The sequence below is a fragment of the Caenimonas koreensis DSM 17982 genome (assembly GCF_009646335.1).
GTDB classification, from domain to species: Bacteria; Pseudomonadota; Gammaproteobacteria; order Burkholderiales; family Burkholderiaceae_C; genus Ramlibacter; species Ramlibacter koreensis.
In genome coordinates this window covers 285,528-339,475 of record NZ_WJBU01000001.1, presented here as the reverse complement: position 1 = coordinate 339,475, position 53,948 = coordinate 285,528, and the positions used below count along the sequence as shown (strand labels likewise).

The following is a 53,948-nucleotide window of genomic DNA, read 5'->3' as shown; positions in this document are numbered from 1 at the left end:
CCAGCACGACTTCGCGGGGAGCGTGCAGCTCGCGAAGAGCTTGCACCACACCGAGAATCTGGTTGTCCGCCTTGCCTTGAGGCAAGCTTGACGGCAGGTGATTAGCGAGCGCCTGCGTCTGGAAGAACAGGTTGCCGCCAGCCTCACGATGCCCCGTCGAGTTGAGCTTCAGCCCTGTCGTGATGTCTGCGCCCTGGGCGCCTGCCAGGGCATCGAGCGAGCGGCTGGCCTGGCGTGCATTGCGGGCTACTTCTGTCATGCCCTTCTTGTTGCCGTCGAGCTCTTCCAGAACGATCATCGGCAGGAAGATGTCATGTTCCTCGAAGCGGAACAGGCTCATCGGGTCGTGCATCAGCACATTCGTGTCGAGCACGAACAGCTTGTGCGGACCCGTCGACCTGGGTTTGCGTGCCGGACGTGCCGCTACCTGTACCGGCGCGCTCTGTTTTTTCTGGGCGGCGGCCTGGACGACCTGGCTCGCCTCACTGACGGCTTCCTCGTGGAACACCTCAGGCAGGCGATCGCCGCCGCCGCGGGGGCTGAACTCCATGGCCTGCGGCTTCTCGGCCAGCGGGCTATCCGAGGGCGTGCCTTCCGTTTTTCGAGCGGCCTTGTGATGGGAGCGGGCCGGCGCGTCGTAGGCGTCCGGCGGGAGCATGGCAGCGCGCTTGGTCGGGGCGGGGGGCAGTGGCATGGGGGTGCGGGTTCCCTGATGAGAAGGTCGAGAAGTGAAAAAGCCGCCAGGCGAGCCGGGCGGCTTTGTTCGGTCTAGCGGTTTCGACGCGATGCGCCGTGGTCAACTGCATGGAATCATTATGCACACGGTCGGTGACGCTTCAACCGCAGCATCAGCCATGTTGCTACGAAACGTCAGGCCGCCTTTTTCAGCAGTTTCACAGCCTTGAGCACTTCATCAACGTGGCCAGGAACCTTCAGGCCGCGCCATTCCTGCTTGAGTACGCCGTCGGCGCCGATCAGGAACGTGCTGCGCTCAATGCCCTTGACCTTCTTGCCGTACATGATCTTGTTCTTGACCACGCCGAACATGTGGCACATCTTCTCTTCGGTGTCGGCGATCAGCTCGAAGGGCAGTTCGAGCTTGGCCTTGAATTCGTCATGCGACTTCATGTTGTCGCGCGAGACGCCGAACACTTCGGCGCCAGCCTTCACGAAGTCCTTGTACTTGTCGCGGAACTGCATGGCTTCGGTGGTGCAGCCAGGCGTGTTGTCCTTCGGGTAGAAGTACAGGATCACGACCTGCCCGTTGTGCGACGTGTTGGAGACCTTGAGACCGCCTGTGGCGTTGGCTTCGAATTCGGGGATGGGTTTGTTGACAACGATCGCCATGGAATGTGTTTCTCGTGTGACAGGGGTTGCTCGTTGCTACTTCAGTCTCGGGACGCGGGCATCCCGTTGCAACCTGCAATTTTAACCTGAATCGAAATTCCCCGGATGGCCGGGTTAACCGGGCTGCTCGAGGATCAGGGCGACCGCGCAGCTGCGGCCTTCTTGCGCGAGGATGTTGTAGGTGCGGCAAGCAGCCGCGCTGTCCATCGTCTCCAGGCCAATGCGCCTTGCCATGAGCGGCTTGAGCCACGCCGGCTGCGGGAAGCGAATGCGCGATCCGCTGCCGAAGATGATGACCTCGACGTCCGCCTGCGCGAGTTGCGCGAAGTGTTCGGGCCCGAGGTCTTCGAAATGCGCTGCGGGCCATGCGTCACGCGCGCCGCCAGAAGTGAGAACCACGCTCTGCGCGATCTTCTCCGAGGCGCCACCGGTGCTCACGCTCACCCAGCCCGGCCCGTAGCCGGTGATGGTCTGAACGCTGGATTGATCGGGCTGGAGCTTCATGTACGCAGAAGGCGCATCGCAATGCTGCGCTGCACTAAAAAAAGGCGGAACTGTGGTCAAATTGTACGTTTTCCCACTCTCACAAACGGTCCGGAGGGGCATTGAAAACGGTCCACAAGTCAGCCAAGCTCGCGAACGTCCTGTACGACATCCGTGGTCCCATCATGGACGCCGCGCGTCGCATGGAGGAAGAGGGCCACAAGATCATCAGGCTCAACATTGGCAACCTCGCCGTGTTCGGCTTCGATGCGCCCGAGGAGATCCAGCAGGACATGGCGCGCAACCTGTCAAATGCCTCTGGCTACTCCGACAGCAAGGGCATCTTCGCGGCGCGCAAGGCCGTCATGCACGAGACCCAGAAGCAGGGGATCAAGGGCGTCACGCTCGACGACATCTACCTGGGCAACGGCGCCAGCGAACTGATCGCGATGGCCACCAACGCATTGCTCGACAACGGTGACGAACTGCTGTTGCCCGCACCTGACTATCCTCTCTGGACCGCCGCAACCAGCCTCTCGGGCGGCAAGCCCGTTCACTACCTGTGCGATGAAGCCAATGGCTGGATGCCCGACCTGGATGACATCCGCCGCAAGATCACGCCGGCCACCAAGGGCATCGTCGTCATCAACCCGAACAACCCGACGGGCGCGCTCTATTCCGACGACTTGCTGCTGGGCATCGTCGCCATCGCGCGTGAGCACGGCCTTGTGATTTTTGCTGACGAGGTGTACGACAAGGTGCTCTTTGACGGTGCCCGCCACACGCCGATCGGCAGCCTCAGCGAAGACGTGCTGACGCTCACCTTCAACTCGCTGTCCAAGAGCTACCGCTCATGTGGCTATCGCGCGGGCTGGCTCGTCGTCTCGGGTGACAAGCGCGCGGCAGCCGACTACATCGAGGGCCTGACGATGCTCTCCAACATGCGGCTGTGCGCCAATGTGCCGGGCCAATTCGCGATCCAGACAGCGCTTGGCGGCTACCAGAGCATCAACGACCTGATCTGCGAGGGGGGCCGGCTGCGCCGCCAGCGCGACCTGGCTTATGAGTTGATCACCGCCATCCCTGGCGTGACATGCGTCAAGCCGCAAGCAGCGCTCTACATGTTCCCGCGGCTCGACCCGAAGATGTACCCGATCGTCGACGACAGGCAGTTCTTCCTTGAACTGCTCGAAGCCACGCGGGTGATGCTCGTGCAGGGCACGGGCTTCAACTGGGCAGCGCCAGACCATTTCCGCATCGTGTTTCTCCCGCATGAAGACGATCTGCGCGAAGCCATCTCGCGCATCGCAAAATTTCTCGACAGTTACAGGAAACGTACGACCACATGAAAGCGATTCAGGTAGGCCTTCTCGGTGCGGGCACCGTGGGCAGCGGGGTATTCAACGTCCTCAAACGAAACCAGGAAGAGATCAAGCGGCGCGCAGGCCGCGGCATCGAGATCACGATGGTGGCCGACCTGGACACCGCGCGCGCCACATCGGTTGTTGGCAACGGCGCCAAAGTTGTATCCGATGCACGCGCAATCATCTCCAACCCCGACATCGACATCGTTGTTGAGCTGATCGGCGGTTACGGCATCGCTCGGCAACTGGTGATGGAAGCAATCGACGCGGGCAAGCACGTCGTCACTGCCAACAAGGCTCTGCTGGCCGTGCACGGCACAGAAATTTTCGCGGCCGCCCACAAGCGCGGTGTGATGGTCGCGTTCGAAGCAGCAGTCGCGGGGGGCATCCCCATCATCAAGGCACTGCGCGAAGGCCTCACCGCCAATAGCATCGAGTGGATTGCCGGCATCATCAACGGCACGACGAACTTCATCCTCTCGGAGATGCGCGACAAGGGCATCGACTTCGCGACAGCACTCAAGGATGCGCAGCGCCTGGGGTACGCCGAAGCCGATCCAACGTTCGACATCGAAGGCGTCGACGCTGCGCACAAGGCGACGATCATGTCGGCCATCGCATTCGGCGTGCCGGTGCAGTTCGACAAGGCCTATGTCGAAGGCATCACCAAGCTGGCGGCGCAAGACATCAAGTACGCCGAGCAACTCGGCTACCGAATCAAGCTGCTGGGCATCACCAAGAGAACGCCGAAGGGCATCGAGCTGCGCGTGCATCCGTCACTGATCCCGACGCGCCGCCTCATCGCAAATGTCGAGGGCGCGATGAACGCCGTGGTGGTGCAAGGCGATGCCGTCGGCACGACGCTGTACTACGGCAAGGGCGCCGGCAGCGAGCCGACAGCCAGCGCCGTGATTGCAGACCTCGTGGATATCACGCGCCTGCACACGGCCGATGCCGCACATCGCGTGCCGCACCTGGCGTTCCAGCCCGAGTCGATGAGCGACGCGATCATCCTGCCAATCAGCGAAGTGGTGACGAGCTACTACCTGCGCCTGCGCGTGGCCGATGAACCGGGCGTGCTTGCCAAGGTCACCGGCCTGCTCGCGAATGCGGGCGTCAGCATCGATGCCGTTTTGCAGCGTGAAGCAGGTGAGGGCGAGAAGCAGACCGACCTCATCATCCTGACGCACGATGTGCGCGAAGGCACGATGAATGATGTGCTTGCGCAGATGCAAGCGCTGCCCACGGTACTCGCACCCATCACGCGTATCCGCAAGGAAGAACTCGCGTAAATGAGCCCCCACGTTCACTCCGTTCCCTGCCCCCCTAGGGGGCCGTCATTGCCCTTCGGGCGGCTGGGCGGGCAATGATGCTTTATCTGTCCACGCGCGGTCATCCAGACCGCAAGCGCTTTTGCGAGATCCTGCTCGAAGGCCTTGCGCCCGATGGCGGGCTCTACTTGCCCGAGTCCTATCCACAGATCGACGCGGCCACGCTCGCGAAGTGGCGTGACCTGCCGTATCACGAGCTCGCGTTCGAAATCCTGTCGCTCTACATCGACGACGTCCCGGCTGATGACCTGAAGGCGATCTGCCGCAAGACTTACACGCAGGAAGTCTTCGGCACGAAAGAGATCGTTCCGCTCAAGCGACTTGATGAAGGCTTCTATCTCGAAGCGCTTTCCAACGGCCCGACGCTCGCCTTCAAAGACATGGCGATGCAGTTGCTGGGCAACCTGTTCGAGTACGAACTCGCGCGCCGCGGTGAAGAGTTGAACATCCTCGGCGCCACATCGGGTGACACAGGCAGTGCAGCTGAATACGCGATGCGCGGCAAGAAGGGCGTGCGCGTCTTCATGACGTCGCCCAACGGCCGCATGAGCCCCTTCCAGCAGGCGCAGATGTTCAGCCTGCAAGACGCCAACATCCATAACCTTGCCCTCGACGGCGTGTTCGACGATTGCCAGGACATCGTCAAGGCCGTCTCGAACGATCTCGAGTTCAAGCGCAAGTACCGCATCGGCACGGTGAATTCGATCAACTGGGCGCGCCTGGTGGCGCAGGTGGTCTATTACTTTGCGGGGTACTTCCAGGCGACCAGGCAGGCCAACGCCGCGTCCAAGGTCAGCTTCACCGTGCCATCGGGCAATTTCGGCAACATCTGCGCCGGCCATGTCGCGCGCATGATGGGCCTGCCCATCGACACGCTTGTGCTCGCCACCAACGAGAACAACGTGCTCGACGAGTTCTTCCGCACAGGCGTCTATCGTGTGCGCACCGCTGCCGACACGCACGAGACATCGAGCCCGTCGATGGACATCAGCAAGGCAAGCAACTTCGAGCGATTTGTCTTCGACCTCGTCGGCCGCGATGCGCCCCGCCTGAAGTCGCTCTTCGCCGACCAGATCGCCGCGTCGGGACAGTTCGACCTGAGTCGCGACCCCGCGTTCGCACAAATCCGCGCGCGCTTCGGCTTTGTGAGCGGCAGCAGCACCCACGCCGATCGCGTTGCGACCATCCGCGATACGTTCAAGCGTTTCGGCGTGACGATCGACACGCACACCGCTGACGGCGTCAAGGTAGCGCGCGAGCACCTCACACCCGGCGTGCCGATGATCGTGCTGGAGACCGCATTGCCGATCAAGTTCGCCGCCACCATCGTGGAGGCGCTCGGCCACGAGCCGCAGCGGCCGGCTGGTTTTGCCAACATCGAAGCGCTGCCGCGCCGCGTCACCGTGCTGCCCGCCGACGTGCAGGTCGTGAAGAGCTTCATCGAGGCGCATTGCGCGTGAGGCCCCAATGAAAGTCGTGGGCTTTGCCGGCTACTCCGGCGCTGGCAAAACCCAGTTGCTGGCAAGCTTGATTCCAGCGTTGAAGGCGCGCGGCTTGCGCGTCTCGGTCGTCAAGCACGCGCACCATAAATTCGACATCGATCATCCGGGCAAGGACACGTATCGCCATCGCGAGGCGGGCGCCTTTGAAGTCGTTGTCGCGTCCGACAAGCGGCTGGCCCTGATGCGCGAGTTCGAGCAGGCCTCGCAGCTGACGGTGCACGAACTCATCGCCGAGCTGTACGACGGCGTCGATTGGGTGCTGGTCGAAGGCTTCAAGCACAGCGACGTGTTGAAGATCGAAGTCTGGCGCGCGGCTGCTGGCCACCCGGCCAACTACCCTGATGATGACTTCATTGTTGCGATTGCCACCGACTCGCCCGCAGCATTGCCCGCAGAAACCGCGCGGCCCATCCTGGATCTGAACCAGCCCGACACGCTCGCGCAATGGCTCGTGGACAATGGCCAGCGATTTGATTACGACCCGGAGATCTACAAGTGACAGCACCGCGTTCCCCGCTTCGCCCGCTCGATGACGCGCTGGCCGAATTGCTGGGGCACGCAACGCGAATGGCCGGCACCGAGACCGTGTCCACGTTCGATGCCGATGGCCGCGTGCTCGCCCGCGACCTGGTGTCGGCCCTGCAGATTCCCCCGCAAGACAACAGCGCGATGGACGGCTATGCAGTGCGCCGGGCCGACGTCACCGAAGAAGGCGTGATGCTGCCCGTGAGCCAGCGCATCGCAGCGGGCAGCACGCCTTCTGCGCTCGCGCCCGGCAGCGTCGCGCGCATCTTCACCGGCGCTGTCATTCCCGAAGGCGCGGACGCCGTGGTCATGCAGGAAGACACCGAGGCCGCCGGCGATCAGCTCGTGCGAGTCAATCGCCTGCCGATTCCTGCGCAATTCATCCGCCGCAGCGGCGAAGACGTCATGCGCGGCGCCGTGGTGCTGGCTGCCGGCGAGCGCCTGCATGCTGCATCGCTGGGCATGGCCGCAGGCGTGGGCATGGCGTCGCTGGAAGTTGCGCGCAGGCCGCGTGTCGCGTTGTTCTCGACGGGCGATGAGCTCGTGATGCCGGGTACGGTCGCGCCCGAAAACATGAAGCCGGGCACCATCTACAACTCCAACCGCTTCTTCCTGCGCTCGCTGCTCAAGGGCCTGGGCTGCGACGTGACCGACATGGGCATCGTGCCCGACCGGCTCGATGCGACCGTCAATGCCTTGCGCGAAGCGTCGCAGCAACACGACCTCATTCTCACCAGCGGCGGCGTCTCCGTCGGCGAAGAAGACCACGTCAAGCCCGCGGTCCAGGCGCTTGGCTCGCTCGACCTGTGGCAGATCGCCGTCAAGCCCGGCAAACCCTTTGCGTACGGCACGGTGGGCGCTGCGCATTTCATCGGCCTTCCAGGCAACCCGGTCTCCAGCTTTGTCACCTTCCTGCTGCTCGTGCGGCCGTTCCTGCTGAAGCTGCAGGGCGCGTCGAAGCTGCACGTCAATGCCGTGATGGTCCCGGCGCACTTTGCATGGCCGCGCTCGGACAAGCGACGCGAGTTCCTGCGCGCGCGGCTCGATGCGCAGGGCGGGCTCGAACTCTTCACCAACCAAGGCTCGGGCGTGCTCACCTCCATGGTCTGGGGCGACGGGCTGGTGGACGTCGCGCCTGGCCAGACCGTTGCCCACGGCGATGCCGTGCGGTTCCTGCCGTTTTCAGAGCTGCTCGCATGAAGATCAGCATTCGCTATTTCGCATCAATCCGCGAGGCTGTCGGCAGCGGCAGCGAACTTGCCGAAACATCCGCGCAAAGCATCGGCGCCTTGCGCGCTGAGCTGATCACACGCGGCGGTGCCTTCGCGCAGGCGCTCGCGCCCGGCAAGTCGGTGCGCGCCTCGCTCGACAAAGTCATGGCCGATGACGCCGCGCTGCTGCGCGAAGGCTGCGAAGTCGGCTTCTTTCCCCCCGTCACAGGCGGCTGACATGCGCGTTCGCGTCCAGCCCGAAGACTTCGACCTGGCAGCGGAAGTCGCCGCGCTGCGCAGCGAAGACAAGCGTGTGGGTGCCGTGTGCGCCTTCATCGGCACGGTGCGTGACCGCAATGACGGCGCCAGCGTGAGCTCGATGGAGCTGGAACACTACCCCGGCATGACGGAGCAGGCCATCGAAGACATGATCGACGAGGCCCACCGCCGCTTCGACATCTTCGCCGCGCGCGTGATCCATCGCATTGGCCTCTTGCAGCCGCTCGACCAGATCGTGATGGTGGCCGTTACATCGGCCCACCGCGGCGAGAGCTTCAAGGCCTGCGAATTCCTGATGGACTACCTGAAGACGCAGGCGCCTTTCTGGAAGAAGGAAGTCACGCCTGAAGGCTCACGCTGGGTCGATGCCCGCGCCAGCGACGATGCAGCGCTGGCCAAGTGGGGCATCTCCAGGCCGAATGCCTGAACAAGCTCAGCGGCCGCCGGGCGGCACGAATGCAGCGCGGGCGTCGTCTTCCAGCTCGCCCGTGAGCAATTGCAGCAGGACCACAAGCTCTTCTTGCTGCGTTTTCGAAAGCGGCGCCAGCAGGCGTTTGTAAGCGCGTTCGGCGGGCTTTTGAGCCTGCGTCAGCACATCGAGCCCGCCTGGCGTCAGTGCGACCGACACGTTGCGCTTGTTGTCGGGCGCCGGCTCGCGGGCAACGAACCCCCGCGCTTCCAGGCCCCGCAATACGCGCAGCACGGTGACTTTGTCGAAACCCAGCGCGCGAGCCAGGCTGGACTGGCCCAGGCCCGGATGCGACTTGAGTACCGTCAGCACGCCAAACTGCGCCGGCGTGAGCGCCAGCGAGCGGCACTCGTCTTCAAACACGGCAGCCGAAATCTGGTGGGCGCGCCTGAGAAGGAAGCCGGGGCGTGCGTACAGTCGGGCCAGCGTCGCGGTGGTCTTGGACGCAGGCATGGAAGAGGCGGTGGCAGGAGTCGGTTGAGGCACGGCTGGGGGCGCAAGGCGTTCGGGGAATACACGGGATTGTGCCTGCACCCGAGGGCACTCGATAATGGTTAGCATACCAACTACAGCAGCGTCACACCATGAATTCGACCCGCGCGCGCCTTGCGATTCTTGCGGTAGCACTGTGCCTGACGGGGGCCCATGCGCTCGCCCAGACGGCTTCCGCGCCGCCTGCGGGCACGATCCGGCTCATCGTGCCGTTCACTCCCGGCACGGGGATCGACCTGATCGCGCGCACGGTGGGGCCGCGCCTGGCCGAGCGGCTCGGCAGGCCCGTGGTTGTCGACAACCGCGCCGGCGCCTCCGGCAACATCGGGGCGGAGGCGGTGGTGCGCTCCGCGCCCAATGGCTCGACGCTGCTGGTGAGCGTGAACACGCTGGTGATGAACCGCAGCCTGTATCCCAAGCTCGCGTTTGATCCGGTCAAGGACCTGGTGCCTGTGTCACTGACCAGCTGGGGCCAGCTGATTCTGGTAGCCCATCCGCAGACCGGCTTCAAGACGGCCGGCGATCTTGTCGACGCGGCGAAGAAGCGACCCGGCGCGATCAACTACGCAAGCCCGGGCGTCGGCACGCCGCACCATTTGTCGATGGAGCTGCTCAAGTCCACGGCGGGCGTCTTCCTCACGCACATTCCTTATCGCGGCACCGGCCCAGCCGTGACGGACCTGCTCGGCGGCCAGGTCGGTGTGATGTTCCTGCCCATTCACGTGGCGCTCCCGCACGTGAAGGCGGGCAAGCTGGTGGCGCTGGCGATTGGCAGCAACAAGCGCCACGCGCTGTTGCCCGACGTGCCCACGCTCGAGCAGGCGCGCGCGGGCAACGTCAACGTCGACATGTGGTACGGCATCTTCGCGCCTGCCGGCACGCCGCCAGAGATGGTCGCGCGCCTGAACCAGGACATCAGGGAAATCCTGGCCGCGCCGGATGTACGCACCGCTTTCGAAACGCAAGGCATGGATCCCGCGACCAGCACGCCCGATGAATTCCGCAAGCTCGTCGAGCAGGACGCGGAGCGCTGGGCCAGGCTGATCAAGGTGCAGGGCATCACGGCGGAATGACATGAGCATCGCAATCATTGGCGGCGGCATCGGGGGCTTGAGCCTGGCCCTCGCGCTGCATGCGCGCGGCATGGCGTGCGACGTGTATGAAGCCGTGCCCGAGGTTCGCGAGATCGGTGTTGGCATCACGCTGTTGCCGCACGCGATGCGCGAGCTCGCCGCGCTCGGGCTGCAGCCGCAGATCGAAGCGGCCGGCATTGAAAACCTCGAGAGCGTGTTCTTCAACCGCTGGGGCCAGTACATCTATCGCGAGCCGCGCGGGCGCCACGGCGGCTATTCAATACCCGAGATCGGCATTCCACGCGGCAAGCTCCACGCCATCCTGTACGAGGCCACGCGCCAGCGCATCGGCGACGCGCACCTGCATCTGGACCACCGCTTTGCGAGACTGGAGCAGGACGACGAAGGCGTCACGCTGCACTTCCACGATGCCGGCGGCAAGGCGCGCAGCATCGCGCGTGCCGGCATCGTCATCGCCTGCGACGGCGTCAACTCCGCCGTGCGCCGGCAGTTCTATCCTGACGAGCAACTGGCGTTTGGCGGCATCAATACCTGGCGCGGCGTCACCGTGCACCCGCCCATCCTCACCGGCAAGAGCTACCTGCGCATCGGCTCCATCGACACCGGCAAGATGGTGATCTACCCCATTGCCGACAACGTGGATGGCCGCGGCAACCAGCTGGTGAACTGGGTGGCCGAAATCAAGCGCGAAGGCCAGCCGATGAACGACTGGAACCAGGCCGGGCGTGCCGGCGACTTCGTGGAGATCTTCAAGGACTGGCGCTACGACTGGCTCGACGTGCCCGCGCTGATCGAAGGTGCTGACAACATCTTCGAATACCCGATGGTGGACAAAGACCCGGTCGCGCAGTGGACGTTTGGCCGCGTGACACTGCTGGGCGATGCGGCGCACCCGATGTATCCGCGCGGCTCGAATGGCTCGGCGCAGGCGATCATCGATGCGCGCACGTTGACGCACTTGCTGGCTGAAGGCGGCGATAGCGCGCAGGCCCTCAAGCGCTACGAAGCCCTGCGTTTGCCTGCGACGGCCAAGATCGTGGAAACCAACCGTACCGTGCCGCCCGATTTCATCAATATCCGTGTCGATGCGTTGAGTGGCGGCCAGCCCTTCGCGCATATCGACGAGGTGATCAGCCAGGACGAACTTCGCCGGATGTCCGACGAGTACAAGCGGGTGGCGGGTTTCTCGCTGGAGGCGATGAAGGGCTAGTGCCCTGCGGGCCCTAGTTCAGGTAACGCGGCTTGCGCGCCGACTCGTCGTCAGCAGCCACGGTCTCTTCGACGGCCACTGGCGTGCCAAATGCTTCGCGCCACTGCGAGCGCGCAAGGGCCAGCTCCAGCAGGTGCATCAGGCCCTGCATCAGCTGCGGCTCCATCTCCATCGTGAAGCTGCGCGGCTCCACACCTACCACCAGGCGTTCATTGAAGCTCATGCGCAAGCGCCCGGTCGGCAAAGGCGAGACGTCCACATCAGTCACCAGCAGCGGGTCTTCGCCGAGCGGCAGCTGCTGCTGGTTGTCCTGGTAGGGCGTGTCGAAGTCGGCCTGCTTCAAAAACTCTTCCTTGCGGAATTCGGTGAGCATCTGCTTCAGGTCGTCATCGGCAGTCTCCAGCGTGCTGCCCGCCGGCTCCAGCTTGAGCAGGTGCGTGGTCACCAGCTTGTTGAGCAGAGGCCACAGCCCGAGCATGAGCCGGCGCGTCAGCCACAGCCGCATCTCTTGCGAGGCATCGGTGTTGATGCGCGCGAGGATGCGGTCCTGTTCAGCCAGGTAGGTGACAGAGAGCTGGTGGATCCTCATGCACTTGATTCTAGTCAAGCGCTGTGCGCATCGCTGGCCGGGCCGGTCTTGAAATCGGGTCTGCAGGGCCTAACCTGCGAGGCTATCGGAGGTCCGAAACATGCGACTAGACAAACTCACCACCAAATTCCAGGAAGCCCTCGGCGAAGCGCAGACGCTCGCGCTGGGCAACGACAACGCCTACATCGAGCCCGTGCACCTGCTCGTGGCCATGCTGCGCCAGGAAGACGGGCCTACGGCCCTGTTGCAACGCGCCGGCGTCAACGTGCCCGGGCTGCTGGCTGCGGCCGAGTCCGCCGTGCACCGCCTGCCCAAGGTCGAGGGCCAGGACCAGGTGCAAGGCAGCCGCGATCTTGGCGCCATCCTGCAGGCAGCAGAGAAGGAATCGATCAAGCGCGGCGACCAGTTCGTCGCCGGCGAACTCGCCTTGCTGGCCATTGCCGACACGAAGCAGGACATCGGCCGCATCGCGCGTGAAAACGGCCTGTCGCGCAAGTCGCTCGAAAGCGCGATCGACACCGTGCGCGGCGGCCAGAGCGTCGATAACCCGCAGGCCGAAGGCCAGCGTGAGGCGCTCAAGAAGTACTGCATGGACCTGACCGAGCGCGCGCGCCAGGGCAAGCTCGACCCGGTGATCGGCCGCGACGACGAGATCCGCCGCACCATCCAGATCCTGCAGCGCCGCACCAAGAACAACCCTGTGCTCATTGGTGAGCCGGGCGTGGGCAAGACGGCGATTGTCGAAGGCCTCGCGCAGCGCATCGTCGCTGGCGAAGTGCCTGATTCGCTCAAGAACAAGCGCGTGCTGTCGCTCGACATGGCGGCGCTGCTCGCCGGCGCAAAGTTCCGCGGTGAATTCGAAGAGCGCCTGAAGACCGTGCTGAACGAACTCGCCAAAGACCAGGGCCAGACCATCGTTTTCATCGACGAGCTGCACACCATGGTGGGCGCAGGCAAGGCCGAAGGCGCCATGGACGCGGGCAACATGCTCAAGCCCGCGCTCGCGCGTGGCGAGCTGCATTGCGTGGGCGCGACGACGCTCAATGAATACCGCAAGTACATCGAGAAAGACGCAGCGCTGGAGCGCCGCTTCCAGAAGATTCTCGTGGGCGAGCCGACGGTTGAGGCCACCATTGCCATCCTGCGCGGCCTGCAGGAAAAGTACGAAGTTCACCATGGCGTGGAGATCACCGACCCGGCCATCGTTGCCGCGGCAGAACTCTCGCACCGCTACATCACCGACCGCTTCCTGCCCGACAAGGCGATTGACCTCATCGACGAGGCGGCGTCCAAGATCAAGATCGAGCTCGACTCCAAGCCCGAGGTGATGGACAAGCTCGACCGCCGGCTGATCCAGCTGCAGATCGAGGCCGAAGCCGTCAAGCGCGAGAAAGACGACGCGTCCAAAAAGCGCCTGGCCCTCATCAAGGAAGAGATCGAGCGGCTGCAAAAAGAGATCGCCGATCTCGATGAAATCTGGAAGGCCGAAAAGGCCACCGCGCAAGGCTCAGCCCAAGTCAAGGAAGAGATCGACAAGCTGCGCCGCGAGATCGAGGAGTTCACCCGCAAGGGCGATTTCAACAAGGTCGCCGAGCTGCAGTACGGCAAGCTGCCCGAGCTTGAAAAACGTTTGAGCAGCGCGCAAGCCGCTGAAGCCGGCAAGGCCAAGAGCGCGAAAGATGGTGGCCGCCCGCAGTTGCTGCGCACGATGGTCGGCGCCGAAGAAATCGCGGAAGTGGTGGCGCGTGCCACCGGCATCCCTGTGTCCAAGCTGATGCAAGGCGAGCGCGAGAAGCTGCTGCAGATGGAAGACAAGCTGCACCAGCGCGTGATCGGCCAGGACGAAGCGATTGGTGCTGTGGCCAACGCCATCCGCCGCTCTCGCTCGGGCCTGTCGGACCCGAACCGCCCCACAGGCTCGTTCCTGTTCCTGGGGCCCACGGGCGTCGGCAAGACCGAGCTGTGCAAGGCGCTGGCGATGTTCCTCTTCGACAGCGAAGAGCACCTGGTCCGCATCGACATGAGCGAGTTCATGGAGAAGCATTCGGTCGCGCGCCTGATCGGCGCGCCGCCCGGCTATGTCGGCTACGAAGAGGGCGGCTATCTCACCGAAGCCGTGCGCCGCAAGCCGTACAGCGTGATCCTGCTCGACGAGATCGAGAAGGCCCACAAAGACGTCTTCAACGTGCTGCTGCAAGTGCTCGACGATGGCCGCCTGACCGACGGTCAGGGCCGTACCGTGGACTTCAAGAACACCGTGATCGTGATGACGAGCAACATCGGCTCGCACATGATCCAGGCGATGGTCGGCAAGCCGTATGAAGACGTGAAGGATGCGGTGTGGGATGTGCTCAAGGAGCACTTCCGCCCCGAGTTCCTCAACCGCATCGACGAGACAGTGGTGTTCCACGGCCTCGACGCGCCGCAGATCGCGAAGATCGCAGGCATCCAGCTCAAGACGCTGGAAGCGCGCCTGGCGAAGATGGACCTGCACCTGAAGGTGTCGCCCGCAGCGCTGGCCGAACTGGCCAAGGTGGGGTTCGACCCGGTGTTTGGTGCGCGGCCGCTCAAACGTGCGATCCAGCAGCGCGTCGAGAACCCTCTGTCGAAGCTGATCCTCGAAGGGCGCTTCCCGCCCAAGAGCGTGATTCCGGTTGACGTGGATCCGGTGCTTGCACCGGGCGTGTTCAAGTTCGGTGACAGCCGGCCCATGCCGGAAGAACTGGAAGCTTGATGGGCTCTACACTGCCCGCATGAATACGCTCTTGGGCTTCGTGCTCCGCGTCCTGCTGCTGCTGGCGGGGCTGGTCTTTGCGGCCAGCCTCGCCATTGCATTTGTATTGCTCGTCGCGCTCTGGATCGTGCGCAGCGCGTGGGCGCGCCTGACGGGCCAGCGCGCCGCACCGTTCGTGATGCGCGTTGATCCGCGCGGTGGTTTCAACAGCGTGATGAAGCGCGCACCGCTTGCGGGCCGTGGAACTCGTGCGCCGGGCGCGGCTGATGACGTGACCGATGTGGAGGTCAAGCCTCCCTCCTAGAATGGTACGCATACCAACCAAGGAGCAAGGCATGACCAAGGGCTACTGGATAGGCCGCGTGGACGTCGCGGATCTTGAGGGATACAAGCAATACGTGGCGGCCAACGCCAAGCCGTTCGCGGCCTACGGCGCGAAGTTCCTGGTGCGCGGCGGCCAGTTCGAGTTGATGGAAGGGCAGGCGCGTGCGCGCAATGTCGTGATCGAGTTCCCCAGCTACCAGGCCGCGCTCGACTGCTATCGCTCGGCGGACTACCAGGCGGCGATGAAATTCCGTGGTGCGCCTGTCGCGGTCGGCGACATCCTGGTGGTCGAAGGCTATGACGGCCCCCAACCCGGTTGATGTCCATGTATCAAGCACTCGTTCTTGAAAAGAACCCCGACTTCAGCGCCTGCCTGCGCGAAGTCGACGACAGCTTTTTGCCCGAGGGCGATGTCACCGTCGACATCGACTACTCCACGATCAACTTCAAGGATGGCCTGGCCATCACCAACAAGTCGCCCGTCGTGCGCAGCTGGCCCATGGTTGCCGGCATCGATGGCTCCGGCACCGTCACGGCCAGCGATTCACCGCTGTGGAAGCCGGGCGACCAGGTCGTGCTGAACGGCTTCGGCGTGGGCGAGACGCACAAGGGTTGTCTCGCTGGCCGCGCGCGCCTGAAGAGCCAGTGGCTGATTCGCCGCCCCGAGCGCTTCAGCGCAAAGCAGGCCATGGCGATCGGCACGGCTGGGTACACCGCCATGCTCTGCGTGCTCGCGCTCGAGCGGCATGGCGTGAAGCCCGGCGACGGCGAAGTGCTCGTGACCGGTGCGACGGGTGGTGTCGGCTCAACGGCTATCGCGCTGCTCTCCAGGCTGGGCTACACCGTGGTGGCCGCAACTGGCAAGGCGAGCGAGGAGGGCTACCTCAAGTCGCTGGGCGCTGCGTCGATCATCGATCGCAACGAGCTGTCCGCACCCGGCAAGCCCCTGCAGAAAGAGCGCTGGGCGGCAGTGGTCGATGCCGTGGGCAGCCACACGCTCGTGAACGCCTGCGCGCAAACGCGCTATGGCGGCGCTGTTGCGGCGTGCGGATTGGCGCAGGGTTTTGACTTCCCGGCGACGGTGATGCCTTTCATCCTGCGCGGTGTGGCGTTGCTGGGTGTCGATAGCGTGATGGCGCCGCTGGCGTTGCGCGAGCAGGCGTGGAGCCGCCTCGCCGTTGATCTCGATGCGGCCAAGCTCGACGAGATCACGACCGAAGTGCCGCTGTCTGGTGCGATTGAGGCGGCGCAGCAGTTGATGGCCGGGCAAGTGCGCGGGCGCATTGCGGTGCGCATCAAATAGTCGCGCCAGGCGTGCAGCGTTGAAGCGAAGCGCGCCTACAGCCGGCGCGCTTTGCTGACTTCATAGTCGGGCTTCACATAACAAGGAAGACCCGCATGAATATCGTTCCCCACATCGGCCCTGTTGCCGCCTTGCTCGCTGGCGTGCTCATCCTTGTGATGCCGCGCTTGCTCAACTACATCGTTGCGATCTACCTGATCATCATTGGCGTCGTGGGCCTGCTCGGCCGCTGATACCGCCCGCCGCGCAATCGCGGCTCAGGCCGGGTTCGAGTGGTGCGCATACAGCTTCTGCATGCCACCGAGCCACCGGTCGTAGTCCTGCGCCTTGTTCAGGAAGTACTGCGCGACCTCAGGGTGCGGCAGCACCAGGAACCGCTCTTCGCGCATCGTGTCAACCACGTCGCTGGCGACCTGGTCGGCGCTCAACACACCGTTCACGCCTGCTGAACCCGTGCCGCCCTTGGTCATGTCTGTCTCGACCGACTGCGGACACAGGCACGACACACGCACACCCTTGCGGCCATAAGCAATGCGAAGCCATTCGGCAAATGCGACGGCCGCGTGCTTGGTCACACCGTAAGGCGCGCTCTCGACGATATTGAGCAGCCCCGCCGCGGATGCTGTCACGACGAAGTAGCCTTCACCGCGCTCGACCATGCCAGGCACGACGGCGCGTGCTGCCCACACGTGCGCCATGCCATGGACTTGCCACATCTTGTCCCACAGCGCGTCTTCCAGTTCGATGCCACCCATGCGGCCCAAGATGCCTGCGTTGGACATGAAGATATCGACCTGGCCGAACTTTTTCTGGGCGGCTGCGACCAGCGCCTGGATGTCTTCTTCGCGGCTCACGTCGCAGCCCATCGCGATGGCCACCGGCCCGATCTCGCGTGCCACGCCCTCGGCGCGTTCGGCATTGATGTCCGCCACGTACACGCCGCGCGCGCCTTCAGCGGCCAGCCGCTTTGCCATCGCAGCGCCAATGCCGCTTGCACCACCCGTGACGATCGCCACTTTGCCTTGAATGTCCATGTCAGTCTCCTTGGGGCCTCAGTATCGCGGCGCCAGCCGGGTCATTCAGCCGCAAATGCGACACCGGATGGAATCCCACACGATCAATCCGATTTCGTCCTACGCACACATTGAATCCTTGCACCGACGATCTGCGCACCAAACAACTCACCGGAGCGAGACCATGAGCAAGGATGTCCAGCAGTTCGAAAGCCTTCAGGAAGAGGCGCCTGTGACGGTGGCCGGCCGAGTCGAGCCGCAACTGGAAGACATGTATTGGGAAGACGCCTTTCACACCGAAAGCTACTTCACGCCGGGCTTTGATTTCGAGGACTATGCGCCTGCCTACTGCGTTGGCTATGTCGGCTTTGCGCAATACGGCGGCAGCTTCGACGACGCGGAGAAGGCGCTTTGCTCCAACTGGATGCGCATCAAGGGCGATTCGCGCCTGAGCTACGAGCAGGCGCTGCCCGCAATGCGCGCTGCATGGATGCGAATGGCAGCTTCGCGCACGACGCCGGTCGCCAAGCCCGTGCGTGGCGGCATCGCGCGCAAGCTGTCGCAATTGCGCCAGCATGTCCCGTCGGTGCGGCTGCCGAGCCCCGCATTCGCCCGCTGAAGGCAGTCGGCCCACGAAAAAAAGCGCCGGGATTCCGGCGCTTTTTTTGCTGCAGCTTCAAGGCTGCTGGCTGGCAAAGTTCACTTGCCGCTAGGGGGCACTTCGGCCGCGTCGGAGTTGGCGTCGCGGTTGACCGTCATCCGGCGCTTTCTCAGCATCTCCAGAAAGGCGGTGTCCGCGCCAGTGCCAGTGCGGCCTTCGCCCGGCAGAGCAGGCGGCGTGACGGCGGGGTGGTCTTCGGGTGTGTGCGGCTCCTTGGTCATTGGCGGCGCCCCCCGGCAGCGTCATCCGCTTCGCCAGTCTGGTGACGGTGTTGCTGGCCCTGGGAGATCAGGTGTGCCATGGCGCTGGCAGCGCCTTCGCCGGAGCGTCCCGCGTCCTGCGTCTCATGCTGGCTGGCAGCCGTCTCCTGGGATCCGTGCTGCTCCTTGTGTTCGTTGTTTCCACTACTCATACGCGTTTCCTTTCATAGGCGGCGAGCCGTTGTGTCCGGCATCGCATGAAAGAAATTCTGCAAACAGGCGCGGCGCTCAGCCGTCGGCCTCATGCCGAGCTATTTGTAGGAGACGCGCGACCGTCCGGCTGCGTCAAATGCTGATGCTGCCGGCCGTGTCCGCAAGGCCCGCAGCCCGGCGCACTTCCACGCGAATCTCTTCGGTCAGGCGCGCCTTGAGATCGATGAAAGCAGGTGCTGTCTTGACCGAGTAGTGCCGCGGATGCTCGATCGGCACCTGCAAGTCGCACTTGATGCGGCCGGGGCGTGCGCTCATGACCACGACGCGGTTGCCCATGAAGATCGCCTCGTCGATATCGTGTGTGACGAACAGCACCGTCTTGCGCTCCGCCTCCCAGATGCCCTGCAGCAGCTCTTGCATCAGCTCACGCGTCTGGTGGTCGAGCGCGCCGAAGGGTTCGTCCATGAGCAGGATGCGCGGGTTGTTGGCCAGCGCGCGTGCCAGTGCCGTGCGCTGCTGCATGCCGCCGGACAACTGTTTGGGGAAGTGCGACTCGAACCCCTTGAGCCCCACCTTGGCGAGGAACTCCATCGCCACGGCGTGTTGCCCGGCCAGCGGCAAGCCCTTCTCGCGCAGGCCGAAGCACACGTTTTGCAGCACCGTGAGCCACGGGAACAGCGTGTAGCTCTGGAAGACCATGCCGCGGTCAGCGCCGGGGCCGCTCACCTGGCGGCCGTCGAGTTCGATGGTGCCCGACGTCGGCGTGTCCAGCCCCGCCACCATGCGCAGCAGCGTGCTCTTGCCACAGCCCGACGGGCCGAGGATGGTGATGAAGTCGTTTTCTTCCACACGCAAGTCAGTGGCTTGCAGGGCGACCGTGCCGCCCGGGAAGGTTTTGGAAACACCGCTGATGTCCAGAATGCTCATGGCGTCATCGACCCAGCTGTGCCCACGGAAACAGCTTGCGGTTGAACGCCTTGAAAGCGAAGTCGCTCGCCAGCCCGATGAGGCCGATCACGATGATGCCGAAGATGATCTGGTCGGTCGCGAGCAGCGCCTGGCTGTCCGTGATCATGTGGCCAATTCCGCTCGACGCGCCGATCAGCTCCGCCACGATCACGTACGTCCAGGCCCAGCCCAGCACCATGCGCAGCGTCTCCGCAATTTCCGGCGCGCTCGACGGCAGCAGCACACGGTTGACGATGCCGCGGTCGCTCGCGCCCAGCGTATAGGCCGCCTCGACCAGATCGCGCCGCGTGTTGCCCACGCTCACCGCAATCATCAATACGAGCTGGAAGAACGAGCCGATGAAAATCACCGCGAGTTTTTGCGCCTCGCCAATGCCTGCCCACAGGATCAGCAGCGGAATGAATGCCGACGCAGGCAGGTAGCGCGCGAAGCTCACGAACGGCTCGAAGAACGCTTCCACCGGTTTGTACGCGCCCATGAGCACGCCCAGCGGAATAGCGAGCACGGCGGCGATGGCAAAGCCACCCAGCACGCGCCACACCGTCATGCCGATGTCTTTGGCAAAGCCCTGATTCACCAGCAAGTCCCAGCCCGACTTCACCATCGTGATCGGGTCAGCCAGGAACGTCTTCGACACGAAGCCGCCCAGCGTGAAGCCCGCCCACACGAGGAAGAAGACGATGAAGAAGCCCACGCCCAGCGCGATGCGCGCGCCGGGGGCCACAGGTTGGAGCGGTCTCATTCGATGGGCCGCCGCAAGGCGGACGCGGCCCCCTCGGGGGGCAGCGCAGCCGCCAGGCAAGCGTGGGGGCTCATGTTTATTGAATGAAGCGCGTGTCTGCCAGCTTGCTCATGTCCGGCAGCGCCTTGATGATGCCGGCCTCCATCAGCAGGTCCGCAGCTTCCTTGCTGAACGCAGCGTGCTCACCGGCGAAGAACTTCTGGTTTGCGGCCTTGTCCTGCCAGCGCAGGAAGGCGGCTGACTTGCCGAAGGCCTCGCCAGTCTGCTTCACGTCGGCGCCCATGATTTCGTAGCTCTTGGCGGGGTTGGTCTTGATCATCTCCACCGCCTCGAAGTAGCTGTCGGCCAGCGCCTTCGCAGCCTTGGGGTTCTCCGTGAGGAACTTCGGCGTGCAGCCGAAGGTGTCCATCACCATCGGGTAGTCCAGCGTAGTCGCGATGATCTTGCCGGCTTCCGGCTTGGCGCGAACAGCCGAGAGGTACGGCTCGTACGTCATGGCCGCATCCAGGTCGGCGGTGCCCGCGATCATCGCGTTGGCGGCGGCTTGCGGCTCGAGGTTCACCACCTTCACGTCCTTGGGCGAGAGGCCGTTCTTCTTGAGCATCCATGCCAGCGTGAAGTAGGGCGCCGTGCCGGGAGCACTCGCGGCCACTGTCTTGCCCTTGAGGTCGCTGATCTTCGCGATGCCGGGCTTCACAACCATGCCGTCAGCGCCGTAGCTCTTGTCGAGCTGGAAGATCTGTGTGGTCGCAACGCCGTTGGCGTTCCACACGACCCAGGTTTCCACCGTGGTGGCGGCGCACTGCACGTCGCCCGAAGCAATCGCAAGGTGACGATCTTTTTGCGGAATCTTCTTGATGCTCACGTCCAGGCCGTGCTTCTTGAAGATGCCCGCCTCATTGGCGAGCGTGAGCGGCGCAAAGCCGGTCCAGCCTGAAATGCCGATGGCCAGCTTGGTGTCTTGCGCTTGCGCCGTTGCCGCCGTGAGGGCTGCGAACGCGACGAGGGAAAGGGTGAGCAGCTTCTTCATGGGAGTTCTCCGTGGGTGAGGTAGTCGTTCAATCTATGCAGGGTTCATGCCAAACGCAATGCGTGCAACTCTGTGATCTGCGATGCGGTCGCGCGACCTACATCTCCGCTGGCCACAAGGTGATGCACCGCGGCGATCTCGCGTGCCAGGCTGCGGTCCTGCATCATCGCGGGCGACACGCTGCGCACGAGCCGCATCACGCTTTCCAGTGCATCGCTCGTCTTGAGTGGCCGCAGGAATTCGATGCCTTGCGCCGCCGCCATCAACTCGATCGCGACGATGTGCGCCGTGTTCTGCAGCATGGTGCCCAGCCGCCGCGCCGCAAAGGTCGCCATGCTCACGTGGTCCTCCTGGTTCGCGGAGGTGGGCAGGCTGTCCACCGAGGCGGGATGCGCCAGCGACTTGTTCTCGGAGGCCAGCGCAGCAGCCGTCACGTGCACGATCATGAAGCCCGAATTGAGCCCCGGGTCGGGCGTGAGGAAGGGCGGCAGGCGCGACACGACGGTGTCCACCAGCATCGCAATCCGTCGCTCGGCGATGGCGCCAATTTCTGCGATGGCGAGAGCGAGTCCGTCAGCGGCCAGCGCCACGGGTTCGGCGTGGAAGTTGCCGCCCGAGAGCATCTCGTTGTCGAACACGAGCGGGTTGTCTGTCACGGCATTCGCCTCGATCATCAGGATGCGCGCCGCGTGCCGCATCTGGTCGAGGCAGGCGCCCATCACTTGCGGTTGGCAGCGCAGGCAATACGGGTCTTGCACGCGGTCGTCGTCCTGCAAATGCGAGCGCCGGATTTCGCTGCCGACCATGATGGCGCGATAGGCTGCTGCGCAATCGATCTGCCCCGGCTGGCCGCGAATTTCGTGGATGCGCGGGTCGAACGGGCCGTCGCTGCCGCGCGCGGCATCGAGCGTGAGCGCGCCTGCAATCACGGCGGATTCGAAGAGGCGGTCTGTCGCGAGCAGGGCGTCGATAGCGAGCGCTGTGGAGACTTGGGTACCGTTGATCAGCGCCAGGCCTTCCTTCGCGCCGAGTTGCAGGGGGGTGATTCCAGCGAGCTTGAGCGCCGCAGCAGCGTTCATGCGCTCGCCCTGGTAGAACACTTCGCCTTCGGCAATCAGCGGCAGTGCCAGATGCGCGAGCGGTGCGAGGTCGCCCGAAGCTCCGACCGAGCCCTGGCACGGAATGACGGGCGTGATCTGCTGGTTGTAGAGCGCGAGCAGGCCATCGACCACTTCTTCTCGCACGCCGGAATAGCCGCGCGCCAGGCTCGCCGCCTTCAACAGCAGCACCAGCCGCGCCGTGCTGGCGGGCAGCGGCTCGCCCACGCCCACTGCATGCGAGCGAAGCAACTTCAATTGCAGCAACGCGAGATCGTCTTTGGCGATGCGCGTCGTCGCGAGCTTGCCGAAGCCGGTGTTCACGCCGTACACAGGCGCATCGCCGTCCGCTGCTTTGCGCACCAGCGCAGCACTCGCGCGGATCGCCTTGCGGCAAGCGGGTGCGAGTTGCACCGGCACATGAACAGGCGCGCACAGGCGACGCAATTGCGCGAGCGTCAGCTCGCCAGGGACAAGCGTTTCAGTCATGCGCGGGCCGGCCCGATCATCGGCAGCTTCAGGCCGTTGTCGCGTGCGGACTTGATCGCGATGTCGTAACCCGCGTCGGCATGACGCATCACGCCGGTGGCAGGGTCGTTCCACAACACACGGGCGATTCGCTCTGAAGCTTCCTTCGTGCCGTCGCAAACGATCACCACGCCCGAATGTTGCGAGTAGCCCATGCCGACGCCGCCGCCGTGATGCAGGCTCACCCACGTCGCGCCGCTGGCGGTGTTGAGCAGCGCGTTCAAGAGCGGCCAGTCGCTCACCGCGTCGCTGCCGTCCTTCATGCTTTCCGTCTCGCGGTTGGGCGACGCGACGGAGCCGCTATCGAGGTGGTCACGGCCAATGACGATGGGCGCCTTCAGCTCGCCGCTCTTGACCATTTCATTGAACGCCAGGCCCGCGAGGTGACGCTCGCCCAGCCCGATCCAGCAGATGCGCGCGGGCAGGCCCTGAAAGCTGATGCGCTCTTGCGCCATGTCGAGCCAGCGGTGCAGCGCCGCGTTGTGCGGGAACAGCTCCTTCATCTTCGCGTCGGTCTTGCGGATGTCTTCCGGGTCGCCCGAGAGCGCCACCCAGCGGAACGGCCCGACGCCGCGGCAAAACAGCGGGCGGATGTAGGCGGGCACAAAGCCGGGGTAGTCGAACGCGTTGGCAACGCCATAGTCCTTCGCGACCTGGCGCAGGTTGTTGCCGTAATCGACGGTGGGCACGCCCATCGCGTGGAAGTCGAGCATGGCCTGCACATGCGCCGCGCACGATTCGCCGGCAGCCTTCGTCAGGGCGGCATGTTGAGACGCGTCTTTCTGCGCGGCCTGCCATTGCGCGACGGACCAACCCGCGGGCAGGTACCCGTTGATGATGTCGTGCGCCGATGTCTGGTCCGTCACGATGTCGGGGCGCATGCCGCCCGCCTTCGCACGACGTGCCAGCTCGGGCACGACCTCGGCCGCGTTGGCGCACAAGCCGATCGACACGGCTTCCTTGCGCGAGGTGTGGTGCGCGATCATCGCGAGCGCTTCGTCGAGATCCTTGGCCTGCTTGTCGAGGTACTTCGTGCGCAGGCGGAAGTCGATGCGTGACTGCTGGCATTCGATGTTGAGCGAGCAGGCACCCGCGAACGAGGCGGCCAGCGGCTGCGCGCCACCCATGCCGCCCAGGCCCGCAGTGAGCACCCAGCGGCCCGAGAGGTCGCCGTTGAAGTGCTGGCGGCCTGCCTCGACAAATGTTTCGTACGTGCCCTGCACGATGCCCTGCGTGCCAATGTAGATCCAGCTGCCAGCCGTCATCTGGCCAAACATCATCAGGCCCGCACGATCGAGTTCGTTGAAGTGTTCCCACGTCGCCCACTTGGGCACGAGGTTGGAGTTGGCGATAAGCACGCGCGGTGCGCCTTCATGCGTGCGGAAGATGCCGACTGGTTTGCCTGACTGCACCATCAGTGTCTCGTCCGGTTGCAGCTTGCGCAGCGAATCAAGAATCGCGTCGAAGGCGGGCCAGTTGCGTGCCGCCTTGCCGATGCCGCCATAGACGACGAGTTCATCCGGGTTTTCCGCCACGGCAGGATCCAGGTTGTTCTGGATCATCCGGTACGCCGCTTCGATCTGCCAGTTGGCGCACGACAGTTGCGTGCCATGGGGCGAGCGAACGGGGCGGGCGCGGCTTTCGAGGAATGGCGTGCTGGACAAGTCTGACATTCGTTCCACCTGGAGGCATGAGTTCGCGCAAATCCTAGTTGTCTATACAACTTGTGTCAACTGGGTTATCCTGCTGCCGAAACACGAACCCACCATGCGAGCCATCCCCGCGTACGAGCAGGTCAAGGAATTCATCCGCACACGCATTGCCAGTGGCGAATGGCGCCCGGGCGACCCGGTGCCGAGCGAGGCCATGTTGATGGCGCAGTTCGGCATCAGCCGCATGACCGTCAATCGCGCGCTGCGCGAGCTTTCTGCTGAAGGCCTGGTCGACCGCGTGCAGGGTTCGGGCACGCGCGTGGCGCATTTGCACCGGATTTCATCGCGGCTCGTCATCCGCGACATCCATGAAGAAGTGGCCGAGCGCGGGCATGTGCACACCACGCGGGTTGTCGTTGTCGAGCGGGTGAAGGCGTCGCCGGAAGTCGCGGCCTCGTTCCAGCTGAAAGCAGGCGCGAAGGTGTTCCACACGGTGCTGGTCCACCTCGAAAATGCCGTGCCCATCCAGTATGAAGACCGCTACGTCAATCCTGCTGCAGCGCCTGATTACCTCGACACTGATTTCACCAGGACATCGCCCACGCTTTACCTGCTGCGGCACGCCCCGCTCACAGAAGCCAGCTATTCCATCGAAGCGTGCCTGCCTACGGCGCAAGAGGCGCGCGAGCTCGGCGTGAAGCGAACCGATCCTTGCCTCGTCATGATGCGGCGCACGGTGAGCGGCCCGCACGTGGCGAGCGTTGCACGGCTGGTCTATCCCGGCACGCGCTACAGCTTTGCCGGAGAATTCCAGGCATGAAATGGAACCTGGTCCGCCTGGCCGATGTTCGATCACGCCCGTGGCGCAATGGCGGCGGCACCACGCGTGAATTGCTGGCGATGCCTGGCCCTGACGACTGGCGCTTGCGCATCTCGGTGGCCGAAGTTGAAAACGATGGACCGTTCTCCGCCTTTGCCGGTGTGAAGCGATGGTTTGCGGTGCTGCATGGCGCAGGGGTCGTGCTGAAGGTGGGCGATCGCGAGCACCGTGTGACGCGCGACGACCCGCCACTGGCCTTCGACGGCGGCGCAGCCGTCGATTGCCATTTGATCGCTGGTGCCACACAGGATCTGAACCTGATGGTGCGCGGCCGGGTGGCTGCCATGCATCGTGTCACGCAAGTCAGGCAGGAGCACTGCGACGCGCGGGTCATCGTGGCGGTGTACGCCAATGCACCCACCAGCATCACGGTCGACGACGAGCCTCTTGTGATCGACGAAGGCATGCTGGCGTGGCGTGCTGTGGATCATGGCGCGCGGGTTCGCGTGGAGAGCCGCGACGCGCTGTGGATGGAGGTCGAGCCGTGACGCTGCAACTGTGGAGCAACTGCCGCATTGCGACGATGCGCGCGGACGCTGGCACGCCCTACGGGCTGGTTGATCAAGGCGCCATCGTGGTGCAGGGTGAATCCATTGCCTGGGTCGGGCCCCACGCCGGTCTGCCCGCCGAGCTCGCGCAGCGCTGTGCCCTGCAACACGATGCAGGTGGCCGCCTCGTCACCCCCGGCCTGATTGACTGCCATACGCATCTTGTCTATGGCGGCGACCGGGCCCACGAATTTGAGCTGCGGCTGAACGGCGCCACGTATGAAGACATCGCCCGCGCTGGAGGCGGCATCGCTTCGACCGTGAAGGCGACACGCGCCGCCGGCCAAGCGGGCCTCATCGCACAAAGCCTGCCGCGGCTGCGCGCACTCATGAGCGAAGGCGTGACCACGATCGAGATCAAGTCGGGCTACGGTTTGTCGCTGGACCATGAGCGCAAGTGCCTGCGCGCCGCGCGTGAACTGGGCGTGAACGAGCGCGTGGACGTGCGCACGACATTCCTGGGCGCGCATGCAGTGCCACCGGAGTTCGCTGGCCGCCCTGACGACTACGTCGATGCCGTGGTCGCCATGCTGCCTGTCTTGAAGGCAGAGGGCCTTGTCGATGCAGTGGATGCATTCTGTGAACGGATCGCCTTCACGCCGGCGCAGGTGGAGCGCGTATTCCAGGCGGCGCGCCAGGCAGGCGTAGCGGTCAAGCTGCATGCGGAGCAGCTCAGCGACAGCGGTGGATCGCAGCTGGCCGCGAGTTATGGCGCACTGAGTTGCGACCACCTGGAGTGGCTGGGCGACGAGGGCGCAGCGGCGATGGCGAAGGCGGGCACAGTTGCCGTGCTGCTGCCCGGTGCGTTTTACTTCCTGCGCGAAACGCGTGTGCCGCCTCTGGACCTGCTGCGCCAGCACGGTGTGCCGATCGCGATCTCTACTGACTGCAATCCCGGCAGCTCGCCGTGCACGTCACTGCTCTTGATGCTGAACATGGCTTGCACGCTGTTCCGCCTGACGCCGCACGAGGCGCTTGCGGGTGTCACACGCAACGCTGCGCAGGCGTTGGGGCTGCATGATCGCGGCGTGATCGAAGCCGGCAAGCGCGCGGACTTCGTACTCTGGGATGTGGAGCGGCCCGCGCAACTGGCGTATGTGATGGGCGCGAACCCGATGCACCAGGTGATCTATCGCGGAACCATACGATGACCTTCACGCTCGATACCGGCACCGCGCCGCTGCTCGTCAGCATGCCGCACATCGGCACTGAGATTCCGCCGGAGCTGCACGGCAGCTACGTGCCACGCGCGCTGGCTGTGGAAGACACCGACTGGCACCTGGCGCGGCTGTACGACCAGCTGGGGCGCCTGGGCGCGAGCGTGATCCGGCCGCGTTACTCGCGCTATCTGATCGACCTGAACCGCCCGCCGGATGACGCGCCGATGTATCCAGGCGCGTCGAATACCGAGCTGTGCCCCACGCGGTTTTTCACGGGCGATGCGCTGTATGTGGCGGGGCGCGAGCCCGATGTGCAGGAGCGCGAGCGCCGCCGCGAGCACTACTGGCGGCCGTATCACGATGCGCTGGGCGCTGAATTGGCGCGCATCCAGGCGCAGCATGGCTATGCGCTGCTCTGGGACGCGCACAGCATCCGCTCCGAAATCCCGTGGCTGTTCGAGGGCGTGCTGCCCGGCTTGAATATTGGCACGGCCAATGGCGCGAGCGCAGATACGCGCGTTGCGGCTGCGGTGGCGGGTGCGGCGGCAAAGTATCCGCAAGTCAGCCACGTCCTGAACGGCCGCTTCAAGGGTGGCTACATCACGCGCCATTACGGCAATCCGTCGCAGAACGTCCATGCCGTGCAACTCGAGATGTGCCAGTGCCTCTACATGAGCGAGCAGCCGCCGTACGCGTACAACGAAGCGCTGGCGAGCCAGGTGCAGCCCGTGATTGGAGACATGATGGGTGCGGCACTGGCTGCCTGTGAGGCGATGTATGGCTGAGGGGGGCAAGCGGTTTTTCGCAACGGCGGCATGGGTCAACGGCGAGTGGGCGCAAGACGTTCTGCTCACCGTGGGCGTTGACGGCTTGTGGGCCGGCATCGATGCCAATACACCGCACGAAGCGCGTGCAGGTGCGACGACACTGACTGGCCCCGTCTTGCCTGGCCTCGTGAACGCCCATAGCCATGCGTTCCAGCGCGCGATTGCGGGTTTGACAGAGCGCAGCGAATCGCAGGACGACGACTTCTGGAGCTGGCGCGACCGCATGTACAGCGCGGCCAACCGCATCACGCCCGGCCAGCTGGAGGCCATCGCCGCGTTTCTCTACGCCGAGCTGCTGCAGGCCGGCTACACCCACGTGTGCGAGTTTCACTACCTGCACAACGATGTCGGCGGCGCCGCCTATGCGGACCCGATGGAGATGTCGCTGGCCATCGTGCGTGCGGCCCAACGCACGGGCATCGGCCTCACGCTGCTGCCCACGCTGTACATGCGGCAGGGGTTTGCAGCCAAGGGCTTGCGCGAAGACCAGGCGCGGTTTGCATCCACACCTGACTCGGTCATGCGCATCGCTCAGGAGATCCGTGCACGCGAGAGTGCTGCGAGCAACGTGACGGCGGGCGTTGCGCTGCACTCGATTCGCGCGGTGGCGCGGCAGCAGCTGCGTGATGTTGCTGCGTCAGCGGCACGCATGCCGATTCACATCCACATCGCCGAGCAGCGCCGCGAGATTGAAGACTGCGTGGCCGAGCACGGCCAGCGCCCCATCGAGTGGCTGCTGGAGCACGTGGGCATCGACCAGCGCTGGAACCTCGTGCATGCCACGCACGCCACGCCGCGCGAACTCGACGGCGTGCGCGAGAAGGGTGCGGCCATCGTGCTGTGCCCCACGACGGAAGGCAACCTGGGCGACGGCATCTTCGACCTGCCTTCGTGGCTGGGCCGCAGCGGCAACTGGTCGATTGGCTCGGACAGCCATGTCACACGCAGCTGGCAGGAAGAGTTGAGGCTGCTCGAGTATTCGCAGCGGCTTGCCCTGCGCAAGCGCAATGTGGCTGCATCGTCGGCGCTCAGCGTGAGCAGTGCGGCTGCGTTGTTCCAGGGCGCATTGCATGGCGGGCCGGCGGCGGCCGGCGTTGCGCTGGGCGGGCTCGCCGTGGGTCAGCGTGCGGACTTCTCGGTGATCGATACCGACTCGCCGTCGCTCGCGGGTGTGCCGCGCAGCCACCTGCTCGACGCCGCGATTTTCTCAAGCCCTGACGCGCGCTTGCGCGATGTTCACGTAGCCGGCAAGGCGGTGCCAGTGGCCGACCCCGCAATCCGCGGCGAATTCATCGCAGCCATGCAAGCCCTCTGGGCCCGAAGCCGGTGAACCCGCTGGAGCCACCTGAGCCAGCTCAGGCGCCTCAAGCGCCGCCCTTGACCTGGAAGCTGCTGGGCGGCGTGCCCAGTGCCGCCTTGAACATGGCAGTGAAGGCGCTGTCGCTCGCATAGCCGCTGGCCGCCGCCACGTGGCTGATCGGCATGCCGCGTGCCAGCAGGGGCAGGGCGTGCGCCAGCACGACCTGTTGTCGCCACTGCTGGTAGCTCATCGCCAGCTCATCGCGAAACAATCGTGCCATCGTGCGCTCGCTCGCGCCAACCTGCGCAGCCCATTCGCCCAATGTCGCGCGCAGCGACGGCGCGGCAAGCACAGCCTCACACAGCGCGCGCAACCGCTTGTCGCCGTCTTGCGCATGCGGGCGCGGAACGCCCAGCGCCTGGATGTCGGCGTGCGTGATCTCGTCGAGCACGAGCTGCGTGAGCGACGCCTCGCGATCCTTGCGGATGCCGCGTGCGGGTGGCGATGCGGGTTGCGCCAGCGGCGCGTCCAGCGCCTGTATCAGCTCGCGCAGCAGTGGTGAGACGACGATCACGCGGCAGCCGCTCCACCCGGCGGGCGTTACCGACGCGTCGATGTACAGCGTGCGGAACTGCGCTTCTTCCAGCACGTGCACGGCGTGACGGGCGCCCGGTGCGATCCACACGGCGCGCGAGGGCGGCACGATGTAGGTCACTTCATCGCTGCCTGTGCCTTCGCGTTCGGCTGTCACTTGCACGATGCCGCTCGCGCAATACGCCAGCTGCGACCAGGCGTGGCTGTGCGGCTCGAAGTGCGAATCCGCCCGCATCGTGCGCGCACGGATGCGAACGGGCCGCCCACGCGTGGGCCGGAATGGATCGGTGTCGCCAATCGGCGTGACTTTGGGCGCGCGGGTAGCCATTGGCCGATTTTCGCTGAAACCTGTCGTTCCGTCGCATTTCAGAAGCGCGCGTCCGCACTACGATGCGCACCATGACTACGACCAACGCGGCCGCCTTGCCCCCCGTGAGCCTTCGCCAGGATGCGGGCGTGATCGGCCTGGTGGGCCTGGCCCACATGATCAGCCACTTCTCGCAGTTGCTGCTGGCGCCGCTGTTCCCGTGGCTCAAGGATGAGTTCAACGCCAGCTACACCGAGCTCGGCTTCCTGATGACGATCTTCTTCGTTGTCTCTTGCAGCGTGCAGGCGTTGTCGGGCTTTCTCGTTGACAAGTACGGCCCGCGCCCTATCCTGTTCACAGGCCTTGCATTGCTGGGCGTTGCTGCGTTCGGCTTCTCGCTCAGCCCGAACTACACCACGATGATGCTGTTCTCGGTGGTGGCGGGCATTGGCAACGGCGTGTTCCACCCGGTGGACTACACGCTGCTCAATCGCAAGGTGAGCGCGCCGAGGCTGGGCCACGCGTACAGCTTTCACGGCATCACGGGCAGCCTGGGCTGGGCGCTGGCGCCTGCGTTGCTCGTTCCTGTTGCCATCGCTTTTTCATGGCGCGCAGCGCTGCAGACGGCGGGCACCCTGGCATTCGTCGTGCTCGCCGTGATGTGGTTCAACCGCGAGAAGTTCCACCTGCCGGTAGCAGCGCCCGCGCACAAGTCCGCGCAGGGCCAGCCGGAGGGCAGCTTCGACTTCCTGCGTATTCCCGCGGTGTGGATGTGCTTTGGCTTCTTCTTTTTCTACGCGGTGGTCTTGAGCGTGATCCAGGCGTTCGCGCCCACAGCCGCACGCCACTTGCATGACGTGCCTATCGCGCTCGCGGCGATGTGCCTCACGGTGTACATGGTGTGCAGCGCTGCGGGCATGGTGCTGGGTGGCTTTCTCGCGTCCAACCCCGAGAAGTGCGAGCGCATCGTCGGCCTGGGTTTTGGCGCAGCGGCGCTCATCGCGCTGTGGATCGGCCTTGGCAGCGTGCCTGCATTGGCCGTGCCGGTGCTGTTCGGCGCGATGGGTTTTGCCAGCGGCATTGCAGGGCCTTCGCGCGATCTGCTGGTCAAGCGCTCGACGCCCGACAACTCGACGGGCCGGGTGTACGGCATCGTCTACTCAGGCCTCGATATCGGCCAGGCCATCGCGCCGCTGATCTTCGGCTCGTTGATGGACCATGAGCAATATCGCGGCGTGTGGCTGGGCCTGGTGTTCATGCAGGGTGTGCTGATCACGAGCGCGTTCAATGTGCGGCGCGTGCGGCGCACGCCGCTGGCTACGGCATAACGTTACCGCTGGCTACGGCATAACGTTACCGCTGGCTGCGGCTTAAGCGGACCCCTGCTGCGGCGTAACGGTATCCTTGGCGCATGTACGCCGAGTATTTCGGGCTCAAGCACGAGCCTTTCTCGATCGCGCCGGACCCACGCTACCTCTTCATGAGCGAGCGTCACCGCGAGGCGTTGGCGCACCTGCTGTATGGGCTGGGTGGGGGCGGCGGTTTTGTGTTGCTGTCGGGCGAGATCGGCACGGGCAAGACAACCGTGTGCCGATTGTTCCTTGAGCAGATCCCCAAAGACTGCAACGTCGCCTACATCTTCAACCCGAAGTTGACGGTGATCGAGCTGCTGCAGTCGATCTGCGATGAATTCCACATCGACGTGCCTGCGCAGCAGGGGCGCACCACCACCGTCAAGGACTACCTCGATCCGCTCAACGCATTCCTGCTCAAGGAGCATGCGGCGGGCCGCAACAACGTGCTGATCATCGACGAGGCGCAGAACCTCGAAGCCGAAGTGCTGGAGCAACTGCGCCTGCTCACCAACCTGGAAACACGCGAGCGCAAGCTGCTGCAAATCGTGCTGATCGGCCAGCCCGAGCTGCGCACGATGCTCGCGCGGCCCGAGCTGGAGCAGCTCGCCCAGCGCGTGATTGCGCGCTACCACCTGGGGCCGCTCACGCCCGCGGAGACGGCGCAATACATCGAGCACCGGCTCGATGTGGCGGGGCTGAACCGGCCGATGCCGATTCAGCCAAAGGCGCTGCGGCGCATCCACGAGCTGTCGCGTGGCGTGCCCCGGCGCATCAATTTGCTGTGCGACCGCGCGTTGCTCGGAGCCTTTGCCAACAGCCGGCCCGATGTGGACCGCAAGACGGTGGACAAGGCGGCGGCAGAGGTCTTTGAAACGCTTGCTGCGCCTTCTGCACCTGGGCGCGCGCGGCTGGGCTGGGTGCTGGCGCTGGGGCTGGTTGCGGGTGCAGGGTTGTTTGCCGTGGCGACCACTCTGATGCGCGAGCGCGATGCGCAGGCGGTGGCGACAACGCAAAAGGCGGCTGCAGCGCCTGCCAAGGCTGCGAGCCTGGCGGCTTCGGCATCGGTGGCCGTCGCAGCCCCGGCAAGCTCGCCGGCGCCGGTTGCGGCTTCATCCGCCTCGGTAGCGCTGGCCGCTGCTGCGCCTGCCACGGCGGCAGCATCCGCGGCTGCATCTGCTGCTGCATCACCTGTCGCCGCTCCCGTTCTCTATCGCCAGGTGGACGACGCATGGCGTGACCTCGCCAAGGGCTGGAAGGCGCAGCCGGGCGAGGGCGACCCCTGCAAGGCGCTCGCGCGCGAGCAGCTGCAGTGCTTCACGCGCAACGTGGGCCTGCCGATGATTCGTGAGCTGGGGCGCCCGGGCATCATCAAGCTCGACGCGACGAGTGGATCGCCAAGCTACGCGTTGCTCACCGCCATCTCGCGTGACACGGCAACGCTGTCTGCTGCGGGCACCGAGCAAACAGTGACGCTCGCCGCACTCGCCGCGCGCTGGCAGGGCGACTTCGCGACGCTGTGGCGCACGCCTGCCGGCTACACCGGGCCGACCGGCGAGAACAAGGGCGGCGCCACTGTGGACTGGATCGCCGCCAGGCTCGCTGCCATTGACAAGCTGCCGCCGCCCGCCGGCCCGCGCACGCTCGACAACGCGTTGAAGGCGCAGCTGCGCGCCTTCCAGCTTTCGCACGGACTGGAGCCGGACGGCCTGCCGGGTCCGATGACTTACATGCAACTCAATCGTGCTGCAGGCGTCGAAGAGCCGCGCCTGCGCACGCAGTAACCGACCAAGACCATGTCCTACATCCTCGACGCCCTTCGCAAAGCCGACGCGCAGCGCGCGCGTGAGTCCGCCCAGGGAATCAACTCGCAGGGCGCGCGCTTGCCGTCAGGCGTGAATGAGCCGGGGCGGCTGCGGCCCTGGTATTACGTGGGCGCTGGCGTTGCCGTCGTCGCTGTGGCGTTCGCAGCCTGGGCTTTGTACAACCGGCAGCCCGAGGTGAGCCAGGCACAGGCGGTCAAGGCGCAGCAGGCGCAACGCGATGACGTGGTGGCGGCAGCACCCGTGATCATCAACGCCGAGCCGCGGCCGCAACCGCAGCCAGGCGAGGCGATCCGCATGCCGATGATGGCGCCCATGGGGCCGGTGGTGGGCAGCAAAGTCATGCCTGAGTCGCCGCAGCTGCCACCGCAATTCACGCAGCAGGCGCAGCCGCGGTTCACGGGCAAGCCCCAGGCCGCGCCGCGCCAGCTTGGCAGCAACGCACCGGGTGTGGCGCCCCTGCCGCTGCCGCCTGCGCAGCAACAGCCGCCCGGCATGGAGCCGCCTGCGATGCCGACGGCGCCGCCTGCCGCCACCGGGCCCGCTCCCATAGCGCCCTTGTTGCCACCCGTTGCCGCGAATGCGCCGCCAGCACCGCCCGTTGCGGGCCTGCCTGCCGATGCACCCAAGCTCTCCATCAGCGGCGGTGTGTATTCCGCCAATCGTGCGCAGCGCATGTTGATCGTCAATGGCCAGGTGTTCAGCGAAGGCAGCGAGATCACTTCCGGTGTGGTGCTCGAAGAGGTCAAGCCGAAGATCGCGGTGCTGAAGTTTCGCGGTGCCCGTTATTCGGTGAGCTATTGATCGCGCATGGCTGGTGGTGCAGACAGCCAATGGTTACTTAACTTGCGTTACGCGGTGAACATGTAATGCAGCCCGTCCGTAGGATCGGCAGCTCTTACAACCGTGAATCAGAGGAAGTACACCATGGCACTGCAATCCCCGTTTTTCAACAAGCGCGACAGCGATCCGTATACCCAGCCGCGCACGCAGGGGCAGGGTCAGAACTCGACAGGGTCGTCGCCCTCAGGCGCAGCATCTGCATCTGCATCAGTAGCCGCACCCAGCATGCCCGCAGCCAATACCGTGCCTGCCAAGGAAGGCGAGAGCAAGCTCACCGTCGGCCCGAACATCAAGCTCAAGGGCGTGGAGATCACCGATTGCGACACGCTTGTGGTGGAAGGCTCAGTTGAGGCAACGATGGATTCGCGTGTGATCCAGATCTCAGAGCGCGGCTCGTTCAAGGGCTCTGCCGACATCGACATTGCAGAAATCCGCGGCCACTTCGAGGGCAACCTGAATGCGCGCCAGAAGCTCGTGATCTATTCGACGGGCAAGGTCACCGGCAAAGTCCACTACGGCAAGATCGTGATTGAAGAGGGCGGCCAACTCTCCGGCGATGTGGATGTGGGCGCAGAGAAGCCCCGGGTGGCTGCTACGCCCGTTCGCACGGGTGTGCAGAACATGCTGACGGCGGCGGGGTAACGATTGCCGGGTCAGACAGTGGCCCGGTGCCTGGCAAGGCACGTGTCGAGTGTCTCGGCCATGTCCCGCTGCCACCAGTTGCCGGTCGAGAAGATTTCAACTTCGCTGTAGCCGGCAAAGCCCTGCGCTTCCATCCAGTCGCGAATCCGCGGGATGTCGATCACGCCGTCGCCCATCATCCCGCGGTCGTTCAACAGGTCGGTCGTGGGCGTGAGCCAGTCGCACACGTGGAAGGCAAGCAGGCGGCTTTGGCCCGCACGCTCGATCTGCGCTTGCAACTTCGGGTCCCACCACACGTGATACACGTCCACGGCAACGCCGAGGGCGCCGGAGTGCGAGGGATCGAGTTCGTCGCACACATCCAGCGCCTGCTCCATCGTGTTGACGCACGCGCGGTCGGCGGCATACATCGGGTGCAGGGGTTCAATGGCCAACGGCATCTGCACTGACTTGGCGTAGTCGAGCAACTCGGCGATGCCGTCGCGCACTTGCGAACGTGCGTGTGCGATGTCTTTGTGCAGCGCTTTGCCAGCGAGCGCGCCGGGCAGGGCACCTACGACGAGCACGAGGCACTTTGCGTTGAGCTCGCGCGCTTCATCCACGGCACGGCGGTTGTCGTCACGCGCGGCTTTCAATGCGTCTGCGCCGACAGCGGGGAACATGCCGCCACGGCAATAGCCCGAGAGTTCGAGGCCGTGTTGCCTGATGAGTTTTGACACCACATCCAGCCCGGCAGCAGCCACCTGGTCGCGCCAGGGCGAGATGGCGCGGATGCCGCGCTGTGCGCACGCTTCGATGATGTCAACGAGCGGCACATCAACGCCGCGGCTCTTGCGAACTGTTGCCGTGTTGATCGACAGCCAGCGGTGGTCTTGCGAGAAGTCGCGCATCACTGATCGACGCCGTGCATGGCGAGCAGCGTCTTCATGCGATGCATTGCGAGTTCTGGTTGCACCAAAACATTCGCCGCGTCCGCCAGGCGGAACAGTTCTGCAAGGTGCTGCAGCGACCTTGTGCTTTGCTGGCCGCCCACCATCGTGAAGTGCGATTGATGGCCATTGAGCCACGCCATGAACACGACGCCGGTTTTGTAAAAGCGCGTGGGCGCCGCAAAGATGTGGCGCGAGAGCGGCACCGTCGGGCCGAGGATCGCGTGGAACTTCTCGAGGTTGCCCTGTGCGAGTTCACCGAGCGCTGCGCTGGCAGCAGGCGCTATCGCATCGAAGATGCCGAGCAGCGCATCGCTCTTGCCATGCGTCGGCTCGCTGCCGTGGCCGTCACCTGCGATGAGTTCTGCGTAATTGAAGTCGTCGCCGGTGTACATGCGAACACCCGCCGGCAGGCGGCGGCGCATCGCGATTTCCTTGTCTTTGTCGAGCAGGGAAATCTTGATGCCGTCCACCTTGCTGGGATGCGCGGCGATGATGCCGAGCGCCGTGTCCATTGCCGCGTCTGTGTCGGTGCTGCCCCAGTAGCCGGCCAGGGCGGGGTCGAACATGTCGCCCAGCCAATGCAGCACCACGGGCTGCTTCGCCTGCGAGAGGATGCGGTCGTACACACGCTCGTAGTCGGCGGGGCCCGTGGCAACACGGGCCAGTGCGCGGCTTGCCATCACGATGAGTTTGCCGCCGAGTTTTTCGATGGCGGCCATCTGCGCTTCGTAGCCGGCGATCACCTGGTCGACCGTCTTCACGTCATCCAGCACGAGGTGGTCGGTGCCGCAGCCGGAGGCGACAAGTGCACCGGGGTAGTCGCGCGCCGCGTCGAGCGAGCGGCGGATCAGCTCGAGTGACGTGGACCAGTCGAGGCCCATGCCGCGCTGCGCGGTGTCCATCGCTTCGGCAACGCCAAGGCCGAGTGACCACAGGTGGCGACGGTAGGCGATGGTGGTGTCCCAGTCGATGGCGCATTGCAGCCATGGGTCGATGGCGGCGAGCGGATCGGCAACGACGTGCGCGGCGGAGTAGGCGATGCGATTGAACGTCAGGCCCGGAGCAGGTCGCGCAAGAGGCGCACCGCGCAGCGTGTAGGTGGCGAGAGTGCCATTCGCGGCTGGCAGTTGGATGGAAAGTGGCATTGCAGTGGTGCTCACACGACCAGCGGCTGCACGTCCACCCAGCGCCGCTCTTTCCATGACTGCAGGGCTGCTTCAACAAGCTGCACACCCTTCGCGCCTTCAGGCAGTGTCCAGCGATACGGCTCGCTTTCGACCACGTGGCGGATGAAGTGCTCCCACTGGATTTTGAAGCCGTTGTCGTACACCTGCGAGTCGGGCACCACCTGCCACTGGTCGAAGAAGTTCATCGTCTGCTTCACGTCGGGGTTCCACACCGGGCGCGGCGTGGTCACGCGGCTTTGCGCGCGGCATTCCTGCAAGCCCGCCACGGCCGAGCCATGTGTGCCATCGACGTGGAAGGTGACGAGGTCGTCGCGGCGAACGCGCGTGGCCCACGACATGTTCATCTGCGCGATCACTCGCTCGCCGTTGTGGCCGACGAGTTCAGCGGTGGCATATGCAGCATCGTCAGCGGTGGCCTTGTATGACTTGCCAGCTTCGTCCCAGCGCTCGGGGATGTGCGTGGCGCCTATGCAGCTGATGGACTTCACTTCGCCAAACAGGTTGTCGAGCACGTAGCGCCAGTGGCACATCATGTCCAGGATCATCCCGCCGCCTTCTTCGGCGCGGTAGTTCCAGCTGGGGCGCTGGATGGGTTGCAGGTCGCCTTCGAACACCCAGTAGCCGAACTCCAGCCGCACAGAGAGCATCTTGCCGAAGAAGCCCGCGCGGCGAAGCATGTCGAGCTTGCGCAGGCCGGGCAGGAACAGTTTGTCTTGCACGGCGCCGTGCTTGAGGCCCGAGTCTTGCGCGAGGCGCGCGATCTCGACGGCTTCATTGAGGTTGGTGGCAATGGGTTTCTCGCAGTACACGTGCTTGCCTGCGCGCAGGGCTTCTGCGAGCAGCGTGGGGCGCATCTGCGTGGTGCCTGCGTCGAAGAAGACGGTGTCGTCCTTGTTCTCGAGCGCTTTGTCGAGATCGGTGCCCCAGCGCTCGATCTTCCAGGCTTTGGCCAGCGCTTCGATCTTGTCGGCGTTGCGGCCAATGAGGATGGGGTCGGGCATGACGCGATCGCCATTGGAGAGCAGCACACCGCCTTGGTCGCGGATCGCGACGATGGAGCGGATCAGGTGCTGGTTCATGCCCATGCGGCCGGTGACGCCGTGCATGATGAGTCCGAGTCTTTGCGTGGCCATGTGTCTCCTTCACTGCGGCAGTGCGGGCTGCCGTCCTCAATTCACTGATTGGTGAATTGTAGGGCGCACTGGCGCGGCTTGCAAGACGCGGGCAAGCAGGCGGGTGCGTCCCGGGTCAGTCGCGGATCAGGTAGCCGAGGATCACGTCGCACATGTGGGCGACGCGCTCATTGCGTGCCTTGGCCGAGAGCAGGTCGCGGCCGAAGATGGCGGAGAGGGTGTGGTTGTTCGACAGGTAGAAGTACGACAGGCCCGCTATGGACACGTACAACTGCACCGGGTCGACACCGCCGCGAAACGAGCCGTCCTTGCGGCCGCGCTCGAGCACTTCACCGAGTGTGGCGATGAGCGGCGAGTTCATTTCGCGCACGCGCTCCGAGCCTTCGAGGTGGCGGGCGCGGTGGAGGTTGGCGCTGTTGAGCAGCGTGATGAACTCGGGGTGGTCGAGGTAGTAGTTCCAGGTGAACTCGATCAGGCGGCGCACTGCGTCAGCTGGCTTCATGGCAAGCAGGTTGAGGCTGCGTTCCTGCTCGCGGATGTCCACATAGGCTTGCTCGAGCACTGCCTGGAAGAGCTTTTCCTTGTCTTCGAAGTAGTAGTAGATCAGCCGCTTGTTCAGGCCTGCGCGCTCGGCGATGCGATCCATGCGCGCGCCACCCAACCCGCTCTCGGCGAACTCGTCGCGTGCCGCGCTTAAGATGGTTGCCTGCGAGCGTTCTGCATCGCGCAGGCGCTCTTCGGCAACGGGTGCGGGGGCTCGGGGCATGGCTGGATAATTCACCGGCGCGTTAATAAAGTCAAGGCGTTAAACACATGGCACAGATCGCAGGACACCTGATTGTCGAATGCCTCGCCGCGCAAGGCACGCAAGTGTGCTTTGGCGTGCCGGGCGAGAGCTACCTGGCGGTGCTCGATGGCTTTCACGCGTATCGCGACCGCATCCGCTTCATCGTCAACCGGCAAGAGGGCGGCGCGGCTTTCATGGCGGAGGCGCACGGCAAATTGTCGGGCAGGCCGGGCGTGTGCTTTGTGACGCGCGGGCCGGGTGCGACGAATGCATCCATCGGTGTGCACACCGCCTTCCAGGATTCGACGCCGATGATTCTGCTGGTGGGCGATGTCGCGAGCGACCAGCGCGATCGCGAGGCTTTCCAGGAAGTGGAATACACGAGCTTCTTCGGGCCGAGCACCAAGGGCATGGCCAAGCGGGTGGAGCGCATTGACGATCCGGATCGCATTCCTGAATACATTGGCCGCGCGTTTGCGACGGCGATGAATGGCAGGCCCGGGCCGGTGGTGCTCGTGCTGCCTGAAGACATGCTGGTGAAGATGACCGATGCGCGGCCACTGCCGCGCGTGGAGCCCGTGCAGGCGTGGAGCGACCCCGGTGCGCTGCGTGAAGTGCGCGAGATGCTGCTGCAGGCGACGAAGCCGCTCGTGATCGCGGGCGGCGGTGGGTGGACGCCGCAGTCGGCGCAGGCCTTGCAACGCTTTGCGGAGAACTGGAAGCTGCCTGTGGGCAACGCGTTCCGCTTCCAGGACACCTTCGACAATCACCATTCGCAATATGCGGGCGATGTGGGCATCGGCATCAATCCGAAGCTGGCGGCGCGTGTTCGCGAGAGTGACCTGATCATCGCCATCGGGCCGCGGCTCGGTGAGATGACAACCAGCGGCTACACGCTGCTGTCGCCGCCGAAGTCCGCGCAGAAGCTGATTCACATTCACGCCGATAGCCAGGAGCTCAACCGCGTGTACCAGGCGGATCTGGCGATCAACGCAACGATGAATGCGGCGGCTCGTTCACTGGAGGTGCTGACTGCACCGCCGGATGTGCCGTGGGGCGCGTGGACGGATGCGGTGCATGCGGACTACGAAGCCAACCTGGTGCCGCAGAAGCTGCCGGGTGATATCGACATGCCGGCGATCGTTGCGCTGCTTGCGAAGCACCTGCCCGAAGACGCAGTGCTGACCAATGGCGCGGGCAACTTCGCGAGTTGGGTGCATCGCTTCTTCAAGCATCACGGCTTGGTGAAGGGGTTCAAGACGCAACTCGCGCCCACCAACGGCGCGATGGGCTATGGCGTGCCGGCGGGCATCGCGGCGAATATCGTCAGCGGCCGCGTTGCGTTGACGATGGCGGGCGACGGTGATTTTTTGATGACGGGGCAGGAGCTGGCGACTGCCGTTCAGGCGGGCGCGAAGTCGATCATCGTGCTGCTGAACAACGGCATGTACGGCACGATCCGCATGCATCAGGAGCGTGAGTATCCCAAGCATGTGAGCGGCACGCAGCTGGCCAACCCCGACTTCGCTGCGCTTGCCCGTGCCTATGGGTATGCGGGTGTACGCATCACGCGTACGAGCGAGTTCGAGGCGCAACTGGTAGCCGCACTCGAGCGCAAAGAGGGGACAGTGATCGAGATCATGCTGGACCCCGATGTCATCACCACGCGTGGGACGCTCTCGGCGATTACCGAGAGCGCCCTCAAGCGCCAGCCAGGCTAGCGGATGCCAGACTGGCGGTAGCCGGCGCGGTTCAAAGTGCGAACCGGAAGCCTTCCACGATGGCCCCCGGCGCCGTGATGCTCGACAGCTGGCGGCTGCCGTAGCTGCTGCTGTCCGGCGCGATCTCGGCGTCTGCCGTGAGCGCGACCAGGCCCGGCCCGAACATGCGCAGGAACGAATCGTCAAACCGCATGACGGAGATGGGCGCCACGAGCTCGCCGTTCTCGACCCAGAAGCACGCAAAGCGCGTCATGCCCGTCATGCGGCAGGCGGCGCGGTCGCTGTAGTTCAGGTAATGCAGGTTGCTGATGTACACGCCGGTGCCAAGCGTCTTCAACACGTCTGACTCAGGCAGCGAACCTGGCGCCATCGCGAGTGACTCGGGCGACTCGTAGGCTTGCGCGCCGGTTGCCGTCTCACCGTATTCCTTCGCGCTGCGCGGCGAGTTGAGTGTGCCCGCCGGGCGGCCCGCTTCAACGAGCTTGACTGCATCGGGCTTGACGAAGCCGTCTTCCTGGAAGCGCGGCGCGGTGCCTGCGCGAACGGCTTCGGTCAGCGTGACTTCCGGGCTGAGCTGGGCCTCGCCGCGATGCAGCTGCATCAGCGTGCTGACGCCCGTCTTCAAGGCCTTCAGGCCGAAGCCGCCCCATGACAGGGTGCCGATCAAATCCGACACAGCGACAGGCGTGAAGTACACGCGGTACTCGCCTGGCGTGAGTGTCTTGAGCGGCCGCGCGAGGAGCTCGACCTGTTCACGCCCACGCGCCATCTTGCGCGCGAAAACGCTCTCGTCCCAGTTGGCGCCGGCGTAGGACAACTTCACGGCCTGGTCTGCCTGGCGGTACAGGCTCCATTCGAAATGGAAGCTCGCCACGCTGTGCCAGTTGCGCTGGCCGCGGCTGTCGGCATAGCCACGAATGACAGGGCCGCCCGCGTAGAGCCCGACAAGATCGGTGCCTGCGGCATGTTGCGCCACGGCGTCGATCACCTGGGCAGGTGTGGGTAGCTCGGCTTGCGACGAACGGGTGGTGGACGTCACGGTGTCGGGCAGCAGCAGGTACTTGTCTTCGGGCACGAGCGGCAGTTGTTGGATGAGCGCGGCTCGCTCGGCGAGAAGCGCCGCGATGTCTGCCGTGGCATCGCCACTCAACGTGACGCTACCGGTCGAGCGCCGCTGGCCAGCGACGACCGAGACAGACGCAACGCGCTGCTCGACGTGCGTGGCTTGTCGCACCAGCGCGTGGTTGAAGCGGATGAAGTCGGTGGTCTCTGCGGAGAACGACAGGCTCACCAGGTCTGCGCCCGTCGTTGGCGTGCAGACGGCCGCGGCAATTTGTTCGAAGTAATCCTGCATCACTTGGCTCCTCCGAAGACGGAGATGTTCGTGAACTTGCAGGCGGGTGCTGCATGGCCCACGCGGATGACCTGGTTGGGTTCGCCCTTGCCGCAGTACGGCGTGCCCATCACTTCGAAGGTGGAGGCGTCACCGACCATGGCGAGTGAGCGCCAGAAGTTGGCGGAGATGCCGCGGTAGCCCGGGCGCTTCACGACTTCAGCGAGTTTGCCTTTGCGGATCACTTGCCCGTATTCGCAGCCGAACTGGAACTTGTTGCGCGAATCGTCGATGCTCCACGAGGAGTTGGTGCGCATGAGCACGCCGTATTCGATGCTCGCGATCATTTCGTCGAGCGTCGAGTTGCCGGCCTCGATGTTGAGGTTGCTCATACGGTCGATGGGCGGGCGGTTCCAGCTGCACGAGCGGGTGGTGGAGACGCCTGCCACGCTGCTGCCGAGAGCCCGTGCGCGTGCTTGCGACACCGTGCCGCCGAGTGGTCGCATGAGCTTGCCTGCACGGATGATCCACTGGCGCTCGGCGGCAGCGCCGTCGTCGTCGTAGGCGAACGTGGCGAACTGCGCCTGCACGTCGGGCGCGTAGGTCACGTTCAGCAGCGAGCTGCCGTACTGGTAGGTGCCGAACATGTCGAGCGTGACGAAGCTCGTGCCCGCGTAGTTACGCTCGTCGCCCAGGATGCGGTCGAGCTCCAGCGGGTGGCCGATGCTCTCGTGGATCTGCAGCATCATCTGGTCGGGCATGAGCAGCACGTCCATCTCGCCTGTGGGGCAGTTGGCTGCGTTCACGAGCTCGATGGCTTCACGTGCGACGCGTGCGCCGTCATTGGCAAAGCCCGCACGGTCGAGCACTTCGAATCCGCCTTGCTGGCAAAAGCCGTTGTATTGGCCTGCGGACGAGCGTGTTTGTGTGTCGCCATTGGCCGATGCCACGACCGTGAGGCCGGGCACCATGAAATTCCAGGATTGTTCGGCGCGGCCGCCGTCTGACGTGATGAGCAGTTGTTCGGTGGTGGTGGTCCAGATGGACGCTGCGCGATCCACAATCGCGGCGCCGAGGTTGGCGCTGGCGCAGACGCTTTGCACGAGCTCGTATTTTTCGGCGAGGGAGACGTTGTCGGCGGGCTTGCTGTTGGGCGAGTGGTAGGCGCCCTTGGGCTGCGGCATCTCGACTTTGCGGTAGTCAAACACGGTGTGTTTGGCGCTCGCTTGTGCGAGGGCAGTTGCGTTGTCGAATGCGCGGCGCAGGCCAGCTTCAGAGGTGTCACTCGTTGCGGCATAGCCCAGGCCGCCGTCTTTGATGACGCTGACCATCACGCCGGCATCGCGCGAGCGCATGGGCGCCTCGGCTACGTCGTCGCGAACGCTGATGCGCTGCGTGGTTTCGCTGACGCTGCGAACTGACCAGTAGTCCGAGCGCGGCGCTGTCTTTCGTGCGATCGATTCAATGTCCATGGTGGGTACAAAGTAGGTGGATGAAAAACGCCGGTCGAAACCGGCGGCGGGGGAAAACAAAAGGGCCGGTGTGAACCGGCCCTTTTGATGTCGAGTCAAACTTACTTGACGTGCTTGCCGATCAGGCCAGCCATCTCGAACATGGAGACCTGTGCCTTGCCGAAGATTTCCTTCAGCTTGGCATCGGCATTGACCATGCGCTTGTTGACCGAATCCTGCAGCTTGTTCTTCTTGATGTAAGCCCACAGCTTGCTCACGACTTCCGTGCGGGGCAGCGGAGCGCTGCCAACGACGGCAGCGAGTGCTGCGCTGGGCGTCAGGGCCTTCATGAATGCAGCGTTCGGCGTGCGCTTCTTAGCAGGAGCCTTAGCAGCCTTCTTGGCAGGTGCAGCCTTCTTAGCAGGTGCTGCCTTCTTGGCGGGAGCCTTTTTAGCAGCAGCCTTCTTCGCGGGAGCAGCCTTCTTTGCAGGAGCCTTCTTCGCGGGAGCGGCCTTCTTTGCAGGAGCCTTCTTGGCCGGTGCGGCCTTCTTCGCGGGAGCAGCCTTCTTTGCGGGCGTCTTCTTCGCAGCTTTTTTCGCAGTTGCCATGATCATTTTTCCTTCTAGAAGTTGATTTACCACCAGAGGCACGGATTGCTCTCCTCCGGCACTGCGGATGCTACTGGAGAAAAAACGCGTTTCCAAGCGAAAAATCGCTTTTTTCGCTGAGCGGTGTCGTTTTTTTTACTTGGGATTCGAGGCTGTTTTCCCTCTGAAGATCAGGAAAACGCCGGCAACGATCACGCCGCAGGCAATCCATTCGCCCGCAGCGACGTGCTCAGAGGCGAGCACAACGCCGAGAAACAGTGCGATCACCGGGTTCACAAACGCATAGCTCGTTGCCACGGCGGCAGACGAATTGGCGAGCAGGTACAGGTACGCACTGAACGCAATCAGCGAGCCGAACACCACGAGATACAGCCATGCAAGCACGGCTTGAGGCTGCGCCGGCCACACCGGGTTCTCACCCATCGCGAGAGAAAGCAGCATCAACATCGCGCCACCACACAACATTTCACTTGCAAAGCCCATCGCACCAGGCGCCAGGCGAAACTTGTTGGTCGAGAGTACGGAGCCGAGGGACCAGGCCAGCGTTGCGCCCGCAACGGCGGCGACGCCAACTGGCGATGCAGCGAAACTCGTCCCGCGGACCAGCAACACCACACCCGCTACCCCGACGGTCATGCCGACGAATTCGAGCCGGCCTGGCCGTTGCCCGAACATCAAGCCCCATCCGCACGTCCACATTGGCGTGACGGCGATGAAGGCGGCGACCAGGCCGGAACCGATGGTCTGCTCGGCAGTGGCGCACAGGCCCATGCCGCCACCGAGCATCAGCGTGCCGACGATCAAGGCATTGCGCCACTGCGTGCGATCAGGAAAAACGCAGTCGCGGCGCGCTCGCCTGGCTGACCACATCTGCCAGGCGAAGAGCAATGCACCGGCTGTCAGGAACCGCGTTCCCATCTGGAAGAAGGGTGGGAAGCTTTCAAGCGCGTAGCGGATAGCGAGATACGTGGAGCCCCAGATCAGGTAGCAGGCAAGCAGCGCTGGCACGACCAGCGATGCCCGGCTGGCGGCAGGTGGTGGGATCGTGGCGCTTTGCATGGGGCAAATCGTAGTGACTCTGATGTACGCTTTCCATGCATGATTGAAGGTCGAGTGGGCCAATGACCTTGTTTTTGAAGGAAGAACAGCATGTCAGCAGAGATTTCCGGTGTCGACGCGCACGACGGGCGCATCCTGGCCGAATTGCAGCGTGACGCACGCATTTCGATGGCTGAACTGGGCCGGCGCGTGCACCTGAGCCAGCCGGCGGTGACCGAGCGAGTGCGCAAGCTCGAACTCAACGGTGTGATCAAGGGGTACCGGGCCGTGGTGGACTACTCACGGCTGGGCTACGGCATTCGCGCGATCGTGCGCGTGGGGCGTGTCGAGTACGCACGTGTGGTGAAGCTGATCGAGCAGACGCCCGAAGTGGTCAACGCGTTCAATGTGACCGGTGAAGACAGCTGGATCCTGGAGATCGCGGTGATCGACGTTGAGCATCTCGACGCGGTCGTGACGAAGTTTTGTATCCTCACCGAAACATCCACTTCGATCGTGCTCAACATGCCGCGTGAAAACGCTTCCGTGCTGCCCGCGCGACGCGAGAACATCAAACCTGCCATCAAGAAGGTCACCGGAAAATGACGACGCCCACTTTTGCCACCTGCGACTTGTGCGACGCACATGAGGCCGACACGTCCGGCGCATTTCGCGTGCTGCCGCCCGTCTTCCGCGACTTTGGCGCAACCGGGCGCTTCAGCGGACAGGTGGCCACCGTCCGCAGCCTCGAAGACAACTCCCGCATCCGGGAGGCCGTCGCAACGCCGGGTGATGGGCGTGTCCTGGTGGTCGAAGGCGGGGGTTCGTTGCGCTGCGCGCTGGTCGGCGGCAACCTGGCCGCACTGGCAGCGAAGAATGGCTGGGCCGGGATCGTGGTGGATGGGGCTGTGCGAGATCTCGCTGAGCTGACAGCAGCGGGTATCGCGGTGAAGGCGCTCGCACTGATGCCCATGCGATCCGTCAAGCGCGGCGAAGGGCAGGCGGGCTTGCCTGTCGTGATTCAAGGTGTGACTGTCAGGCCCGGTGACTGGCTCTATGCCGACGAGGACGGTATCGTCGTCAGCGACCGGCCGTTGACTTGACAGGCATCGTCGCCAGCACCACGCCTGCGAGTGCGAGTGCAAATGCCGCGAACTGCAGCCCGCTGAGCTGCTCGTCGAGCACGAACACGCCGACGAGTGCAGCCGATACGGGCAGCATCACGGTAAACACACCTGCCTGAGACGCGGGCACGCGCTTGAGGCCCGTCATCCAAAGCCACACCGTCCAGACACTGGCAGCCAGCGAATAGAACAGCAGCAGCAGCCATGTGCCGGTGCGTATGGCGCTGAAGTCGAAGCTCAGCGCTGTGTAGATGCCGAATGGTGTGACGAGCAGGAAGCCCCAGAGGTTGATGAGCGACGTGATCCGCTTGGGGCCCAGCGCGCCTGTGAGCTTTTTGCCGATGACCGCGTACGAGGCCTCACAGATCACGGCGCCGAAGACCAGCAAGTTACCGAGCCAAGCCTGGTTGAATGCGCCTGCACCGGTTGGGCCGTGTGATGGGCTGCCAGATACCGCAAGCAAGGCAATGCCTGTGGCTGCGCATGCAATCGCGCCCCAGGTCCGCGAGGCAATTCGCTCCTGCAGGAATAGCCGGCTCAGCAGCGCCACCACTGCCGGGATCGAAGCCATGATCACGCCGGCAGCGACCGCGCTGGTCATGCTCACGCCGAAGAGCATGCAGATCGAAAACAGGAAGTTGCCCAGGAACGATTCGAGAAAGAGCAGGCGCCGAGTCTGCCCGGTGAGCGCACCTTCATCATGTGGCTTGCGCAGCCAGTGCAGCATCGCCAGGCCGCCGATGCCGAATCGCAACCAAGCCAGCAGGAAGACAGGAATCGCTGCGACCAGGGGCTTGGACAGGGCGACGTAACTGCCCACGAGCGACATGCTCAGGGCCAGGCACGCATAGGCGGCAAGTCGCTGGGCGGCCGGCGTCATTGAGAATGGAGTGCTGGATTCAAAACGGGGGAATCATGCCCGAAGGCTTGCAGCGCTACGTCTTTGTCTATGGCACTTTGCGCCGCTCAGGGCGCAATGACATCAATCGGCTCGAACCCACGCCCCAGTTCATCGGCATGGGCGCGGTAAGAGGGCGCTTGTATCACATCGACTGGTACCCGGGCCTCACGTTGGGCAGTGACGAGGCGGTCGATGTAGTGGGCGAAGTCTATGCAATCGAGCCGGCGCTCGAAGCGCTGCTTGATGGCTACGAGGGCATCGAGTCTGGCCTGGATAGCGAGTATTTCAAGCGTGACCTCGAAATCGATGTGGATGGTCGCGCCTACCCATGCCTCGTCTACGAAGCCAACCCGGCGTTCGTGCGCGGCAAAACGCTCATCGGACACGGTGACTGGATCCTGTTTTCATCCGGCGCGAATTCAATTTCATGATGTGGAATTGATGGATGCTGCACTGCGCCATAATTTCTCAATACGAGAAATCGAATGTCACATTGCGAAATGAAGTCCGTAAGCCTTTGATTTTGCTTGAATAAATATTTGTCTTCTATAAGACATAAGAGCTTCACAAACTCTTCTACAAGACTTAAAGTTCAATCACTGGCTCAGGGCTTGCATTGCATCCCGGGCCAACCGCTTACCAACAAACCGGAGTGAACTACATGACGAACTGGACCCATCTCACGCGTGAACAGCAGATTGCCCAGCTGGAAAAAGACTGGGCAGAAAACCCCCGCTGGAAAGGCATCAAGCGCGGCTATTCCGCGGCTGATGTCGTGAAGCTGCGCGGATCGATCCAGATCGACCACACGCTCGCCAAGCGCGGAGCTGAAAAGCTCTGGAACCTGATCAACACCGAGCCGTTCGTCAACACGCTCGGTGCGCTGACGGGCAACCAGGCCATGCAGCAGGTCAAGGCTGGCCTCAAGGGCATCTACCTCTCCGGCTGGCAGGTCGCAGGTGACGCGAACAGCAATGGCGAGATGTACCCCGACCAGTCCCTGTACTCGGTGGACTCGGTGCCGAAGGTCGTCAAGAAGATCAATGCCACCTTCGCACGCGCTGACCAGATCCAGTGGAGCGAAGGCAAGGGCCCGGGCGATGAGGGCTATATCGATTACTTCGCGCCTATCGTGGCGGACGCAGAAGCCGGCTTCGGCGGTGTGTTGAATGCGTTCGAACTGATGAAGGCCATGATCGAAGCGGGTGCCGCCGGCGTGCACTTCGAAGACCAGCTGGCATCCGTCAAAAAGTGTGGCCACATGGGTGGCAAGGTGCTGGTGCCGACACGCGAAGCCAACGCCAAGCTCATCGCAGCTCGTCTGGCCGCCGACGTCATGGGCACGCCCACGATCTTGCTGGCTCGCACCGATGCGGAAGCCGCTGACCTGGTAACGGGTGATGTGGACGACAACGACAAGCCTTTCCTCACGGGCGAGCGCACGGTCGAAGGCTTCTATCGCACCAAGAAGGGTCTGGGCCAGGCCATCAGCCGCGGCTTGGCATACGCTGAGTACGCCGACCTGATCTGGTGTGAGACGGGCACGCCGGACCTGAAGTTCGCCAAGGACTTCGCCGATGCGATCCATGCGAAGTTCCCGGGCAAGCTGCTTGCCTACAACTGCTCGCCGTCGTTCAACTGGAAGAAGAACCTCGACGACGCCACGATCGCGAAGTTCCAGAAGGAACTCGGCGCGATGGGCTACAAGTTCCAGTTCATCACGCTGGCCGGCTTCCACAGCCTGAACCATTCGATGTTCGAACTCGCGTATGGCTACGCACGTAACAACATGACGGCCTTTGTCGAGCTGCAGCAGAAGGAATTCGCCGCTGCCGATCGTGGGTTCACCGCTGTGAAGCACCAGCGCGAAGTGGGCACCGGTTATTTCGACGCCGTGACGACGACGATCGAAGCGAATGCCTCGACCGCTGCCTTGAAGGGTTCCACGGAAGACGAGCAGTTCTTCGACGACAAGAAAGCTGCTTGAACAAGCGGTGAAAGTTCACGCTTGATCGAAAAGGGGCCAGTCGGCCCCTTTTTTCATGGTCGCTTTTCCGCTTGCCGCGCCCGCTTTCGCCCGCTAGAGTTGGCTCACCTTATCTGGAACGGGACGGACCCCATGAGCGCTGGCAATGAAAAGACGGGTGTGTTCGACGCTTCAAAGTTGAATCAGACCAAATGCCCCGACTGCTCAGGGACCGGCGAGCTGCGTATCGACAGCGAGAATATCAACGAGAATTTCGAAGTCGAGAAGCAGACCATCATCACGCCATGCACCCGCTGTGGCGGCTCGGGCTTTCTGGCGCAGGGTTAGAATCAAGCACAGGTTTCAATGCAAGCAAGAGCGAGAAAGGCACCCCGGTTATGACACCGCGAACTACCCTGGAAGGTTTGACGGCCCGTTGAGGTCGTGCAGTCGCGTGCCCTGAGTTCTTCACTGAAACCCAAACAAAGCGCGGCTGACGACCGCGCTTTTTTGTTTTCCGTTTTCCGCTTTGGACAGAACATCATGATTCAAGTCACGCTCCCAGACGGCTCCTGCCGCGAGTTTCCCGGCCCTGTCACGGTTGCTGAGGTCGCCGCTTCCATTGGCCCCGGTCTTGCCAAGTCGGCATTGGCTGGCAAGGTGGACGGCAAGGTCGTCGATACCAGTTTCACGATCGCCAAGGACAGCCAGCTTTCCATCGTGACGGCCAAGGATGCCGAAGGCCTCGAGGTGATCCGCCACTCCACGGCGCACCTGCTCGCCTATGCCGTGAAGGAGTTGTTCCCCGAGGCGCAGGTCACGATCGGCCCGGTGATCGAGCACGGGTTCTTCTACGATTTCTCGTACAAGAGGCCCTTCACGCTGGACGATTTGGCCGCGATCGAAAAGCGCATGACGGAGCTAGCTGCGAAAGACGAAGTGATCACGCGGCGCGTGCTGCCGCGCGACGAGGCCGTCGCGTACTTCAAGGCAATGGGTGAGAACTACAAAGCCGAGATCATTGCGAGCATCCCCTCGAACGAGGACGTGTCACTCTACCGTGAAGGTGGCTTCGAAGACCTTTGCCGCGGCCCTCACGTCCCCAGCACGGGCAAGCTCAAGTTCTTCAAGCTGATGAAGGTGGCGGGCGCCTATTGGCGTGGCGACCATCGCAACGAGATGCTCCAGCGCATTTACGGCACCGCCTGGGCGACGAAGGACGAGCTGCAGAAGTACCTCACGATGCTGGAAGAGGCTGAAAAGCGCGACCACCGAAAGCTCGGGCGCGAACTGGATCTTTTCCACATCGATGACGTCGCGCCCGGCGTTGTCTTCTGGCATCCGCGTGGATGGGCTGTGTGGCAGGCAGTCGAGCAATACATGCGGAACGTGTATCGCACGACCGGTTACCAGGAAGTAAAGGGCCCGCAGTTGCTGGACAAGAGCCTGTGGGAGAAGACGGGCCACTGGCAGAACTACCGCGAGAACATGTTCACGACGGAAAGTGAAAAACGCGACTACGCCTTGAAGCCGATGAACTGCCCCGGCCACGTGCTGATCTTCAAGTCGGACATGCGCAGCTATCGTGACTTGCCGATCCGCTACGGCGAATTCGGCCAGTGCCACCGTAATGAGCCGAGCGGGGCGCTGCACGGCATCATGCGGGTGCGTGGCTTCACGCAGGACGACGGTCATATCTTCTGCACCGAAGACCATATCCTGGAGGAGTGCGTCGCTTACACGGCGCAATTGCAGGCCGTGTACAAGGACTTCGGATTCACGGAGATCCTCTACAAGGTTGCCACGCGTCCCGAGAACCGTGTCGGCTCCGACGAGTTGTGGGACAAAGCCGAATTCGCCGTGATGGAGGCGCTGCGCCGCTCGGGCGTTGAGTTCGTGATTTCACCGGGCGACGGCGCGTTCTATGGACCGAAGATCGAGTACACCTTGAAGGACGCCCTCGGTCGTCAGTGGCAATGCGGCACGATGCAGGTCGACTTCAATACGGCTGAGCGGCTTGGCGGCGAATATGTGACGGAAACGAGTGGCCGGGCTCACCCTGTGATGCTGCATCGCGCGATCGTCGGCAGCTTTGAGCGATTCATCGGCATGCTCATCGAACACCACGGCGGAGCGTTGCCGGCATGGCTGGCTCCGGTGCAGGTGGTCGTGCTCAATATTACGGATTCACAGGCCGATTACGCCCGTGAAGTGGCCAAAACGCTGCAAAATCAAGGGCTTAGGGTTGAGGTCGACCTGCGCAACGAGAAAATTACGTATAAAATACGAGAGCATTCGATGCAAAAGCTGCCGTACATCCTTGTCGTAGGCGATAAGGAGATGGCAGCAAAATCTGTCGCAGTGCGCGCCCGGGGAAACCAGGACCTCGGTGTGATGCCCTTGGACGACTTCGCAAGAAGGATCGCCGAAGACATCCGCAACAAGAGCTGACTCTCACTAATGAGGCTGCAACCGGCGCGAATTGAGGCACTGTCGCTACTATTTTTGTAGCTAACGATTTGAAGGATTGAGACCATCGCTACTGACTTTCGCGACCGCCGCCAACGCGAGGAACGCAAGCACCGCCTGAACCGGGAAATCATGGCCCCGGAAGTACGTTTGTCCGGACCTGAAAACGAGCCTTTGGGCATCGTAAGTCTGTCCGAAGCGCTGCGCATGGCAGGCGAGGCAGACGTCGATCTGGTTGAAATTGCCGCAACAGCCAATCCGCCGGTTTGCCGGTTGATGGACTACGGCAAGTTCAAGTACCAGGAGCAGAAGAAGGCGGCTGAAGCGAAAGCCAAGCAGACAGTCATCGAGATCAAGGAAGTCAAATTCCGGCCAGGCACCGACGACGGTGACTACAACATCAAGATGCGCAATATCAAGCGCTTCCTGGCTGAAGGCGACAAATGCAAGATCACGCTGCGATTCAGGGGGCGGGAGATCACGCACCAGGAAATCGGGATGGCTTTGCTGAACCGTATTCGCGATGAATTGGGCGACTTGATCGTGGTCGAGCAGTATCCCAAGCTCGAAGGCCGGCAGATGATCATGATGATCGCGCCAGGCAAGAAGAAAGTGGCTGCAAAACCTGCAGCCGAGCAGACGCAAACGGCTTCACAGTCGACGTCTGCTTGAATGGATAAGGCCCCTCACGGGGCAGGATCACCGCTTCTTTGGAAGCGTTGAAAAAGAAGTGTCTCGGGGCCAACAAGGCGCGGAAACTCTCCGCGACGCCTCACGAGCACAACGTTAATAGGAGCATGCAAATGCCCAAGATGAAGACCAAGAGCGGGGCGAAGAAGCGCTTCCGCGTTCGTCCCGGTGGGACCGTCAAGCGCGGCCAAGCCTTCAAGCGTCACATCCTGACCAAGAAGACCACCAAGAACAAGCGTCACCTGCGTGGTGCAGTCAATGTGCATGAGACCAATATGGGTCACATGGCGCAGATGCTGCCTTTCGCTGGCCTGTAATCCACCAGACGATCAAGGAGAAACACAATGCCTCGCGTCAAACGTGGTGTAACGGCTCGCGCCCGCCACAAAAAAGTTCTCGCCCTCGCAAAGGGTTTCCGCGGCCGCCGCGGCAATGTCTTCCGTATCGCCAAAGAAGCGGTCATGAAGGCTGGGCAATATGCCTACCGTGACCGCCGTACCAAGAAGCGTGTTTTCCGCCAGTTGTGGATCGCGCGTATCAACGCTGCAGCCCGTGAATGCGGCCTGACTTACAGCCAGTTCGCCAATGGCATCCGCAAGGCTGGTATCGAGATTGACCGCAAGGTCCTCGCCGATATCGCCGTGCACGACAAGGCCGCTTTTGCGGGCATCGTGGAGCAAGTCAAGGCCAAGCTGGCTGCTTGAGTTCACGGAGGGTGCCAACGATGACACGCAATGCGTGTCAACAATGACATCCGGTGCAACAACCAAGGACAGGGCTAGGGCCATCAGGCTCTAGCCCTGTTTTCATTTTTCATGACGACCCAAACGAACACCGATCTCGAATCCATCGTCGATAGTGCACGCGAGGCTTTCGCGAAGGCGCACGCGCCGGCCGACCTTGAAAATGCGAAGGCGCTCTTCATCGGCAAGTCGGGCCGCATCACCGAATTGATGAAGGGCATGGCTGCACTGAGCGTTGACGAAAAGAAGTCACGCGGCGCCGCCATCAACGCCGCAAAGCAGGCCATCGAAGCTGCGCTGAATGACCGGCGCCAGGCGCTTGCCGATGCCGAGCTCGAAGTCCAGCTCAAGGCAGAGGCGCTCGATGTATCTCTGCCGGGCCGCAGGCGTGAACCCGGCGGACTGCACCCAGTCACTGTGACGCTCGAACGAATTGAGCAAATCTTCGCCAGTATGGGTTTCGACGTGGCCGACGGCCCGGAGATCGAGAGCGACTGGCACAGTTTCACGTCCCTGAACAATCCGCCGAACCATCCTGCCCGCTCGATGCAGGACACCTTCTATGTCGACATCAAGGGTGATGACGGCATTGCCTACAACCTGCGGCCCCACACGAGCCCGATGCAGGTTCGCTATGCGCATGCGCACATCAAGAAATACGCCGGCTCGGCTTTCATGCCAGAGATTCGCGTCATTGCACCGGGCCGCACGTATCGCGTCGACAGCGACGCGACGCACTCGCCGATGTTCCAGCAGTGCGAGGGACTATGGCTTGGCGAAAACGTCAGCTTCAAGGATCTGAAAGTCGTATTCACCGACTTTTGCCGCACGTTCTTCGAAAGCGATGATCTTGCTTTGCGCTTCCGCCCGAGCTTTTTTCCCTTCACGGAGCCGAGCGCCGAGATTGACATCCAGTTCCAGAGCGGGCCGCTGGCCGGCAAGTGGCTTGAAGTGGCCGGCTCCGGCCAGGTACACCCGCAAGTCGTGCGCAACATGGGACTCGATCCCGAGAAATTCATCGGTTTTGCATTCGGGATGGGCGCTGACAGGTTGACGATGCTGCGCTACGGCGTGAATGACCTGCGGCTCTTCTTTGAAGGTGACATCCGTTTCCTGCGCCAATTCCGTTAAGTCATGGCCCACCCCCGAAGCGCCTGCGGCGCCTCCCCCTCAAGGGGGCGCCCCCAGCGGACCGGCGAAGCCGGATCCGCGCCGGCCCGCGAAAGA

General features: G+C 63.7%; 58 protein-coding genes (1 of these 58 only partly in view). 35 read left to right on the top strand and 23 right to left on the bottom strand.

Translation table 11 applies throughout. The features are described from left to right. The 3 genes from GHT07_RS01560 to GHT07_RS01550 form a co-directional block, all read right to left on the bottom strand. Positions 1-694: the 5' end (the start) of a PhoH family protein gene (locus tag GHT07_RS01560; protein ID WP_153583286.1), read on the bottom strand. The gene continues 998 nt to the left of window position 1, outside the view; 694 of the gene's 1,692 nt are visible here — the first part of the coding sequence; it begins with the start codon at positions 692-694; its stop codon lies beyond the left edge, outside the window. A 176-nt stretch (positions 695-870) separates the two neighbouring features. Continuing rightward, the gene (locus GHT07_RS01555; RefSeq protein ID WP_153583285.1) at positions 871-1,347 is read right to left on the bottom strand and encodes a peroxiredoxin; all 477 of its coding nucleotides are present in this window, start codon (positions 1,345-1,347) and stop codon (positions 871-873) included. 114 nt (positions 1,348-1,461) lie between these two features. Next, on the bottom strand, positions 1,462-1,851 hold the full coding sequence (locus tag GHT07_RS01550; protein WP_153583284.1) for an Mth938-like domain-containing protein: 390 nt from the start codon (positions 1,849-1,851) through the stop codon (positions 1,462-1,464). A 101-nt stretch (positions 1,852-1,952) separates the two neighbouring features. On the opposite strand from GHT07_RS01550, the gene GHT07_RS01545 reads away from it, so the two are divergent. From GHT07_RS01545 to moaE, 7 genes are all read left to right on the top strand, one after another. Beyond that, positions 1,953-3,179 carry a pyridoxal phosphate-dependent aminotransferase gene (locus tag GHT07_RS01545; RefSeq protein WP_153583283.1) on the top strand — a complete coding sequence of 409 codons (1,227 nt, stop codon included), beginning with the start codon at positions 1,953-1,955 and terminating at the stop codon, positions 3,177-3,179. Beyond that, complete coding sequence (locus GHT07_RS01540; protein ID WP_153583282.1) at positions 3,176-4,486, top strand: homoserine dehydrogenase; 1,311 nt, start codon at positions 3,176-3,178, stop codon at positions 4,484-4,486. The genes GHT07_RS01545 and GHT07_RS01540 overlap by 4 nt, the downstream gene beginning before the upstream one ends. A gap of 77 nt (positions 4,487-4,563) precedes the next feature. Further along, the gene (thrC, locus tag GHT07_RS01535) at positions 4,564-5,985 is read left to right on the top strand and encodes a threonine synthase (RefSeq protein ID WP_153583378.1); all 1,422 of its coding nucleotides are present in this window, start codon (positions 4,564-4,566) and stop codon (positions 5,983-5,985) included. A 7-nt stretch (positions 5,986-5,992) separates the two neighbouring features. Beyond that, positions 5,993-6,526, top strand: coding sequence for a molybdopterin-guanine dinucleotide biosynthesis protein B (gene mobB / locus GHT07_RS01530; protein ID WP_153583281.1), 534 nt, complete (start codon positions 5,993-5,995; stop codon positions 6,524-6,526). After that, on the top strand, positions 6,523-7,752 hold the full coding sequence (locus GHT07_RS01525; protein WP_323740728.1) for a molybdopterin molybdotransferase MoeA: 1,230 nt from the start codon (positions 6,523-6,525) through the stop codon (positions 7,750-7,752). The genes mobB and GHT07_RS01525 overlap by 4 nt, the downstream gene beginning before the upstream one ends. After that, on the top strand, positions 7,749-8,000 hold the full coding sequence (locus tag GHT07_RS01520; protein WP_153583280.1) for a MoaD/ThiS family protein: 252 nt from the start codon (positions 7,749-7,751) through the stop codon (positions 7,998-8,000). Before GHT07_RS01525 ends, GHT07_RS01520 begins: the two co-directional genes overlap by 4 nt. Position 8,001: 1 nt before the next feature. Continuing rightward, on the top strand, positions 8,002-8,469 hold the full coding sequence (moaE, locus tag GHT07_RS01515) for a molybdopterin synthase catalytic subunit MoaE (protein ID WP_153583279.1): 468 nt from the start codon (positions 8,002-8,004) through the stop codon (positions 8,467-8,469). Between the two features lie 6 nt (positions 8,470-8,475). On the opposite strand, the gene GHT07_RS01510 is transcribed toward moaE, so the two are convergent. Further along, positions 8,476-8,964: a MarR family winged helix-turn-helix transcriptional regulator gene (locus GHT07_RS01510; RefSeq protein ID WP_153583278.1), complete on the bottom strand. Its 489-nt coding sequence runs from the start codon at positions 8,962-8,964 to the stop codon at positions 8,476-8,478. A gap of 131 nt (positions 8,965-9,095) precedes the next feature. Here GHT07_RS01510 and GHT07_RS01505 point away from each other — a divergent pair, with 131 nt between their 5' ends. Both GHT07_RS01505 and GHT07_RS01500 read left to right on the top strand, forming a co-directional pair. After that, positions 9,096-10,076 (top strand): tripartite tricarboxylate transporter substrate binding protein, encoded by a 981-nt coding sequence (locus tag GHT07_RS01505; protein ID WP_153583277.1) that lies wholly within the window; start codon positions 9,096-9,098, stop codon positions 10,074-10,076. Position 10,077: 1 nt separating this feature from the next. After that, positions 10,078-11,307, top strand: a complete 1,230-nt coding sequence (locus GHT07_RS01500) for a flavin-dependent oxidoreductase (protein WP_153583276.1) — start codon at positions 10,078-10,080, stop codon at positions 11,305-11,307. A gap of 13 nt (positions 11,308-11,320) precedes the next feature. On the opposite strand, the gene GHT07_RS01495 is transcribed toward GHT07_RS01500, so the two are convergent. Then, positions 11,321-11,896: a hypothetical protein gene (locus tag GHT07_RS01495; protein ID WP_153583275.1), complete on the bottom strand. Its 576-nt coding sequence runs from the start codon at positions 11,894-11,896 to the stop codon at positions 11,321-11,323. A 100-nt stretch (positions 11,897-11,996) separates the two neighbouring features. Here GHT07_RS01495 and clpB point away from each other — a divergent pair, with 100 nt between their 5' ends. The 5 genes from clpB to GHT07_RS01470 all read left to right on the top strand — a co-directional run bounded on the left by clpB (position 11,997) and on the right by GHT07_RS01470 (position 16,490). After that, positions 11,997-14,630: an ATP-dependent chaperone ClpB gene (gene clpB, locus GHT07_RS01490; RefSeq protein ID WP_153583274.1), complete on the top strand. Its 2,634-nt coding sequence runs from the start codon at positions 11,997-11,999 to the stop codon at positions 14,628-14,630. 19 nt (positions 14,631-14,649) lie between these two features. Beyond that, complete coding sequence (locus GHT07_RS01485) at positions 14,650-14,934, top strand: hypothetical protein (protein ID WP_153583273.1); 285 nt, start codon at positions 14,650-14,652, stop codon at positions 14,932-14,934. A gap of 31 nt (positions 14,935-14,965) precedes the next feature. Beyond that, positions 14,966-15,274 (top strand): DUF1330 domain-containing protein, encoded by a 309-nt coding sequence (locus GHT07_RS01480; protein ID WP_153583272.1) that lies wholly within the window; start codon positions 14,966-14,968, stop codon positions 15,272-15,274. Between the two features lie 5 nt (positions 15,275-15,279). Next, on the top strand, positions 15,280-16,257 hold the full coding sequence (acuI, locus tag GHT07_RS01475) for an acrylyl-CoA reductase (NADPH) (RefSeq protein ID WP_153583376.1): 978 nt from the start codon (positions 15,280-15,282) through the stop codon (positions 16,255-16,257). Between the two features lie 95 nt (positions 16,258-16,352). Next, complete coding sequence (locus GHT07_RS01470; protein WP_153583271.1) at positions 16,353-16,490, top strand: DUF3096 domain-containing protein; 138 nt, start codon at positions 16,353-16,355, stop codon at positions 16,488-16,490. A gap of 24 nt (positions 16,491-16,514) precedes the next feature. On the opposite strand, the gene GHT07_RS01465 is transcribed toward GHT07_RS01470, so the two are convergent. Continuing rightward, entirely contained in the window at positions 16,515-17,291 is a 777-nt protein-coding gene (locus GHT07_RS01465) for an SDR family oxidoreductase (protein ID WP_153583270.1), read from the bottom strand. A 163-nt stretch (positions 17,292-17,454) separates the two neighbouring features. Here GHT07_RS01465 and GHT07_RS01460 point away from each other — a divergent pair, with 163 nt between their 5' ends. Then, a complete protein-coding gene (locus GHT07_RS01460) occupies positions 17,455-17,889 on the top strand; it encodes a hypothetical protein (RefSeq protein WP_153583269.1) in 435 nt (144 codons plus the stop codon). An 80-nt stretch (positions 17,890-17,969) separates the two neighbouring features. Here the strand turns inward: GHT07_RS01460 and GHT07_RS01455 are convergent, their stop codons facing one another. From GHT07_RS01455 to hutU, 7 genes are all read right to left on the bottom strand, one after another. After that, complete coding sequence (locus GHT07_RS01455) at positions 17,970-18,152, bottom strand: hypothetical protein (RefSeq protein WP_153583268.1); 183 nt, start codon at positions 18,150-18,152, stop codon at positions 17,970-17,972. Next, complete coding sequence (locus GHT07_RS01450; RefSeq protein ID WP_153583267.1) at positions 18,149-18,343, bottom strand: hypothetical protein; 195 nt, start codon at positions 18,341-18,343, stop codon at positions 18,149-18,151. The genes GHT07_RS01455 and GHT07_RS01450 overlap by 4 nt, the downstream gene beginning before the upstream one ends. A 133-nt stretch (positions 18,344-18,476) precedes the next feature. Then, the gene (locus GHT07_RS01445) at positions 18,477-19,271 is read right to left on the bottom strand and encodes an ABC transporter ATP-binding protein (protein ID WP_153583266.1); all 795 of its coding nucleotides are present in this window, start codon (positions 19,269-19,271) and stop codon (positions 18,477-18,479) included. A gap of 4 nt (positions 19,272-19,275) precedes the next feature. Then, positions 19,276-20,055: an ABC transporter permease gene (locus GHT07_RS01440; RefSeq protein WP_153583265.1), complete on the bottom strand. Its 780-nt coding sequence runs from the start codon at positions 20,053-20,055 to the stop codon at positions 19,276-19,278. A 76-nt stretch (positions 20,056-20,131) separates the two neighbouring features. After that, positions 20,132-21,085 carry an ABC transporter substrate-binding protein gene (locus GHT07_RS01435; protein ID WP_153583264.1) on the bottom strand — a complete coding sequence of 318 codons (954 nt, stop codon included), beginning with the start codon at positions 21,083-21,085 and terminating at the stop codon, positions 20,132-20,134. Positions 21,086-21,129: 44 nt separating this feature from the next. Beyond that, complete coding sequence (hutH, locus tag GHT07_RS01430; RefSeq protein WP_153583263.1) at positions 21,130-22,671, bottom strand: histidine ammonia-lyase; 1,542 nt, start codon at positions 22,669-22,671, stop codon at positions 21,130-21,132. After that, positions 22,668-24,383, bottom strand: coding sequence for a urocanate hydratase (gene hutU, locus GHT07_RS01425; RefSeq protein ID WP_153583262.1), 1,716 nt, complete (start codon positions 24,381-24,383; stop codon positions 22,668-22,670). The genes hutH and hutU overlap by 4 nt, the downstream gene beginning before the upstream one ends. A 94-nt stretch (positions 24,384-24,477) precedes the next feature. On the opposite strand from hutU, the gene hutC reads away from it, so the two are divergent. Genes hutC through GHT07_RS01400 form a run of 5 tightly spaced genes read left to right on the top strand, consistent with a single transcriptional unit; the run spans position 24,478 to position 29,107 of the window. Further along, positions 24,478-25,182: a histidine utilization repressor gene (hutC, locus tag GHT07_RS01420; protein ID WP_153583261.1), complete on the top strand. Its 705-nt coding sequence runs from the start codon at positions 24,478-24,480 to the stop codon at positions 25,180-25,182. Continuing rightward, positions 25,179-25,730 carry a HutD/Ves family protein gene (locus GHT07_RS01415; protein WP_153583260.1) on the top strand — a complete coding sequence of 184 codons (552 nt, stop codon included), beginning with the start codon at positions 25,179-25,181 and terminating at the stop codon, positions 25,728-25,730. The genes hutC and GHT07_RS01415 overlap by 4 nt, the downstream gene beginning before the upstream one ends. Further along, the gene (hutI, locus tag GHT07_RS01410) at positions 25,727-26,941 is read left to right on the top strand and encodes an imidazolonepropionase (RefSeq protein ID WP_407646583.1); all 1,215 of its coding nucleotides are present in this window, start codon (positions 25,727-25,729) and stop codon (positions 26,939-26,941) included. Before GHT07_RS01415 ends, hutI begins: the two co-directional genes overlap by 4 nt. Then, positions 26,938-27,735, top strand: coding sequence for an N-formylglutamate deformylase (hutG, locus tag GHT07_RS01405; RefSeq protein WP_153583259.1), 798 nt, complete (start codon positions 26,938-26,940; stop codon positions 27,733-27,735). The genes hutI and hutG overlap by 4 nt, the downstream gene beginning before the upstream one ends. Next, positions 27,728-29,107: a formimidoylglutamate deiminase gene (locus GHT07_RS01400; protein ID WP_153583258.1), complete on the top strand. Its 1,380-nt coding sequence runs from the start codon at positions 27,728-27,730 to the stop codon at positions 29,105-29,107. The genes hutG and GHT07_RS01400 overlap by 8 nt, the downstream gene beginning before the upstream one ends. Positions 29,108-29,141: 34 nt before the next feature. On the opposite strand, the gene GHT07_RS01395 is transcribed toward GHT07_RS01400, so the two are convergent. Further along, on the bottom strand, positions 29,142-29,999 hold the full coding sequence (locus tag GHT07_RS01395) for an AraC family transcriptional regulator (protein ID WP_153583257.1): 858 nt from the start codon (positions 29,997-29,999) through the stop codon (positions 29,142-29,144). 71 nt (positions 30,000-30,070) lie between these two features. Here GHT07_RS01395 and GHT07_RS01390 point away from each other — a divergent pair, with 71 nt between their 5' ends. The 4 genes from GHT07_RS01390 to GHT07_RS01375 all read left to right on the top strand — a co-directional run bounded on the left by GHT07_RS01390 (position 30,071) and on the right by GHT07_RS01375 (position 34,638). After that, positions 30,071-31,306, top strand: coding sequence for an MFS transporter (locus tag GHT07_RS01390; RefSeq protein ID WP_153583256.1), 1,236 nt, complete (start codon positions 30,071-30,073; stop codon positions 31,304-31,306). A gap of 83 nt (positions 31,307-31,389) precedes the next feature. Next, positions 31,390-33,114, top strand: a complete 1,725-nt coding sequence (locus GHT07_RS01385; RefSeq protein ID WP_153583255.1) for an ExeA family protein — start codon at positions 31,390-31,392, stop codon at positions 33,112-33,114. Between the two features lie 12 nt (positions 33,115-33,126). Next, positions 33,127-33,957 (top strand): general secretion pathway protein GspB, encoded by an 831-nt coding sequence (locus GHT07_RS21605; protein WP_153583254.1) that lies wholly within the window; start codon positions 33,127-33,129, stop codon positions 33,955-33,957. Positions 33,958-34,080: 123 nt separating this feature from the next. Beyond that, the gene (locus tag GHT07_RS01375; protein WP_153583253.1) at positions 34,081-34,638 is read left to right on the top strand and encodes a bactofilin family protein; all 558 of its coding nucleotides are present in this window, start codon (positions 34,081-34,083) and stop codon (positions 34,636-34,638) included. Between the two features lie 11 nt (positions 34,639-34,649). Here GHT07_RS01375 and GHT07_RS01370 read toward each other — a convergent pair whose 3' ends face one another. The 4 genes from GHT07_RS01370 to GHT07_RS01355 form a co-directional block, all read right to left on the bottom strand. Then, positions 34,650-35,528 carry a sugar phosphate isomerase/epimerase family protein gene (locus tag GHT07_RS01370; protein ID WP_153583374.1) on the bottom strand — a complete coding sequence of 293 codons (879 nt, stop codon included), beginning with the start codon at positions 35,526-35,528 and terminating at the stop codon, positions 34,650-34,652. Continuing rightward, positions 35,528-36,715, bottom strand: coding sequence for a dihydrodipicolinate synthase family protein (locus tag GHT07_RS01365; RefSeq protein WP_153583252.1), 1,188 nt, complete (start codon positions 36,713-36,715; stop codon positions 35,528-35,530). Before GHT07_RS01365 ends, GHT07_RS01370 begins: the two co-directional genes overlap by 1 nt. 11 nt (positions 36,716-36,726) lie before the next feature. Further along, complete coding sequence (locus tag GHT07_RS01360) at positions 36,727-37,890, bottom strand: Gfo/Idh/MocA family protein (protein WP_153583251.1); 1,164 nt, start codon at positions 37,888-37,890, stop codon at positions 36,727-36,729. Positions 37,891-38,005: 115 nt separating this feature from the next. Continuing rightward, on the bottom strand, positions 38,006-38,656 hold the full coding sequence (locus GHT07_RS01355) for a TetR/AcrR family transcriptional regulator (RefSeq protein WP_153583250.1): 651 nt from the start codon (positions 38,654-38,656) through the stop codon (positions 38,006-38,008). Between the two features lie 47 nt (positions 38,657-38,703). On the opposite strand from GHT07_RS01355, the gene GHT07_RS01350 reads away from it, so the two are divergent. Then, positions 38,704-40,398: a thiamine pyrophosphate-binding protein gene (locus tag GHT07_RS01350; RefSeq protein ID WP_153583249.1), complete on the top strand. Its 1,695-nt coding sequence runs from the start codon at positions 38,704-38,706 to the stop codon at positions 40,396-40,398. 31 nt (positions 40,399-40,429) lie between these two features. Here GHT07_RS01350 and GHT07_RS01345 read toward each other — a convergent pair whose 3' ends face one another. The 4 genes from GHT07_RS01345 to yedA form a co-directional block, all read right to left on the bottom strand. Then, positions 40,430-41,752, bottom strand: coding sequence for a TldD/PmbA family protein (locus tag GHT07_RS01345; protein ID WP_153583248.1), 1,323 nt, complete (start codon positions 41,750-41,752; stop codon positions 40,430-40,432). Then, positions 41,752-43,203, bottom strand: coding sequence for a TldD/PmbA family protein (locus GHT07_RS01340; protein ID WP_153583247.1), 1,452 nt, complete (start codon positions 43,201-43,203; stop codon positions 41,752-41,754). The genes GHT07_RS01345 and GHT07_RS01340 overlap by 1 nt, the downstream gene beginning before the upstream one ends. 101 nt (positions 43,204-43,304) lie before the next feature. Further along, complete coding sequence (locus tag GHT07_RS01335; protein WP_153583246.1) at positions 43,305-43,790, bottom strand: SWIB/MDM2 domain-containing protein; 486 nt, start codon at positions 43,788-43,790, stop codon at positions 43,305-43,307. A gap of 135 nt (positions 43,791-43,925) precedes the next feature. Then, complete coding sequence (gene yedA, locus GHT07_RS01330; RefSeq protein ID WP_153583245.1) at positions 43,926-44,849, bottom strand: drug/metabolite exporter YedA; 924 nt, start codon at positions 44,847-44,849, stop codon at positions 43,926-43,928. A 90-nt stretch (positions 44,850-44,939) separates the two neighbouring features. On the opposite strand from yedA, the gene GHT07_RS01325 reads away from it, so the two are divergent. Both GHT07_RS01325 and rraA read left to right on the top strand, forming a co-directional pair. Beyond that, positions 44,940-45,434, top strand: a complete 495-nt coding sequence (locus tag GHT07_RS01325) for an Lrp/AsnC family transcriptional regulator (protein WP_153583244.1) — start codon at positions 44,940-44,942, stop codon at positions 45,432-45,434. Beyond that, positions 45,431-45,931, top strand: coding sequence for a ribonuclease E activity regulator RraA (rraA, locus tag GHT07_RS01320; protein WP_153583243.1), 501 nt, complete (start codon positions 45,431-45,433; stop codon positions 45,929-45,931). Before GHT07_RS01325 ends, rraA begins: the two co-directional genes overlap by 4 nt. Here rraA and GHT07_RS01315 read toward each other — a convergent pair. Next, positions 45,909-46,832, bottom strand: coding sequence for a DMT family transporter (locus GHT07_RS01315; protein ID WP_153583242.1), 924 nt, complete (start codon positions 46,830-46,832; stop codon positions 45,909-45,911). The genes rraA and GHT07_RS01315 overlap by 23 nt on opposite strands. A 35-nt stretch (positions 46,833-46,867) precedes the next feature. Between GHT07_RS01315 and GHT07_RS01310 the strand changes: the two genes are divergently transcribed. The 8 genes from GHT07_RS01310 (at position 46,868) to pheS (ending at position 53,852) form a co-directional block, all read left to right on the top strand. Further along, complete coding sequence (locus GHT07_RS01310) at positions 46,868-47,284, top strand: gamma-glutamylcyclotransferase family protein (protein ID WP_153583241.1); 417 nt, start codon at positions 46,868-46,870, stop codon at positions 47,282-47,284. Between the two features lie 230 nt (positions 47,285-47,514). Then, positions 47,515-48,840 (top strand): isocitrate lyase, encoded by a 1,326-nt coding sequence (gene aceA, locus GHT07_RS01305; RefSeq protein WP_153583240.1) that lies wholly within the window; start codon positions 47,515-47,517, stop codon positions 48,838-48,840. Positions 48,841-48,972: 132 nt separating this feature from the next. After that, entirely contained in the window at positions 48,973-49,167 is a 195-nt protein-coding gene (locus GHT07_RS01300; protein ID WP_153583239.1) for a hypothetical protein, read from the top strand. Positions 49,168-49,362: 195 nt separating this feature from the next. Beyond that, positions 49,363-51,270 (top strand): threonine--tRNA ligase, encoded by a 1,908-nt coding sequence (gene thrS, locus GHT07_RS01295; protein WP_153583238.1) that lies wholly within the window; start codon positions 49,363-49,365, stop codon positions 51,268-51,270. Between the two features lie 75 nt (positions 51,271-51,345). After that, on the top strand, positions 51,346-51,960 hold the full coding sequence (gene infC, locus GHT07_RS01290; protein ID WP_323740745.1) for a translation initiation factor IF-3: 615 nt from the start codon (positions 51,346-51,348) through the stop codon (positions 51,958-51,960). 131 nt (positions 51,961-52,091) lie between these two features. Continuing rightward, positions 52,092-52,295, top strand: a complete 204-nt coding sequence (rpmI, locus tag GHT07_RS01285) for a 50S ribosomal protein L35 (protein ID WP_153583236.1) — start codon at positions 52,092-52,094, stop codon at positions 52,293-52,295. A gap of 27 nt (positions 52,296-52,322) precedes the next feature. After that, positions 52,323-52,682: a 50S ribosomal protein L20 gene (rplT, locus tag GHT07_RS01280; RefSeq protein WP_141511532.1), complete on the top strand. Its 360-nt coding sequence runs from the start codon at positions 52,323-52,325 to the stop codon at positions 52,680-52,682. A gap of 111 nt (positions 52,683-52,793) precedes the next feature. Then, positions 52,794-53,852, top strand: a complete 1,059-nt coding sequence (gene pheS, locus GHT07_RS01275) for a phenylalanine--tRNA ligase subunit alpha (RefSeq protein WP_153583235.1) — start codon at positions 52,794-52,796, stop codon at positions 53,850-53,852. The last annotated feature ends 96 nt before the right edge of the window (positions 53,853-53,948 follow it).

What these genes read in the sequence shown, in the direction of transcription:
- GHT07_RS01395 (WP_153583257.1), bottom strand. Translation starts at nt 29,999, where the DNA reads ATGGCTACCCGCGCGCCCAAAGTCACGCCGATTGGCGACACCGATCCA.
- GHT07_RS01495 (WP_153583275.1), bottom strand. Translation starts at nt 11,896, where the DNA reads ATGAGGATCCACCAGCTCTCTGTCACCTACCTGGCTGAACAGGACCGC.
- GHT07_RS01500 (WP_153583276.1), top strand. Translation starts at nt 10,078, where the DNA reads ATGAGCATCGCAATCATTGGCGGCGGCATCGGGGGCTTGAGCCTGGCC.
- GHT07_RS01465 (WP_153583270.1), bottom strand. Translation starts at nt 17,291, where the DNA reads ATGGACATTCAAGGCAAAGTGGCGATCGTCACGGGTGGTGCAAGCGGC.
- GHT07_RS01445 (WP_153583266.1), bottom strand. Translation starts at nt 19,271, where the DNA reads ATGAGCATTCTGGACATCAGCGGTGTTTCCAAAACCTTCCCGGGCGGC.
- GHT07_RS01470 (WP_153583271.1), top strand. Translation starts at nt 16,353, where the DNA reads ATGAATATCGTTCCCCACATCGGCCCTGTTGCCGCCTTGCTCGCTGGC.
- GHT07_RS01360 (WP_153583251.1), bottom strand. Translation starts at nt 37,890, where the DNA reads ATGGCCACGCAAAGACTCGGACTCATCATGCACGGCGTCACCGGCCGC.
- GHT07_RS01555 (WP_153583285.1), bottom strand. Translation starts at nt 1,347, where the DNA reads ATGGCGATCGTTGTCAACAAACCCATCCCCGAATTCGAAGCCAACGCC.
- GHT07_RS01315 (WP_153583242.1), bottom strand. Translation starts at nt 46,832, where the DNA reads ATGACGCCGGCCGCCCAGCGACTTGCCGCCTATGCGTGCCTGGCCCTG.
- GHT07_RS21605 (WP_153583254.1), top strand. Translation starts at nt 33,127, where the DNA reads ATGTCCTACATCCTCGACGCCCTTCGCAAAGCCGACGCGCAGCGCGCG.
- GHT07_RS01520 (WP_153583280.1), top strand. Translation starts at nt 7,749, where the DNA reads ATGAAGATCAGCATTCGCTATTTCGCATCAATCCGCGAGGCTGTCGGC.
- thrS (WP_153583238.1), top strand. Translation starts at nt 49,363, where the DNA reads ATGATTCAAGTCACGCTCCCAGACGGCTCCTGCCGCGAGTTTCCCGGC.
- GHT07_RS01460 (WP_153583269.1), top strand. Translation starts at nt 17,455, where the DNA reads ATGAGCAAGGATGTCCAGCAGTTCGAAAGCCTTCAGGAAGAGGCGCCT.
- GHT07_RS01385 (WP_153583255.1), top strand. Translation starts at nt 31,390, where the DNA reads ATGTACGCCGAGTATTTCGGGCTCAAGCACGAGCCTTTCTCGATCGCG.
- GHT07_RS01540 (WP_153583282.1), top strand. Translation starts at nt 3,176, where the DNA reads ATGAAAGCGATTCAGGTAGGCCTTCTCGGTGCGGGCACCGTGGGCAGC.
- rpmI (WP_153583236.1), top strand. Translation starts at nt 52,092, where the DNA reads ATGCCCAAGATGAAGACCAAGAGCGGGGCGAAGAAGCGCTTCCGCGTT.
- aceA (WP_153583240.1), top strand. Translation starts at nt 47,515, where the DNA reads ATGACGAACTGGACCCATCTCACGCGTGAACAGCAGATTGCCCAGCTG.
- mobB (WP_153583281.1), top strand. Translation starts at nt 5,993, where the DNA reads ATGAAAGTCGTGGGCTTTGCCGGCTACTCCGGCGCTGGCAAAACCCAG.
- GHT07_RS01355 (WP_153583250.1), bottom strand. Translation starts at nt 38,656, where the DNA reads ATGCCCCGAGCCCCCGCACCCGTTGCCGAAGAGCGCCTGCGCGATGCA.
- GHT07_RS01345 (WP_153583248.1), bottom strand. Translation starts at nt 41,752, where the DNA reads ATGCAGGATTACTTCGAACAAATTGCCGCGGCCGTCTGCACGCCAACG.
- GHT07_RS01335 (WP_153583246.1), bottom strand. Translation starts at nt 43,790, where the DNA reads ATGGCAACTGCGAAAAAAGCTGCGAAGAAGACGCCCGCAAAGAAGGCT.
- GHT07_RS01480 (WP_153583272.1), top strand. Translation starts at nt 14,966, where the DNA reads ATGACCAAGGGCTACTGGATAGGCCGCGTGGACGTCGCGGATCTTGAG.
- GHT07_RS01505 (WP_153583277.1), top strand. Translation starts at nt 9,096, where the DNA reads ATGAATTCGACCCGCGCGCGCCTTGCGATTCTTGCGGTAGCACTGTGC.
- GHT07_RS01375 (WP_153583253.1), top strand. Translation starts at nt 34,081, where the DNA reads ATGGCACTGCAATCCCCGTTTTTCAACAAGCGCGACAGCGATCCGTAT.
- hutC (WP_153583261.1), top strand. Translation starts at nt 24,478, where the DNA reads ATGCGAGCCATCCCCGCGTACGAGCAGGTCAAGGAATTCATCCGCACA.
- GHT07_RS01370 (WP_153583374.1), bottom strand. Translation starts at nt 35,528, where the DNA reads ATGCGCGACTTCTCGCAAGACCACCGCTGGCTGTCGATCAACACGGCA.
- rplT (WP_141511532.1), top strand. Translation starts at nt 52,323, where the DNA reads ATGCCTCGCGTCAAACGTGGTGTAACGGCTCGCGCCCGCCACAAAAAA.
- rraA (WP_153583243.1), top strand. Translation starts at nt 45,431, where the DNA reads ATGACGACGCCCACTTTTGCCACCTGCGACTTGTGCGACGCACATGAG.
- GHT07_RS01350 (WP_153583249.1), top strand. Translation starts at nt 38,704, where the DNA reads ATGGCACAGATCGCAGGACACCTGATTGTCGAATGCCTCGCCGCGCAA.
- clpB (WP_153583274.1), top strand. Translation starts at nt 11,997, where the DNA reads ATGCGACTAGACAAACTCACCACCAAATTCCAGGAAGCCCTCGGCGAA.
- hutG (WP_153583259.1), top strand. Translation starts at nt 26,938, where the DNA reads ATGACCTTCACGCTCGATACCGGCACCGCGCCGCTGCTCGTCAGCATG.
- GHT07_RS01510 (WP_153583278.1), bottom strand. Translation starts at nt 8,964, where the DNA reads ATGCCTGCGTCCAAGACCACCGCGACGCTGGCCCGACTGTACGCACGC.
- moaE (WP_153583279.1), top strand. Translation starts at nt 8,002, where the DNA reads ATGCGCGTTCGCGTCCAGCCCGAAGACTTCGACCTGGCAGCGGAAGTC.
- GHT07_RS01415 (WP_153583260.1), top strand. Translation starts at nt 25,179, where the DNA reads ATGAAATGGAACCTGGTCCGCCTGGCCGATGTTCGATCACGCCCGTGG.
- hutH (WP_153583263.1), bottom strand. Translation starts at nt 22,671, where the DNA reads ATGACTGAAACGCTTGTCCCTGGCGAGCTGACGCTCGCGCAATTGCGT.
- GHT07_RS01340 (WP_153583247.1), bottom strand. Translation starts at nt 43,203, where the DNA reads ATGGACATTGAATCGATCGCACGAAAGACAGCGCCGCGCTCGGACTAC.
- GHT07_RS01485 (WP_153583273.1), top strand. Translation starts at nt 14,650, where the DNA reads ATGAATACGCTCTTGGGCTTCGTGCTCCGCGTCCTGCTGCTGCTGGCG.
- GHT07_RS01455 (WP_153583268.1), bottom strand. Translation starts at nt 18,152, where the DNA reads ATGACCAAGGAGCCGCACACACCCGAAGACCACCCCGCCGTCACGCCG.
- GHT07_RS01550 (WP_153583284.1), bottom strand. Translation starts at nt 1,851, where the DNA reads ATGAAGCTCCAGCCCGATCAATCCAGCGTTCAGACCATCACCGGCTAC.
- GHT07_RS01325 (WP_153583244.1), top strand. Translation starts at nt 44,940, where the DNA reads ATGTCAGCAGAGATTTCCGGTGTCGACGCGCACGACGGGCGCATCCTG.
- pheS (WP_153583235.1), top strand. Translation starts at nt 52,794, where the DNA reads ATGACGACCCAAACGAACACCGATCTCGAATCCATCGTCGATAGTGCA.
- GHT07_RS01300 (WP_153583239.1), top strand. Translation starts at nt 48,973, where the DNA reads ATGAGCGCTGGCAATGAAAAGACGGGTGTGTTCGACGCTTCAAAGTTG.
- yedA (WP_153583245.1), bottom strand. Translation starts at nt 44,849, where the DNA reads ATGCAAAGCGCCACGATCCCACCACCTGCCGCCAGCCGGGCATCGCTG.
- GHT07_RS01390 (WP_153583256.1), top strand. Translation starts at nt 30,071, where the DNA reads ATGACTACGACCAACGCGGCCGCCTTGCCCCCCGTGAGCCTTCGCCAG.
- hutU (WP_153583262.1), bottom strand. Translation starts at nt 24,383, where the DNA reads ATGTCAGACTTGTCCAGCACGCCATTCCTCGAAAGCCGCGCCCGCCCC.
- GHT07_RS01435 (WP_153583264.1), bottom strand. Translation starts at nt 21,085, where the DNA reads ATGAAGAAGCTGCTCACCCTTTCCCTCGTCGCGTTCGCAGCCCTCACG.
- acuI (WP_153583376.1), top strand. Translation starts at nt 15,280, where the DNA reads ATGTATCAAGCACTCGTTCTTGAAAAGAACCCCGACTTCAGCGCCTGC.
- thrC (WP_153583378.1), top strand. Translation starts at nt 4,564, where the DNA reads ATGCTTTATCTGTCCACGCGCGGTCATCCAGACCGCAAGCGCTTTTGC.
- GHT07_RS01400 (WP_153583258.1), top strand. Translation starts at nt 27,728, where the DNA reads ATGGCTGAGGGGGGCAAGCGGTTTTTCGCAACGGCGGCATGGGTCAAC.
- GHT07_RS01365 (WP_153583252.1), bottom strand. Translation starts at nt 36,715, where the DNA reads ATGCCACTTTCCATCCAACTGCCAGCCGCGAATGGCACTCTCGCCACC.
- GHT07_RS01440 (WP_153583265.1), bottom strand. Translation starts at nt 20,055, where the DNA reads ATGAGACCGCTCCAACCTGTGGCCCCCGGCGCGCGCATCGCGCTGGGC.
- GHT07_RS01310 (WP_153583241.1), top strand. Translation starts at nt 46,868, where the DNA reads ATGCCCGAAGGCTTGCAGCGCTACGTCTTTGTCTATGGCACTTTGCGC.
- GHT07_RS01450 (WP_153583267.1), bottom strand. Translation starts at nt 18,343, where the DNA reads ATGAGTAGTGGAAACAACGAACACAAGGAGCAGCACGGATCCCAGGAG.